The 57059-nt window shown below is 45.5% G+C and carries 55 protein-coding genes and 1 riboswitch (2 of these 56 cut by a window edge); of the genes, 35 read left to right on the top strand and 20 right to left on the bottom strand.

The window, feature by feature from the left end; all coding sequences use genetic code 11:
• On the top strand, positions 1-185 hold the 3' portion of the coding sequence (locus ICV38_RS10040) for an HU family DNA-binding protein (RefSeq protein ID WP_087908896.1). The gene continues 100 nt to the left of window position 1, outside the view; the window shows 185 of its 285 coding nt (coding positions 101-285); its start codon lies off the left edge, out of view; its stop codon occupies positions 183-185.
• A gap of 82 nt (positions 186-267) precedes the next feature.
• Here ICV38_RS10040 and rodA read toward each other — a convergent pair whose 3' ends face one another.
• From rodA to ICV38_RS10015, 5 genes are read right to left on the bottom strand one after another with little or no spacing between them, the layout of a single operon-like run.
• A complete protein-coding gene (gene rodA, locus ICV38_RS10035) occupies positions 268-1419 on the bottom strand; it encodes a rod shape-determining protein RodA (RefSeq protein WP_215381390.1) in 1152 nt (383 codons plus the stop codon).
• On the bottom strand, positions 1401-3308 hold the full coding sequence (gene mrdA / locus ICV38_RS10030; RefSeq protein ID WP_215381387.1) for a penicillin-binding protein 2: 1908 nt from the start codon (positions 3306-3308) through the stop codon (positions 1401-1403). Before mrdA ends, rodA begins: the two co-directional genes overlap by 19 nt.
• A gap of 8 nt (positions 3309-3316) precedes the next feature.
• A complete protein-coding gene (mreD, locus tag ICV38_RS10025) occupies positions 3317-3841 on the bottom strand; it encodes a rod shape-determining protein MreD (RefSeq protein ID WP_215381364.1) in 525 nt (174 codons plus the stop codon).
• On the bottom strand, positions 3838-4773 hold the full coding sequence (mreC, locus tag ICV38_RS10020) for a rod shape-determining protein MreC (RefSeq protein WP_215381361.1): 936 nt from the start codon (positions 4771-4773) through the stop codon (positions 3838-3840). The genes mreD and mreC overlap by 4 nt, the downstream gene beginning before the upstream one ends.
• Positions 4774-4797: 24 nt before the next feature.
• On the bottom strand, positions 4798-5841 hold the full coding sequence (locus tag ICV38_RS10015; protein ID WP_215381358.1) for a rod shape-determining protein: 1044 nt from the start codon (positions 5839-5841) through the stop codon (positions 4798-4800).
• 61 nt (positions 5842-5902) lie between these two features.
• On the opposite strand from ICV38_RS10015, the gene gatC reads away from it, so the two are divergent.
• The 12 genes from gatC (at position 5903) to ICV38_RS09955 (ending at position 17248) form a co-directional block, all read left to right on the top strand.
• Positions 5903-6196: an Asp-tRNA(Asn)/Glu-tRNA(Gln) amidotransferase subunit GatC gene (gene gatC, locus ICV38_RS10010; RefSeq protein WP_215381344.1), complete on the top strand. Its 294-nt coding sequence runs from the start codon at positions 5903-5905 to the stop codon at positions 6194-6196.
• Positions 6193-7710 (top strand): Asp-tRNA(Asn)/Glu-tRNA(Gln) amidotransferase subunit GatA, encoded by a 1518-nt coding sequence (gatA, locus tag ICV38_RS10005; RefSeq protein WP_215381341.1) that lies wholly within the window; start codon positions 6193-6195, stop codon positions 7708-7710. Before gatC ends, gatA begins: the two co-directional genes overlap by 4 nt.
• Positions 7710-9179, top strand: coding sequence for an Asp-tRNA(Asn)/Glu-tRNA(Gln) amidotransferase subunit GatB (gene gatB, locus ICV38_RS10000; protein ID WP_215382879.1), 1470 nt, complete (start codon positions 7710-7712; stop codon positions 9177-9179). Before gatA ends, gatB begins: the two co-directional genes overlap by 1 nt.
• A 31-nt stretch (positions 9180-9210) precedes the next feature.
• Complete coding sequence (locus tag ICV38_RS09995; protein WP_215381324.1) at positions 9211-9885, top strand: DUF484 family protein; 675 nt, start codon at positions 9211-9213, stop codon at positions 9883-9885.
• Positions 9866-10867, top strand: coding sequence for a tyrosine recombinase XerC (locus tag ICV38_RS09990; protein ID WP_215381321.1), 1002 nt, complete (start codon positions 9866-9868; stop codon positions 10865-10867). The genes ICV38_RS09995 and ICV38_RS09990 overlap by 20 nt, the downstream gene beginning before the upstream one ends.
• Before the next feature lie 68 nt (positions 10868-10935).
• Complete coding sequence (locus tag ICV38_RS09985) at positions 10936-12006, top strand: GTP-binding protein (protein WP_215381318.1); 1071 nt, start codon at positions 10936-10938, stop codon at positions 12004-12006.
• 231 nt (positions 12007-12237) lie between these two features.
• Positions 12238-12615, top strand: coding sequence for an RNA polymerase-binding protein DksA (gene dksA / locus ICV38_RS09980; RefSeq protein ID WP_173956792.1), 378 nt, complete (start codon positions 12238-12240; stop codon positions 12613-12615).
• 12 nt (positions 12616-12627) lie between these two features.
• Positions 12628-13530, top strand: a complete 903-nt coding sequence (argB, locus tag ICV38_RS09975; RefSeq protein WP_215381297.1) for an acetylglutamate kinase — start codon at positions 12628-12630, stop codon at positions 13528-13530.
• A gap of 10 nt (positions 13531-13540) precedes the next feature.
• Positions 13541-14191, top strand: coding sequence for a nucleoid occlusion factor SlmA (slmA, locus tag ICV38_RS09970; protein WP_215381294.1), 651 nt, complete (start codon positions 13541-13543; stop codon positions 14189-14191).
• Entirely contained in the window at positions 14188-15327 is a 1140-nt protein-coding gene (locus tag ICV38_RS09965; protein ID WP_215381290.1) for a homoserine O-acetyltransferase, read from the top strand. Before slmA ends, ICV38_RS09965 begins: the two co-directional genes overlap by 4 nt.
• Positions 15324-15914, top strand: coding sequence for a methionine biosynthesis protein MetW (gene metW, locus ICV38_RS09960; protein WP_215381279.1), 591 nt, complete (start codon positions 15324-15326; stop codon positions 15912-15914). The genes ICV38_RS09965 and metW overlap by 4 nt, the downstream gene beginning before the upstream one ends.
• Before the next feature lie 14 nt (positions 15915-15928).
• Positions 15929-17248: an MFS transporter gene (locus tag ICV38_RS09955; RefSeq protein ID WP_251368150.1), complete on the top strand. Its 1320-nt coding sequence runs from the start codon at positions 15929-15931 to the stop codon at positions 17246-17248.
• A gap of 16 nt (positions 17249-17264) precedes the next feature.
• Here the strand turns inward: ICV38_RS09955 and ICV38_RS09950 are convergent, their stop codons facing one another.
• The gene (locus tag ICV38_RS09950; protein ID WP_215381276.1) at positions 17265-18047 is read right to left on the bottom strand and encodes an exodeoxyribonuclease III; all 783 of its coding nucleotides are present in this window, start codon (positions 18045-18047) and stop codon (positions 17265-17267) included.
• A gap of 8 nt (positions 18048-18055) precedes the next feature.
• On the opposite strand from ICV38_RS09950, the gene pyrE reads away from it, so the two are divergent.
• Positions 18056-18724 carry an orotate phosphoribosyltransferase gene (gene pyrE, locus ICV38_RS09945; RefSeq protein WP_215381266.1) on the top strand — a complete coding sequence of 223 codons (669 nt, stop codon included), beginning with the start codon at positions 18056-18058 and terminating at the stop codon, positions 18722-18724.
• A gap of 12 nt (positions 18725-18736) precedes the next feature.
• Here pyrE and dapF read toward each other — a convergent pair whose 3' ends face one another.
• From dapF to ICV38_RS09930, 3 genes are read right to left on the bottom strand one after another with little or no spacing between them, the layout of a single operon-like run.
• Positions 18737-19639 (bottom strand): diaminopimelate epimerase, encoded by a 903-nt coding sequence (dapF, locus tag ICV38_RS09940; protein ID WP_256441281.1) that lies wholly within the window; start codon positions 19637-19639, stop codon positions 18737-18739.
• A gap of 9 nt (positions 19640-19648) precedes the next feature.
• The gene (locus ICV38_RS09935; protein WP_215381264.1) at positions 19649-20548 is read right to left on the bottom strand and encodes a lipid A biosynthesis acyltransferase; all 900 of its coding nucleotides are present in this window, start codon (positions 20546-20548) and stop codon (positions 19649-19651) included.
• A gap of 19 nt (positions 20549-20567) precedes the next feature.
• Positions 20568-21431 carry a lysophospholipid acyltransferase family protein gene (locus tag ICV38_RS09930; RefSeq protein ID WP_215381260.1) on the bottom strand — a complete coding sequence of 288 codons (864 nt, stop codon included), beginning with the start codon at positions 21429-21431 and terminating at the stop codon, positions 20568-20570.
• 202 nt (positions 21432-21633) lie between these two features.
• Here ICV38_RS09930 and metK point away from each other — a divergent pair, with 202 nt between their 5' ends.
• The 3 genes from metK (at position 21634) to metF (ending at position 25355) form a co-directional block, all read left to right on the top strand.
• Positions 21634-22800, top strand: coding sequence for a methionine adenosyltransferase (gene metK, locus ICV38_RS09925; RefSeq protein WP_215381249.1), 1167 nt, complete (start codon positions 21634-21636; stop codon positions 22798-22800).
• Positions 22801-22876: 76 nt separating this feature from the next.
• Positions 22877-22982, top strand: a riboswitch (S-adenosyl-L-homocysteine riboswitch).
• Positions 22983-23043: 61 nt separating this feature from the next.
• Entirely contained in the window at positions 23044-24489 is a 1446-nt protein-coding gene (ahcY, locus tag ICV38_RS09920) for an adenosylhomocysteinase (RefSeq protein ID WP_215381247.1), read from the top strand.
• A 35-nt stretch (positions 24490-24524) separates the two neighbouring features.
• On the top strand, positions 24525-25355 hold the full coding sequence (gene metF, locus ICV38_RS09915) for a methylenetetrahydrofolate reductase [NAD(P)H] (RefSeq protein ID WP_215381245.1): 831 nt from the start codon (positions 24525-24527) through the stop codon (positions 25353-25355).
• Here metF and ICV38_RS09910 read toward each other — a convergent pair.
• The gene (locus tag ICV38_RS09910; RefSeq protein WP_215381233.1) at positions 25344-25970 is read right to left on the bottom strand and encodes a 5-formyltetrahydrofolate cyclo-ligase; all 627 of its coding nucleotides are present in this window, start codon (positions 25968-25970) and stop codon (positions 25344-25346) included. The two genes, metF and ICV38_RS09910, sit on opposite strands and share 12 nt — an antisense overlap.
• A 78-nt stretch (positions 25971-26048) precedes the next feature.
• On the opposite strand from ICV38_RS09910, the gene ICV38_RS09905 reads away from it, so the two are divergent.
• From ICV38_RS09905 to ICV38_RS09895, 3 genes are read left to right on the top strand one after another with little or no spacing between them, the layout of a single operon-like run.
• Positions 26049-28007, top strand: a complete 1959-nt coding sequence (locus ICV38_RS09905) for a lytic transglycosylase domain-containing protein (RefSeq protein ID WP_251368149.1) — start codon at positions 26049-26051, stop codon at positions 28005-28007.
• Between the two features lie 23 nt (positions 28008-28030).
• Complete coding sequence (locus ICV38_RS09900) at positions 28031-28939, top strand: complex I NDUFA9 subunit family protein (RefSeq protein WP_215381231.1); 909 nt, start codon at positions 28031-28033, stop codon at positions 28937-28939.
• On the top strand, positions 28939-30066 hold the full coding sequence (locus tag ICV38_RS09895; protein WP_215381229.1) for a polynucleotide adenylyltransferase: 1128 nt from the start codon (positions 28939-28941) through the stop codon (positions 30064-30066). The genes ICV38_RS09900 and ICV38_RS09895 overlap by 1 nt, the downstream gene beginning before the upstream one ends.
• Before the next feature lie 3 nt (positions 30067-30069).
• On the opposite strand, the gene ICV38_RS09890 is transcribed toward ICV38_RS09895, so the two are convergent.
• Positions 30070-31257 carry a class I SAM-dependent methyltransferase gene (locus ICV38_RS09890; RefSeq protein WP_215381228.1) on the bottom strand — a complete coding sequence of 396 codons (1188 nt, stop codon included), beginning with the start codon at positions 31255-31257 and terminating at the stop codon, positions 30070-30072.
• 25 nt (positions 31258-31282) lie between these two features.
• On the opposite strand from ICV38_RS09890, the gene ICV38_RS09885 reads away from it, so the two are divergent.
• The 8 genes from ICV38_RS09885 to ICV38_RS09850 all read left to right on the top strand — a co-directional run bounded on the left by ICV38_RS09885 (position 31283) and on the right by ICV38_RS09850 (position 42805).
• Complete coding sequence (locus ICV38_RS09885) at positions 31283-32092, top strand: SDR family oxidoreductase (protein ID WP_215381227.1); 810 nt, start codon at positions 31283-31285, stop codon at positions 32090-32092.
• Positions 32093-32115: 23 nt separating this feature from the next.
• A complete protein-coding gene (locus tag ICV38_RS09880) occupies positions 32116-32511 on the top strand; it encodes a dihydroneopterin aldolase (RefSeq protein ID WP_215381226.1) in 396 nt (131 codons plus the stop codon).
• 24 nt (positions 32512-32535) lie between these two features.
• On the top strand, positions 32536-33444 hold the full coding sequence (gene ttcA, locus ICV38_RS09875; protein ID WP_215381225.1) for a tRNA 2-thiocytidine(32) synthetase TtcA: 909 nt from the start codon (positions 32536-32538) through the stop codon (positions 33442-33444).
• Positions 33441-34955 carry a bifunctional UDP-N-acetylglucosamine diphosphorylase/glucosamine-1-phosphate N-acetyltransferase GlmU gene (gene glmU, locus ICV38_RS09870; RefSeq protein WP_215381223.1) on the top strand — a complete coding sequence of 505 codons (1515 nt, stop codon included), beginning with the start codon at positions 33441-33443 and terminating at the stop codon, positions 34953-34955. The genes ttcA and glmU overlap by 4 nt, the downstream gene beginning before the upstream one ends.
• Entirely contained in the window at positions 34955-36787 is a 1833-nt protein-coding gene (gene glmS, locus ICV38_RS09865) for a glutamine--fructose-6-phosphate transaminase (isomerizing) (protein WP_215381220.1), read from the top strand. The genes glmU and glmS overlap by 1 nt, the downstream gene beginning before the upstream one ends.
• A 124-nt stretch (positions 36788-36911) precedes the next feature.
• Entirely contained in the window at positions 36912-38453 is a 1542-nt protein-coding gene (locus tag ICV38_RS09860) for an efflux transporter outer membrane subunit (protein ID WP_215381217.1), read from the top strand.
• Between the two features lie 169 nt (positions 38454-38622).
• Positions 38623-39762, top strand: a complete 1140-nt coding sequence (locus ICV38_RS09855) for an efflux RND transporter periplasmic adaptor subunit (protein WP_215382872.1) — start codon at positions 38623-38625, stop codon at positions 39760-39762.
• Positions 39763-39769: 7 nt separating this feature from the next.
• Positions 39770-42805, top strand: a complete 3036-nt coding sequence (locus ICV38_RS09850; RefSeq protein WP_215381206.1) for an efflux RND transporter permease subunit — start codon at positions 39770-39772, stop codon at positions 42803-42805.
• Between the two features lie 39 nt (positions 42806-42844).
• Here ICV38_RS09850 and ICV38_RS09845 read toward each other — a convergent pair whose 3' ends face one another.
• The 3 genes from ICV38_RS09845 to ICV38_RS09835 are packed head-to-tail and all read right to left on the bottom strand — an operon-like array spanning position 42845 to position 44343.
• A complete protein-coding gene (locus ICV38_RS09845; RefSeq protein WP_215381203.1) occupies positions 42845-43507 on the bottom strand; it encodes a glutathione S-transferase family protein in 663 nt (220 codons plus the stop codon).
• A 31-nt stretch (positions 43508-43538) separates the two neighbouring features.
• A complete protein-coding gene (locus tag ICV38_RS09840; RefSeq protein ID WP_215381188.1) occupies positions 43539-44039 on the bottom strand; it encodes a flavin reductase family protein in 501 nt (166 codons plus the stop codon).
• A 7-nt stretch (positions 44040-44046) separates the two neighbouring features.
• Positions 44047-44343 carry a hypothetical protein gene (locus tag ICV38_RS09835; protein ID WP_215381185.1) on the bottom strand — a complete coding sequence of 99 codons (297 nt, stop codon included), beginning with the start codon at positions 44341-44343 and terminating at the stop codon, positions 44047-44049.
• A gap of 87 nt (positions 44344-44430) precedes the next feature.
• On the opposite strand from ICV38_RS09835, the gene ICV38_RS09830 reads away from it, so the two are divergent.
• Entirely contained in the window at positions 44431-45414 is a 984-nt protein-coding gene (locus ICV38_RS09830; protein ID WP_215381173.1) for an MDR family oxidoreductase, read from the top strand.
• A 17-nt stretch (positions 45415-45431) separates the two neighbouring features.
• On the opposite strand, the gene ICV38_RS09825 is transcribed toward ICV38_RS09830, so the two are convergent.
• Entirely contained in the window at positions 45432-45608 is a 177-nt protein-coding gene (locus tag ICV38_RS09825; RefSeq protein ID WP_215381159.1) for a DUF1289 domain-containing protein, read from the bottom strand.
• Positions 45609-45646: 38 nt separating this feature from the next.
• Here ICV38_RS09825 and ICV38_RS09820 point away from each other — a divergent pair, with 38 nt between their 5' ends.
• The gene (locus tag ICV38_RS09820) at positions 45647-46738 is read left to right on the top strand and encodes an MBL fold metallo-hydrolase (RefSeq protein ID WP_215381135.1); all 1092 of its coding nucleotides are present in this window, start codon (positions 45647-45649) and stop codon (positions 46736-46738) included.
• Here the strand turns inward: ICV38_RS09820 and ICV38_RS09815 are convergent.
• Entirely contained in the window at positions 46644-47099 is a 456-nt protein-coding gene (locus tag ICV38_RS09815) for a PhaM family polyhydroxyalkanoate granule multifunctional regulatory protein (protein ID WP_215381123.1), read from the bottom strand. The two genes, ICV38_RS09820 and ICV38_RS09815, sit on opposite strands and share 95 nt — an antisense overlap.
• Positions 47100-47173: 74 nt before the next feature.
• Here ICV38_RS09815 and ICV38_RS09810 point away from each other — a divergent pair, with 74 nt between their 5' ends.
• Both ICV38_RS09810 and metH read left to right on the top strand, forming a co-directional pair.
• Entirely contained in the window at positions 47174-48238 is a 1065-nt protein-coding gene (locus ICV38_RS09810; RefSeq protein WP_215381120.1) for a homocysteine S-methyltransferase family protein, read from the top strand.
• On the top strand, positions 48235-50985 hold the full coding sequence (gene metH / locus ICV38_RS09805) for a methionine synthase (RefSeq protein WP_215381108.1): 2751 nt from the start codon (positions 48235-48237) through the stop codon (positions 50983-50985). Before ICV38_RS09810 ends, metH begins: the two co-directional genes overlap by 4 nt.
• On the opposite strand, the gene ICV38_RS09800 is transcribed toward metH, so the two are convergent.
• Positions 50982-51299, bottom strand: coding sequence for a DUF1840 domain-containing protein (locus ICV38_RS09800; RefSeq protein ID WP_215381105.1), 318 nt, complete (start codon positions 51297-51299; stop codon positions 50982-50984). The genes metH and ICV38_RS09800 overlap by 4 nt on opposite strands.
• A gap of 35 nt (positions 51300-51334) precedes the next feature.
• Here ICV38_RS09800 and argS point away from each other — a divergent pair, with 35 nt between their 5' ends.
• Genes argS through ICV38_RS09785 form a run of 3 tightly spaced genes read left to right on the top strand, consistent with a single transcriptional unit; the run spans position 51335 to position 54372 of the window.
• The gene (argS, locus tag ICV38_RS09795) at positions 51335-53062 is read left to right on the top strand and encodes an arginine--tRNA ligase (protein WP_215381094.1); all 1728 of its coding nucleotides are present in this window, start codon (positions 51335-51337) and stop codon (positions 53060-53062) included.
• A gap of 38 nt (positions 53063-53100) precedes the next feature.
• Positions 53101-53715 carry an SPOR domain-containing protein gene (locus tag ICV38_RS09790; RefSeq protein ID WP_215381089.1) on the top strand — a complete coding sequence of 205 codons (615 nt, stop codon included), beginning with the start codon at positions 53101-53103 and terminating at the stop codon, positions 53713-53715.
• A gap of 9 nt (positions 53716-53724) precedes the next feature.
• Complete coding sequence (locus ICV38_RS09785) at positions 53725-54372, top strand: thiol:disulfide interchange protein DsbA/DsbL (RefSeq protein ID WP_215381086.1); 648 nt, start codon at positions 53725-53727, stop codon at positions 54370-54372.
• 32 nt (positions 54373-54404) lie between these two features.
• On the opposite strand, the gene ICV38_RS09780 is transcribed toward ICV38_RS09785, so the two are convergent.
• The 3 genes in view from ICV38_RS09780 to ICV38_RS09770 are tightly spaced (each overlapping or abutting the next) and all read right to left on the bottom strand, a layout consistent with a single transcriptional unit that may run on beyond the window.
• Positions 54405-55181 (bottom strand): SDR family oxidoreductase, encoded by a 777-nt coding sequence (locus tag ICV38_RS09780; protein WP_215381083.1) that lies wholly within the window; start codon positions 55179-55181, stop codon positions 54405-54407.
• Entirely contained in the window at positions 55178-56473 is a 1296-nt protein-coding gene (locus ICV38_RS09775) for a cyclopropane-fatty-acyl-phospholipid synthase family protein (protein WP_215381074.1), read from the bottom strand. Before ICV38_RS09775 ends, ICV38_RS09780 begins: the two co-directional genes overlap by 4 nt.
• Positions 56470-57059 carry the 3' portion of a DUF1365 domain-containing protein gene (locus ICV38_RS09770; RefSeq protein ID WP_215381039.1) on the bottom strand. The gene runs 196 nt beyond the window's last position, so 590 of the gene's 786 nt are visible here — the last part of the coding sequence; its start codon lies off the right edge, out of view — the gene reads right to left on this strand; its stop codon occupies positions 56470-56472. Before ICV38_RS09770 ends, ICV38_RS09775 begins: the two co-directional genes overlap by 4 nt.

Here is a 57059-nt window from a genome sequence, read left to right as displayed (position 1 = left end):
AAGCTGTTACTAAAGGCGATTCAGTGCAACTGATCGGCTTCGGTACTTTCGCATCTGGTAAGCGTGCCGCACGTATGGGCCGCAACCCAAAAACTGGCGAGCCACTCAAAATCGCTGCTGCAAAAACTGTTAAGTTTTCTGCTGGTAAAGCATTTAAAGATTCAGTTAACAAGCGTAAGAAGTAATTCTGCCTTTGTTGATAAAAAAGCCCGGCATGCCGGGCTTTTTTATTTCCTGAGAATATATTCAGATTTGGGGGCGTAACCTTTAGCTTTGAACTAAGCGCCTATGTCTGTGAATGCTCATCAAGATTCCCGCACCAAAACCTAGCGTTACTAGGGCAGTTCCGCCATAGCTAATAAATGGCAAAGGAACCCCAACCACCGGCAACAATCCGCTCACCATGCCGATGTTTACAAATGCATAAGTAAAGAATATGAGGGTGACCGAAGCTCCTAGTAAGCGAGTAAATAAATTGGGTGCGCTGGCAGAAATTGTTAGACCGCGCTTGATGAGCGCAAAAAATAGTGCAAGCAATATTAGGTTTCCAAGCAAGCCAAACTCTTCCGAGAAAACTGCAAACACAAAGTCGGTATGCTTTTCGGGAATAAATTCCAAATGCGCTTGTGTTCCTTGAAACCAACCTTTACCAAAAAATCCGCCAGAACCGATGGCAATCATAGATTGAATCGTATGAAAGCCTTTGCCCAGAGGATCGCTGCTTGGATCTAGCAAAGTGCAAATGCGATGTTTTTGGTAGTTATGGACAAAAGGCCATGTAACATCGTGCGCACAGATGGTGTTACCAAAAATAATGATGAGTAAAATGCCGACAATGCCAACACCAACAAATGGCAGGATCCATTTCCAAGGTAAGCCTGCCAAGATAATCACGTAGAGCCCAGCAGCAAAAACTAGTAGCGCTGTTCCAAGGTCCGGTTGGCGCGCGATTAAAAAAACTGGAATCGCCAAAATTACTCCAGCCACTGCATAGTCCCAGGTTTTTTGAATGCCCTCTCGCTTTTGGAAGTACCAGGCAAGCATGAGTGGCATCGCAATCTTCATAATTTCAGATGGCTGAATCACAACACCAATATTGAGCCAGCGACGTGCGCCTTTCTTGATCAATCCAAAAATTGCTACTGCAACTAATAGCGTAACGCCGATTCCATAGATCCAAACAGCACCCATCTCTAACCACTTAGGCGGTATGCGGGACACCAACCACATCACTCCAAAAGAAAGGGCAAGGTTTCGCAACTCATCTGTCGTTTGTACGGGTGTATTTTGGCTTGCAGATAAAAATGTAAATAAGCCAACTGCTGCTAAGCCAAGCAAAATAAGCCCTAGCTGGCGATCTAGACCAGAGAAAAAGCTAAAGAAAAGCACTTGAATTTTTTTTACGGGGCTCTTTCCCATTCGGGAATCTCCTTAGGCCATTTGCCTTCGATGTAGTAATCCAATGCTTTACGAGCAATTGGCGCAGCATATTGCGCACCAAATCCTGCGTTTTCTACAACCATTGCAATCACAATAGTTGGCTTATCAGCGGGAGCAAAAGCAATATATAAAGCATGATCACGTAAAAATTCTGCAGTCGCTCCATGTTTGTAGTCCTTCGAATTCAAACTAAAGACTTGAGCTGTTCCTGTCTTGCCGCCTGCTACGTAGCCAGCGCCTTTAAATGCTGTAGCAGACGTGCCCGAGACGTTTACTTCAACCATCGCTTTTTTGATAACCTCAATATTTTCTGCGCTGAGATCAATGCGATAGCTTTCCTTAGGAGTTGTTAGCACACGATTGCGTGTAAATGGATCTTCAATTGCTTTGACTAGATGAGGCTTCATCACTACGCCATTGTTTGCAAGGTTTGCCATTGCATGCGCCAACTGCAAAATAGTGAAAGAGTTATAGCCTTGACCAATGCCTAAAGAGATAGTTTCACCTTCGTACCACTTTTGTTGCTCTGGCTTCTTGAAAGTATTCTTTTTCCACTCGGTCGACGGCAGAACACCTCTCGCTTCGCCTTGTAAATCGATGCCAGTAATTTGCCCAAAACCAAATGGTTTCATGAAGTCATGCATCATATTTACACCCATGTCACGTGCGAGTGTGTAGTAGTAGGTGTCGCAAGATTCAACAATCGACTTTTGCATGTCGACAATGCCATGCCCACCTTTTTTATCGTCTCGGAAGGTGTGATTGCCAAAATCAAAATAACCGGGATCAGAAATTGTTTGGGAGGGGGTGCGTTTTTTATTTTCTAATGCAGCCAGTGCCATGAACGGCTTGTATGTGGAGCCTGGAGGATAGATACCTTTGAGTGGGCGGTTGTATAGTGGTTTTTGTGGAGAGTCGTTTAGTTCTTTCCAGGTTAATGCATCAATACCTTCAACAAAATCATTGGGATTGAAGTTTGGCTTAGATACAAATGCCAATACATCCCCAGTTTCGGGTTCAATCGCTACAAACGCGCCACGAAAATTTCCATATAGCTGTTCAACTAAATATTGCAGCTTAATATCAACTGAAAGTACAACATTTTTACCTGGCACTGATGGAGAGCTTGAGAGCGTACGCACAGGTTTGCCGCCAGCAGTGATTTCAACTTGATCATAACCAGGAACCCCTCGTAAAACGGTTTCGTAGCTTTGCTCTAAGCCAATCTTGCCAACGTACTGTATGCCTGGCAAAAATGAGGCTTGCAGAGCATCTGGATCGTCTGCTTTTGAGTTCTCAATCTCAGATTGCATTCGCTCTTTGTCATGCTGAGACACTCGACCGATATAGCCAATTAAATGGGAGGCTAGCTCGTTATAAGGGTACTCACGAAAGCTCCTGGCTCGGATTTCTACCCCCGGAAAACGATAGCGATTGGCCATAAAACGGGCAGTTTCAGCCTCGTTAAGCATCGAGCGTAAGGGGAAGGTACCCATATTGCGGGAATCCTCTAAGGAGCGCTTGAAATTGCGGCGATCTCTGGGGGAAATATCAATGATCTCGGAAAGCTCATTGATAAGCTGATCTACGTTACCTTTTACCTCTTCCGCATTTACGTCTAAGGTGAGGGCAGAATAATTTCTGCCAATCACGATGCCATTACGATCGATGATTAATCCTCGGTTAGCAGGAGCTGGAACTAATGCAATACGATTGCTTTCTGCAAGCAAGGCATACTTGCCATGACTAATTAGCTGAAGCCATACCAGGCGGGTTAGCAAAATTAAAAAACAAAACGTAACGAATAATGTCGCAATATGAATGCGTTCTTGAAAAGAATCGAGATCAGGTTTTTTAAAAGAAACCATGCAGCTTCTTAAAGTGGACGGTTGTGATCAACGTCCATGGGTCGACGTTGAGGTGCTAGCAAAATACGTGTTGCAAGTGGCCAAAGTAGTGACTCAATGAGGGCCTGAATGCCACCCGTCAAGGCCCACCAATAAAGCTCTCCGCTTAGGGCCCAATGCGCCAGTACCGGAAATAGAGAGACCAGCAGGAAGATTGGAATCAGGTGCAAGGCTTGCGAAAGCACAGATAACGCAACAATGCGGCGATGCCATGAAATCGCAATATAGGCAACAAGCGAATAACTAAATGCATGCAATCCCAATAAATCAGAATTGTGTACATCCATCATGAGGCCCAGAAAGAATGCTGTGATCACGTTGACATAGCGATGCTGATGAATATTCCAAAATACAATGCACAGAATGAGCCAGTTAGGTACCCATCCGTAGTTACCAAATGGCAGCAAATTTAATAAGAGTGCGCAAAATAAACTGAAATAGATAAATACTGGGTTGACTGGGCGAAGAATGTAGCCGCTTTGAAAATCGATCATTGCATTCCTCGCGCCCGAGTTTGGCGACGACCCGGAATATTTGTGAGGGGCGTGCCGTTTACAGGCTTAATATTGGATGATGGGGCTTTGGCATCAAACTGTGGGTCATATAAAAAAGCTAATGCCTGACGGTAGCGATTCACTGCGGCCACAGGGACACAAAATACGTTAGAGGAATTTTTGTCAGCATTACGCTCAATTTTGCTGATAACAGCCACTGCAAAACCTGGTGGGTAAACGCCATCGATCCCAGAAGTCAACAAAATGTCTCCAACTTCCAGATCGCTCGCCACCGGCAAATAACGTAGCTCTAACGGGTTGCCACGACCCGCCCCAAAAACAGCTGCTCTGAGACCATTTCGAGCCACTTGGACTGGAACTGCAAAATCTCGATCCTCTAGCAGGGATACTTCGGCTGAGCGATCGTAAAGACGTACTACCTGGCCCAGAATGCCAGCGTCATTAGCAATTGGATTGCCTAGTTTTAGGCCGTCATTCATTCCGCGATTAATGACAATGCGTTGTGAGATTGGATTGGGAGGATTAAAGAGGATTTCTACGGGCAAGGTTTTGAATGGGACTTGTTTTTGCAACTCCATTAACTCTCGCAAGTTTTGATTTTCAACCGTTAAGAACTCAGATTGGTTCGCTAGTAAGGAGAGTTCTGCCAAACGCACTTTCATTACCTGATTTTCTTGGTCAAGCGTTGATCTCGTTGTGAAATATTCGGACGTTGTCTCGAATATATTTCGTGGCGCCATCATCACGTACTCGAGGGGGCGCAAAATCCAATTCACATAATTGCGAATAGGATCGAGCGCTTTAAAACGAAAATCGATCAGCATCAAGGCGATGCTGACAGACAGACAGACAATCAGTTTAAGTAAGGCCGGAATGCCCTGTCTGAAAAGTGGTGGAGCGCTATGTTGCAATTCCCTGATCGACGTGTAGGTCGCTTACTCTTGCGAGAACACTCCGCCTAACTTATCCATGCGCTCAAGGGCTATGCCGCAACCACGAGCTACGCAAGTTAGAGGATCTTCGGCTACATGAATTGGCAAACCAGTCTCCTCGAGCAGGAGACGATCGAGGTCACTTAATAAGGCACCGCCGCCTGTAAGCATCATGCCGCGCTCAGCGATATCAGATGCCAACTCCGGTGGAATCTGCTCGAGTGCCGCCTTAACAGCAGTCACGATTTGATTCAAAGGATCGGTTAACGCTTCCAGAATTTCATTGCTAGTTACGGTGAAGCTGCGCGGAATGCCTTCGGAAAGATTGCGACCTTTCACTTCCATCTCGCGTACTTCTGCGCCAGGAAATGCAGAGCCAATCGTCTTCTTAATCAACTCAGCAGTTTGTTCGCCAATCAACATGCCGTAGTTACGACGAATGTAATTGGTAATCGCTTCATCAAACTTGTCGCCACCAACACGTACTGAGCCTTTGTAAACCATGCCGCCTAATGACATCACGCCAACTTCAGTGGTGCCACCACCGATATCTACGACCATCGAGCCAGCAGCTTCAGATACAGGCAAGCCAGAACCAATTGCAGCAGCCATCGGCTCTTCAATCAAAAATACTTGTGATGCGCCGGCGCCTAATGCAGACTCACGAATCGCACGACGCTCTACTTGAGTGGATCCACAAGGAACACAGATAATGATGCGTGGGCTTGGCTTTAATAATTTACTTTCATGGACAAGCTTGATGAATTGCTTGAGCATTTGTTCGGTGATGGTGAAATCGGCAATAACGCCATCTTTCATAGGGCGAATGGCCTCAATATTCCCCGGAACGCGGCCCAACATCGCTTTTGCCTCCTTGCCAACCGCCAAAATGGTCTTTTTGCCATTTGGGCCACCCTCTTGGCGAATCGCCACAACCGAGGGCTCATCGAGGACAATACCCCGCTCACGCATATAAATTAAGGTGTTGGCGGTTCCTAGGTCGATTGCTAGGTCATTAGAAAAGTAGCTGCGAAAAAAACCAAACATGATGTAGTGGGAAAATAGAAAGTGTTAATAAAAATATATAGTAATGATACTCTAGCGCCCCATGAAACTTGATGATGTTCAGCGCATTGCGCACCTTTCCAGGCTTGAATTAAACCAGGCCGAAGCTGAGGCAGTTTTACCTCAATTGCAGGCTATTTTTTCTCTTGTAGAGGAAATGCAGGCCGTTGACACTACTGGTTTAGAGCCGCTCGCTCACCCTATTCTGTTTTTGCGTGAATTGGCTCAACCTCTTCGCGCGGATGAAGTGACAGAAACCGACCATCGCGCTGAAAACATGAAATCAGCTCCTGCACAGCAGGACGGCTACTTCTTAGTACCAAAGGTGATTGAATGAGCTGGCACAACACCCCGATCGCCTTAATGGCAAAAGCATTGGCTGCAAAAGAGGTTTCTAGCAAAGAGCTAACCCAGTACTTTCTGGATCGTATTGACGCTGGAAAGCAGTGGAATGCATATATTGATGTGAATGCTCACTTAAGCTTAGATCAAGCAAATAAAGCAGATTTACTGATTTCTGCCGGAAAGGCAGGCAAGCTAACTGGCATACCATTGGCACATAAAGATGTGTTCGTCACTCGGGGCTGGAAGTCGACTGCAGCGTCCAAAATCTTGGCTGGATATCAAAGCCCTTTTGACGCTACAGTAGTGGCTAATTTAGGTATTCCAGATGAGGGCAATCCCAATGGTGCTGGGATGGTTTGCTTGGGTAAGACCAATATGGATGAGTTTGCAATGGGGTCGTCTAATGAGAACTCAGCCTATGGGCCAGTCCTCAACCCCTGGAATGCTGCACACGTTGCCGGCGGATCCTCTGGAGGATCAGCTGCCGCTGTAGCAGCAGGTTTGGCTCCAATTGCTACGGGCACCGATACTGGTGGCTCCATTCGCCAGCCAGCTGCATTTTGTGGACTCACTGGAATTAAGCCTACATATGGACGTGTTTCTCGCTACGGCATGATTGCTTACGCCTCTTCTTTGGATCAAGCTGGTCCAATGGGTAAAACCGCTGAAGATTGCGCATTACTGCTTTCCGCAATGTCTTCGCATGATCCACGCGATTCCACATCGCTCGCAGATTCTGGTGAGGATTACAGTCGTTATCTGAATCAAGCTTGGCAAGAAGGTGATGCTCACTCTGCGAGACCATTAGAAGGGTTGCGCGTTGGCTTGCCAAAAGAATTCTTTGCCGAAGGTCTAGCTGCTGATGTTGCAAAGTCAGTGAATGAAGCAGCAAAAATCTTGGAAAGCTTAGGCGCTAAGCTGGTTGAAGTCAGTCTACCCAAAACTAAATTATCGATTCCGGTGTATTACGTTTTAGCTCCTGCAGAAGCTTCTAGTAATTTGAGCCGTTTTGATGGCGTGCGCTATGGACATCGCGCAAATGATTACAAAGATCTTGGTGACATGTATCAAAAGTCACGTACCGAAGGATTCGGTCCGGAAGTTAGGCGTCGTATTTTGATAGGCACTTATGTTCTGTGTCACGGTTACTACGACGCGTATTATTTGCAAGCACAAAAAATTCGCCGCATCATTGCATCAGATTTTCAGGCGGCATTCAAAGAATGTGATGTCATCCTAGGGCCCGTAGCGCCTGATGTAGCTTGGCGTCTGGGTGAGAAGTCAAAAGATCCAGTGCAAATGTATTTAGAAGATATTTATACGCTCTCTACTAATTTAGCCGGCCTGCCTGCAATGAGTGTGCCTTGTGGATTTAATACAAACAATTTACCAATTGGCATGCAGTTGATTGGGAATTATTTTTCTGAAGCGCGCTTATTACAAATAGCGCATCAGTATCAGTTGGTCTCTGACTGGCATCTTCGTTCTGCGAGCGAGGTGGCATGATGGAATGGGAAGTCGTTATTGGTCTAGAGACCCACGCACAATTACAAACACAATCCAAGATTTTTAGTGGGGCAAGCACGCGCTTTGGCGCAGAGCCAAACACTCAAGCTTGTGCTGTGGATTTAGCATTACCAGGTGTACTGCCGGCGTTAAATCGGCAGGCAGTAGAGCATGCAATCCGCTTTGGATTGGCGGTTGGCGCAAAGATTTCGCCGGCTAGCATTTTTGCGCGTAAGAACTATTTTTATCCTGATCTTCCAAAAGGCTATCAAATTAGTCAGATGGAAATCCCTGTTGTAGTTGGTGGCGAAGTAGAGATCTTGGTTGGTGATGAGGTAAAGACGGTACAGCTCACGCGTGCCCATATGGAAGAGGATGCAGGTAAATCCGTTCACGAAGAGGGGTTTACCGGCCCCCATGGCGAACCATCTAGTGGCATTGACTTAAACCGTGCTGGAACACCGTTGTTGGAAATCGTTACGGAGCCAGTAATGCGTAGTGCTGCTGAAGCGGTAGCGTATGCCAAGGCTTTACATACACTCGTAGTTTGGTTGGGCGTATGCGATGGGAATATGCAAGAAGGTTCATTCCGTTGTGACGCCAACGTATCCGTGCGCCCGAAGGGGCAGGCTGAGTTTGGTACTCGTTGCGAAATCAAAAACTTAAACTCATTCCGCTTCTTGGAAGAAGCAATTCAATATGAGGTGCGTCGTCAAATTGAGTTGATTGAGGATGGCGGGCTCGTTGTTCAGGAAACGCGTCTCTATGACCCTGATCGTCAGGAAACCCGTAGCATGCGCAGCAAAGAAGATGCTAATGACTATCGCTATTTCCCTGATCCCGATTTATTGCCGGTAGTGATTGATGATGTCTGGATTGCAAAAGTACGTAGTGGCATGCCAGCACTTCCTGCCCAGTTGCGCGAGCAATGGCAAAGCGAATATAGCCTGAGCGCCTACGACACGCAGTTACTGACCCAAGATAGAGACACTGCAAAAGTGTTTGAAGAACTACTCACCATTGTTGGCAAGCAACTTGCAAAAGCGGCGGCAAATTTAATTGCGGGCGAATTTGCATCATCTTTAAACCGTGCAGGCATTGCTGTGGCAGAAGCGCCTTTAAAGGCGGTACATTTAGCACCATTGCTCACTCGTGTTGCTGATGGCACCATCTCCAATAAGATTGCAAAAGATATTTTTGCAATTCTCTGGGAAGAGGCTATTGCTGGTAAAGCCATCAGCACTGTCGATCAGATTATTGATGCCAAAGGGCTCAAGCAGATCAGCGATAGCGGTGCACTTGAGGCAATGATTGATCAAGTGTTGGCGGCGAATGAGAAGTCGGTGGAAGAATTCCGTTCTGGCAAAGAGAAAGCATTCAATGCGCTCGTCGGGCAGATCATGAAAGCCTCTCAAGGTAAAGCCAATCCTGGTCAAGTGAATGAGTTATTGCGTAAAAAGCTTAGCTAACCATCAGTACCCAATAAAGAGAAAGAAATAGATGAGTGCCATTGATCCAAAGCAGGCAGAGCAAGAAGAGTTGGTTGCTGAGTGGTTGCGTGCTACCCCAGGCTTCTTTGAGCGGTATGCCAATCTCTTTAATGAGATACGGATTAAGCATCCACATGAGGATCGTGCGATTTCTTTGCAAGAGCGCCAGATGACGGTATTGCGCACTCAAAATCAAGAGCTCAATCGCCGCTTAAGTGAGATGCTGCACTTTGGTAGTCGTAACGATAAAACCCAACAAAGTTTAGTGGCTTGGTTGTTGCGTTTAATGAAAGCTAATAATAAGGCGGATGTTGAGGCCGCGATTACGACTGGTTTAGCAGAAGTATTTGAAGTAGATGCTGCACATCTTTTGTCTCCGAATTCGGCATTTGGTCCTTGGATCGATACCCCTTTATGTGGCTCAGTAAAAGAGCTGGCTGCAGCTAGTATCGATTTATTAGCAAGCCAAACTCATATTGATCCAGCGTGGCAAAGTATGGTGGCTATCGGCTTACCGCTTGGAAAAAGTCTTGGTATGAATCAATCCACAGCTGTGCTCTTACTAGCCAGCAAAGATGAAACTCGCTTTACTGCAGATATGGGCGCGTTCTATTTACGTCAAATCGCAGAACTCACAGCAGCGGCTTTGGATCGTATCCAGGCTTATGAAGCTAAAGCCGACTGAACTTCATCCACTCATGCAAGAGTATTTGCATGAGCTGCATGTGTTGCGGCAACTCTCTGGCCACACGCTTAAAGCCTATGGCATGGATCTCAGTGATCTCCAAAATTTTGCTCAAGAAGATTCTGTTGATTTATTGAAGGTTAGTAATGCTCATGTGCGGCGCTGGGCTGGTCGTTTGCACTCCAAGGAAAAATCTTCCAGGAGTATTGCCAGGGCGCTATCGGCATGGCGCGGCTGGTATGACTGGTTAACAGAAAAAGATGCCCGGCGGGATGCCCGCGCTGGGAAAGTGACAGGCAATCTAGCAGCCAATCCTGTTGATGATGTGAAGGCCCCTAAGCGTTTAAAGTCTCTACCCAAGGCCCTATCTGTTGAACAGGCGCTGGCTTTGGTTAGTCAGGCCGTTAAAGAGGCTGAGGAGCAAAAGGATCTCGAAACAATTCGTGATGCTGCGATTATCGATTTACTCTATTCCTCTGGATTGCGCTTATCTGAATTACTCGGCATTGATGTGATGCAAAGCAAAGACCGGCAACACGAATCTGCTGGCTGGCTAGATTGGGATGCTGCTGAAGTGACTGTTTTAGGTAAGGGCGGCAAAAGGCGTTCAGTTCCAGTGGGCGCGCCAGCGATGAAGTCCTTGCTTGCTTGGCGAGAAATTCGTGACGCAAGTTCGTTTGCCCAAGAATCCCTCGCCTTATTCTTATCTGCTACTGGCAAACGCTTATCTCCGCGGACCGTTCAGGAGCGCCTGCGTTCTTTAGCGATTCGAGCCGGCTTACCTACCCATGTGCATCCGCATATGATGCGTCACAGTTTTGCTAGTCATGTGCTGCAATCGTCACAGGATTTGCGTGCCGTGCAAGAGATGCTCGGACATGCAAGTATCGCTAGCACTCAGATTTATACCTCCTTAGATTTTCAGCATCTTGCTCAGGCGTACGATAAAACGCATCCGCGCGCAAAGGCTGGCAAAGACTGAAGAACTCGGTAATATAGTGGGTTTCCCGGTCGGGGAACGCAAGACTCTAGATTTAGATTGGATCATTCATGGCATTAATTCCGGTAACCATATTGACGGGCTTTTTAGGAAGCGGCAAAACCACTTTGCTAAAACACATCCTCACTGAAGATCATGGCAAAAAAATTGCTGTGATTGAAAACGAGTTTGGTGAAGAAAACATTGACAACGATATTTTGGTTCAGGATCACGAAGAAAATATCGTCCAAATGAGTAACGGTTGTATTTGCTGCACGATTCGTGGGGACTTGGTCGAAGCCCTGAGCGAGCTTTGGGAGCAACGCAAAGATAAGAAGATTAGTTTTGACCGAGTTGTGATTGAAACCACAGGAGTAGCTAATCCGGGCCCGGTGGCACAAACCTTCTTCATGGATGATGATGTTGCGGACCACTATGTGTTGGATGCAGTGGTTACCTTAGTGGATGCAAAACATGGCCAGCAACAACTGAGCGAGCATGAGGAGGCTCAGCGCCAGGTAGGCTTTGCCGATCAGATCTTCATTACTAAGACAGACCTAGTTTCGCCTGCTGAGGTGGAGGCACTGCGTGGTCGTCTAATGCATATGAATCCAAGGGCGCCGATTAGCGCTATTTCAAAAGGCGTAGTTCCTTTAAATGCGGTTTTGGATCTCAAGGGTTTTAACCTGAATGCCAAGCTAGACATTGACCCTCATTTTTTAGAGCAGAACGATCATGATCATGCCAATTGTGGTCACGACCATTCCCATGACCACGACCATGATCACAGTACTTGCGGGCATGACCATTCTCATGATCATCACCATCATGGGCATGCAGGGCACACGGATCGCATTCAGTCCTTCGTTTTTCGTAGTGATAAACCCTTTGACCATAAAAAGTTAGAAGACTTCCTGGGAGGTATTTTGGAGGTTTTTGGAGAAAAGATGCTGCGTTACAAAGGCGTGCTCTATGTGAAGGGAAGTAGCCGTAAAGTGGTGTTCCAGGGGGTTCACCAGATGATGGGCAGCGATTTAGCGGGTCCCTGGGGTGCCGAGCCCAAGCAAACCCGTATGGTCTTCATTGGGATTGATCTGCCCAAGGACACATTACTGGCTGGGCTTGAGGGATGTTTGGCCTAAAAGATACGAGTACAATGCCCCGCCACGGTCAAGATTGTTGGATGCTGAAGAATATTGATTGATAGGCGGCAAAAGTTTGGCAGAATGAGGCAATAATGCTTCAAACCAGGAAAGAATGAGATGACGGTAAAAACAGCAACAAAAGCTGCAAGCACTTCAAAAGCGGCCAGCAAAGCGACTAGCGCGAAAGCGGTTAAAGGAGCACCTTTAACGGAAGCTGAATTGCTCAAGATGTCTGATAAGGACTACATGAACGCTGCGCAGTTAGATTTCTTCCGTCAAAAGTTATTAACTCTCAAAGATGACATTTTGAAAAATGCATCAGAGACTACAGAGCATTTACGTGAAAATATTTTGGTTCCAGATCCAGCTGATCGGGCAACGATTGAAGAAGAGCATGCATTGGAATTGCGTACGCGGGATCGTGAACGTAAGTTGTTGAAAAAAGTTGAGCAAGCGCTTGGACGCATCGAGTCAGGTGACTATGGTTGGTGTGAAGAAACAGGTGAGCCAATCGGCTTGAACCGTTTAATTGCAAGGCCTACAGCCAATTTATCTCTTGAGGCTCAAGAGCGTCGAGAACTCCGCCAAAAATTATTTGGCGAATAAATTTAATTTGTAATGACCAAGCATTTACCTACTCTGAGCGACATCTCACCGCTATTAAAGGCGGAGATTCTTGCTGAAGCTTTGCCTTATATCCGCGCATACCACGGCAAGACTATCGTTATCAAGTACGGTGGAAATGCCATGGTCGAAGAGCGCCTCAAGGAAAGTTTTGCGCGTGACGTGATCCTACTGAAGCTCGTTGGCATGAACCCGGTTGTTGTTCACGGCGGCGGCCCTCAGATTGATGAGGCTTTAAAAAAGATCGGCAAGACGGGCACCTTTATTCAAGGTATGCGCGTGACCGACGAAGAAACCATGGAAGTAGTGGAGTGGGTTTTGGGCGGTGAAGTACAGCAAGATATTGTGATGTTGATCAACCATTTTGGCGGTCAGGCCGTTGGCTTGACTGGTAAGGATGGCGGGCTCATTCATGCCAAAAAAATGATGATTCCCAGCGATACAGAACCAGGCAAGAAGGTAGATATCGGTTTTGTTGGTGAGATCGAGGCAATTAACCCAGCGGTTGTGAAGGCCTTGCAGGATGACGCTTTTATCCCGGTGATCTCTCCAATTGGATTTAGTGAAGAGGGCCAGGCCTACAACATTAATGCTGACTTAGTGGCTGGCAAAATGGCAGAAATTCTTCATGCAGAAAAATTAGTCATGATGACCAATATTCCTGGTGTGATGGATAAAGATGGCAAGTTACTCACAGATCTCACTGCGAGAGAGATTGATGCTCTTTTTGCAGATGGCACCATTTCTGGGGGCATGTTGCCAAAGATTTCTTCTGCTTTAGATGCAGCCAAGAGCGGCGTGAATTCAGTTCATATTATTGATGGTCGTATTGAGCATTCTTTGTTATTAGAAATTTTGACCGAACAAGCATTCGGTACGATGATTCGTTCTAGATAAGTAGAGAGCTATGCGTGAATCTTTAGACCCAGCAAATATCGACAGCAACAGTGCTGACGCTGGTAAGACACGCAAGCGTCCAAGGCCGGGTGAGCGTCGCCTACAAATATTGCAAGTACTTGCCGAGATGTTGCAAAACCCGAAAGGGGAGCGCGTAACAACAGCTGCCTTAGCGGCAAAAATTGATGTCTCTGAGGCCGCTTTGTATCGTCATTTTGCAAGCAAAGCGCAGATGTTCGAGGGCTTAATTTCATTTATTGAGCAAACTGTTTTTGGTTTGATTAATCAAATCAATCAAAAAGAAGAATCTGGACTTGCACAGGCGCGCGGGATACTGCAGATGCTTCTATTCTTTGCGGAAAAGAATCCTGGCATGACACGGGTCTTGTTGGGCGATGCTTTATTGCAAGAGGATGATCGTTTGCAAGAGCGCATTACTCAGGTCTTAGATCGAGTAGAGGCATCACTTAAGCAGGCCTTGCGGATTGCTCAAACCCAAGGTGGGGTATGGGCTCAGCTAGGTCAAGAGGAAGTCAGCATTCGTGCTGCAATGTTGATGAGTTTTGTCTTGGGTCGTTGGCATCGATTTGCCCGTAGCGGCTTTAAGAAATTGCCAACTGATGCCTCTGATGTCAGTTTGCGTTTGCTCTTGTCAGAATGAGCGAGTTACACCTCTCTAGAAATACCATCCATTTTGCCGAGCCCCTGCCTTTGCAGAGTGGCGCCATGTTGTCTGGCTATGACTTAGTTATTGAAACTTACGGCAAGCTCAATGCTGATAAAACGAATGCTGTTTTAGTTTGCCATGCGCTAAATGCTTCACATCATGTAGCTGGGCCAAGCCCAGAAAATCCTGAAGATATTGGTTGGTGGGACAACATGATTGGCCCGGGCAAGCCGGTTGATACCGATCACTTTTTTGTCATTGGTGTAAATAATTTAGGTTCTTGTTTTGGCTCTACTGGGCCGATGAGTATTAATCCTGCAACCGGTAAGCCTTATGGCGCAGATTTTCCAGTAGTGACTGTGGAGGATTGGGTTAATACTCAAGCGCGCTTAGCTGACAAATTAGGTATTCGGAAGTTTGCTGCAGTAATGGGCGGAAGCTTGGGCGGCATGCAAGCGATGGCTTGGGCGATTCAATTCCCTAAGCGCTTAGACCATTGCGTTGTGATTGCTTCAACTCCAAAATTAAGCGCGCAGAACATTGCATTTAATGAAGTGGCACGTAATGCCATCCTATCTGATCCAGATTTTCATGGCGGTAATTATTATGAGCATGGTGTAGTACCAAAGCGTGGCTTACGTTTAGCTCGCATGGTTGGCCACATTACCTATTTGTCTGATGACGATATGGCTGAAAAGTTTGGGCGTGAGTTGCAGCGCCCTAATGGCGAGTCCAACGACTATCGCTTTAGCTTTGATGTTGAGTTTGAGGTCGAAAGTTATTTACGTCATCAAGGCGATAAGTTTTCTACTTACTTTGATGCCAATACCTATTTATTGATTACGCGCGCCCTGGATTACTTTGATCCATCACGTCGCTATGACGGTAGTTTGAACCGCGCTTTAGCTGAGGTACACGCCAAGTTCTTGGTTGTGAGTTTTTCTACTGACTGGCGCTTTCCACCAAATCGTAGTCGCGAGATTGTGCAGTCTCTGTTAAGCAATAAGAGTGAAGTGACCTATGCAGAGATTGATGCGCCACATGGTCATGATGCTTTCTTATTAGATGATGAGCGCTATCATAATTTGGTGAGAGCTTATTTCAAGAAAATGCGCGAGGTTCACTCATGAGTATGACCAAGCGCGCTGATTTTGCCGCAATATCTAATTGGATTGCACCAAATAGTCAGGTGCTGGACTTAGGTTGTGGCGATGGAAGCTTCTTAGAGTTTTTACAAAAACAAAAGCCAGTCTATGCTTACGGCGTAGAAATTGATGATGCAAGAGTACTCGCTTGCGTCCAAAAAGGTTTGAACGTTATCCAGCAAGACCTAGAGGGCGGTTTAGCCTTATTTGAAGACAATAGTTTTGACACTGTTGTTTTGTCTCAGACAGTTCAAACCATCCATCAAACTGAAAAGATTTTGCGTGAAGTGGTTCGGGTCGGCAAAGAATCGATCGTATCTTTCCCAAATTTCGGTCATTGGTCACATCGTTTGGCGGTTAGCTTAGGGCGCATGCCGGTATCGAAGAGCTTGCCTTATCAGTGGTACAACACGCCAAACGTGCGTGTTCTCACGGTTGCTGACTTTGAGAAATTAGCCTCTGGTCTTGGTCTGCAGGTCATTGATCAATATATCTTGCATGATGGTCGACAAGTTACCTTGATGCCTAATCTGTTTGGTAGTCTTGCTTTATTTCGCGTCCGTCGTGCGTAGAAAAATATAACGAAGTGTTCGCTGCAGTTCAATCTTGGCTAAAAGACTTTCGGGTGTATCTCGAATGGCCTTGCTTGCGGATGCTCTTCTTAGGCTTCTCTGCTGGCCTTCCCCTTCTATTAATTCTTGGAACCTTAAGCTTTTGGTTGCGTGAGGCTGGAATTGATCGCAGCACGATCGGTTATCTCACCTGGGTTGGTTTGATCTATGCATTTAAGTGGGTCTGGGCGCCCATAGTTGATCGGGTGCAGATTCCGTTTCTAACTAAATTGCTCGGTCGCAGAAGAAGTTGGCTGATTTTCGCGCAAGCACTCATCATCTTCGGCCTAGTTGGCATGACGACTCTTGATCCAAGGCTTGCACTTAATTCAGTAGTGTGGTGTGCGTTATTGGTTGCGTTTGGCTCCGCAACCCAAGACATTGCCTTAGATGCCTTTCGTATTGAATCGGCCAATAGCGATCACCAAGCTGCGCTCGCGGCAACTTATCAGACTGGCTATCGCCTAGCATTGATTTGGGCTGGCGCCGGCGTTCTATGGCTTGCAGCCAGAGTTGAAACGGGTGGCAGTTATGACGCTAGTGCGTGGCAATTTGCCTACCTTTGTATGGCCGCATCGATTGGAGTTGGTGTCTTAACTACCTTGTTTAGTACCGAGCCTGCACGTTACGAGTTAGCTAAGGCGCGCAATGCAAAAGCATGGCTTTATCAAACCTTGATTGAACCTTTTGCAGAGTTCATCACTCGATATCGTTGGCATGCCGTTTTAATTCTGTCTTTGATCGCTATTTATCGTATTAGCGATGTTGTCATGGGAATCATGGCCAATCCTTTTTACGTTGATATGGGCTACACCAAAGATGAAGTGGCGGCGGTGAGTAAAGTATTCGGTGTGGTGATGACCTTGGTTGGCGCTTTTGTGGGTGGAGTGCTCACATTGCGTTTTGGCGTCTTACGAATTTTATTTGTAGGCGCGGTGTTATCAGCGTTAAGTAATTTACTATTTGCGTGGCTAGCAACTCAGGGTCATGATTTACATGGTCTTATTTGGGTAATTTCTGCTGACAATTTAAGTTCTGGCATTGCCAGTGCAGCCTTTATTGCTTTCCTGTCTTCACTTACCAATATTCGTTATTCGGCAACTCAGTACGCGCTGTTTAGCTCGATGATGTTGTTGTTACCCAAGTGGCTGGCAGGCTTCTCCGGAGTGTTTGTCGATAACTTCGGATATCAAGCATTTTTCTATGGTACCGCCATCATTGGCGCACCAGTCCTAGTGCTGATTTGGGCAACGATTCACTTCAATATTGTTCAGATCAAAAATGAAGGCGAATAAACCCGCTCTCAATCGCTTAAAGTTTCCAGTCGTAATCCACAGTCAGTGGTGCGTGGTCTGAGAATTTCTCACCCTTATAAACAGTAGTTTTTTTAGCGGTAGCAGCGATACCGGGTGTGCTGATGTGATAGTCAATACGCCATCCAACATTCTTGGTATAAGCTTGACCGCGATTACTCCACCAGGTGTAGCAAGAATCTCCAGCTTCGGGTTCTAGTTTGCGATACACATCAACGTAACCTACCTTGTCAAAGAGATTGGTAAGCCATGCCCGTTCCTCTGGCAAGAAGCCAGAGTTTTTGATATTCCCCTTCCAATTTTTTAAATCGATCTCGTGATGCGCAATATTGACATCCCCACAAAGCACAATTTCTCGGCCGGATTTTTTAAGCTTAATCAGATGAGGCAAGAAGCTGTCTAGGTAGCGGTATTTGGCCTCTTGGCGCTCAGGAGAGCTTGAGCCTGAAGGCATGTATACCGAGATTACTGAAAGGCTTTTGAAGCGCGCTTCTACATAACGGCCTTCGGCATCGAATTCCTCATTGCCATATCCATAAAGGACCTCATCGGGTTGATGGGGTGTATAGATGCCGCAGCCGCTATAACCTTTTTTCTCTGCATGATGAAAGAAGCCATGCATACCATCGGGATTGAGGATGGCATCTTCAAGATCATCTCTCTGAGCCTTAAGCTCTTGCATACAAATGAAATCCGCTTTTTGCTTTACAGCCCACGGTAGGAAGCCTTTTTTGACTGCGGAACGAATACCGTTGAGGTTCGCGGAAATGATGCGTAACATGTAGGCCTATGAGCTCAAATAATTCAAATCAAGATAAATTTATTCAGTTTGCTTTAGAAGCAAAGGTTCTGTCCTTTGGGGAGTTTAAAACTAAAGCTGGCAGACTCTCGCCTTATTTCTTTAATGCAGGCGGATTTGATGATGGCGCTCGTTTGGGAGCTTTAGGCCGCTACTACGCCAAAGCCTTACAAGAATCTAAGCTTCAATTCGATATGCTTTATGGCCCTGCATATAAGGGCATTACTTTGGCGGCTGCTACCGCCATTGCTCTAGCAGACAACGGGATCAATGTGCCCTATGCCTATAACCGTAAAGAAGCGAAAGATCATGGTGAAGGCGGTGTTTTGGTGGGCGCCCCAGTTAAAGGAAAAGTTGTCATCATTGATGATGTCATCTCTGCGGGAACGTCAGTAAGAGAGTCTGTAGACCTGATACGCAAGGCTGGCGCAGAGCCTGCAGCAGTGTTGATTGCTTTAGACCGCATGGAAAGATCAGGAAGCGCTACAGAAGTTGGTGATAAGTCAGCCGTGCAAGCGGTTGAACAAGAGTTTGGTTTGCCGGTAATTTCAATTGCAAACTTAACTGGCTTGATGTCTTTCTTAACCGCCTCAAGTGATGCTCAGCTTACAAACTACTTGCCAGCTGTTAAAGCCTATCGCGAGAAATATGGCATCTAAGAATAACGATTCTTAGATCTCTGTTTCACCCTCAAAAACAGTAACGGCTGGTCCGGTCATGATGACGGGTTGGGATATGTTATTGACCATGCCACCCCAGGCAATTTGAAGGTCGCCACCACGAGTACGCACTTTTACCGGCGAGTCCAGTAGGCCTCTGCGAATACCTGATACGACTGCCGCGCAAGCGCCTGTGCCGCAGGCAAGCGTTTCTCCAGCGCCGCGCTCATAAACCCGCAACTTAATTTCATTGCGATTGAGAACCTGCATATAGCCAGCATTTACCCTCTTCGGGAATGCTAAATGCCTTTCAATTTCCGGCCCTTCTGTCAGGACGGGCGCACTCTCGAGATCGCCCACAACTTGCACGGCATGTGGATTACCCATGGAAAGAACGCCCACAAAACTATCGTGAGTTGCAGGGTGATCTAGAGCAAGTGCATATAGCGTTTCATGAAACTCTTGCATGCTCGCTAAGCCGTTTGCATTAAACGGAACTTGGCTATGCTCAAAAATTGGCGCACCCATATCGACTTCTACTTGACCGTCTGGGTAGGATTTGAGGGTAAGGACGGTGTGCGCAACTTCTACACGTAGTGGATTCTTAGTAGACAGGCCGTGATCTAAGACAAAGCGTACAAAGCAACGTGAACCATTGCCGCATTGCTCCACTTCGCCGCCATCTGAGTTGAAGATTCGGTATTTAAAATCGGCATCTGACCTAGTTGTTTTTTCTACTAAAAGAATTTGATCCGCGCCAATACCAAATTGACGATGCGCCAATGTTTTCCATTGCTCTCGCGTTATTCCACTGAGGTCTTGATCAATTCCATTGAGCACAATAAAGTCATTGCCAGCACCATGCATTTTGGTGAAGCGAATTTTGCGTCCAACGTTGGTTTGATGAGTACTCAAAATATCTCTTTAATCGTAAAGGCTAGCTTCGCCAGGAGGACGATGCTTAAAGCGCTTATGAACCCAATAGTACTCTGCTGGTCTTTCTCTAACAAGCTCTTCAATGTATTGGTTTAGGCGAGCCGTATCTTTTTCAACATCATCACTTGGAAAATTTGGGAGTGGGGCGCTGATATGACAGGTATAGCCTTTGCGATCTTTGTTTAGGGTTGTCGTCATTAAGCACACCTCTGCCCCACTCAGCCTAGCTAAGCGTGATACAGAAGTAATGGTATTGGTCTGAATGCCAAAAAAGGGTACGAATACGGAGTCACGAGGACCCAAATCAATATCGGGCGCGATAAAAATAAAATTCCCAGTTTGGATTTCACGAATGAGATCCCGTAGTCGACTTTGTCTTTCAATAGACTTACCCCCAAATCGATTTCTCCACTCAATCATTTTTTGATTAAAGAATGGGTTCTTCATATTCTGATAAAGGCCTGCGCCTCTGGGCCAATCATGTTGATTTGCCAAAACAGATAGCGCCATAAAACCCCCTTCAAGGCCAACAAAGTGAGGGTTGATCAGGAGTCGAGGTTTGCGATCACCTAAAGTGATTGCAGAATCGATCGTCACAATATCGGTAATTTGTTTTCCGCTGCCCAGCCAAATACGACTTCTTTCTAGGACGCTGCGGCCAAATAATTTCCAGTGCTCAAGTGCTAAAGCATCAACTTCTTTTTCGCTCAGAGCTGGAAAACATAGGCGTAAATTTGTTTTAACAACTTTCGCGCGACTATTGGGAATATGCGCCGCAAGCCAACCAAGTCCGTAGCCTACATATACTGTGATGGCGTTGGGAAGAAATGCAAACAAGCGTAATAGGCTGAGTGCTGAGAAATTGAAGAGGTTGGATAACCAGGTCATTTCAAAAATGATAATGAATCTATTTTCTGTTCGGTGGCAATTCTGCGCCAGCTGGATGCTTATAGCGGTTATAAGACCAAATAAATTGTTCGGGAGCAACAAGGACAGCATTTTCAATAGCGATATTCAATTCTGTAGCCGCAAGCGCAGGGTCTTCGGGCAAACGGTTTAGTCGAGTTGCTTGCATTAGCCAGCCCTTCCCGAGCGCTTTACGTTTGGCAGTAAACATGACTACGGGAGTGTTATTTCGGTTAGCCAGTCGAGCGGGTAAAGGCGTCGTATACGCAGGTTTACCAAAGAAAGGAACCCATACCCCTTCGCCACCGCTCGGAACTTGGTCTGGAAGAATGCCAATAGCTTCGCCACGAGTGAGAGCTCTGGTCATTTGGCGAACGCCGTTGAGATTGGTTGGAACAAAGTGCATATTGGGATAGGCACGACCTTGTTCAACAACTTCATTGAGCCACTCTTGACGTGATGGGCGATACAAAATAGTAGCCGGAAAATGTTGTGCCAACACTCTCGGAATAATTTCAAAACCGCCAAGATGGGGCGTTAACATAACAAGACCATGGCCTTCCTTGATTGCTGTTTCCACGACATCCCAGTTTTGCACTTCCACCGATGTGAGCGCCTTTTGGGGGTTGCGCCAAATCCATAAGCTATCTGAAAACAACATGCCTGATGCACGGACTGCCGGCCAAAGTTTGAGGGGTAGCTTATGCATCCTGATGACAGCCTCATACTGAGGTCTAAAGAGCGAGCGATATTGCTTTGATCCCACGTATGCCAACATACCTAGAAAAGCGCCGATTACCTGCACTACCGCAAGGGGCAGTACAGCAATGATGTTTAGGCCAATCTTTAAAAGGATTTTTCTCACCCCCCAATGATATTCAATGCCGCTCTATTGACCAAATTTAACTATGCCTTGATCGATTTCACCCTTTTCAGATAGAATTACCGCATCGCTGAGTTAAGACAACTTGCAGGGCGATCCAAAAATTCTGCTAAAGCGTCGCCGTTGTAGTTCCTGGCACGTCGAGTTGTCCCATAGATCGTGTTAATTTTTTAAGGAATGTGCAATGGCAAATGATTACTTCTTTACCTCAGAGTCAGTCTCTGAAGGCCACCCCGATAAAGTAGCTGACCAAATTTCTGATTCGATTCTTGATGCCATCTTGGCTCAAGATCCAACAGCACGCGTTGCTGCAGAAACTTTATGCAATACCGGCTTAGTTGTTTTGGCTGGCGAAATCACTACCAACGCTAACGTTGACTACATCCAAGTAGCGCGAAATACTTTGCGTGAAATCGGTTACGACAACACTGCTTACGGTATCGACTACAAAGGTTGTGCCGTGTTAGTTGCCTATGACAAGCAAAGTCCAGACATTGCTCAAGGTGTTGATAAAGCCCATGATGATGGCTTGGATCAAGGTGCTGGCGATCAGGGTTTAATGTTTGGTTACGCGTGTGACGAAACCGCAGAGCTCATGCCTTTGCCAATTCACTTGTCACACCGTTTAGTAGAGCGTCAATCACAACTGCGCCGCGATGGCCGTTTAACATGGTTGCGTCCAGATGCGAAGTCACAAGTGACCTTGCGTTATGTGGATGGCAAGCCTGACTCTATCGATACCGTTGTGTTGTCTACTCAACATGATGAAGATATTTCTCTCGAAAAATTGCGTGAAGCGGTTATCGAAGAAATCATCAAACCAGTACTACCAAAGCACTTGATCAAGGGTGCGATTAATTTCTTAGTGAACCCAACTGGTCGATTCGTGATCGGAGGCCCACAGGGTGATTGTGGTTTAACTGGCCGCAAAATTATTGTGGACACCTACGGTGGTGCAGCTCCTCACGGTGGTGGCGCATTCTCTGGCAAGGATCCATCTAAGGTTGACCGCTCAGCTGCATATGCAGGTCGCTATGTTGCAAAGAACGTCGTTGCTGCAGGCTTGGCAAGCAAGTGCTTAATTCAAATCTCATACGCAATTGGCGTTGCAAAACCGACTTCGGTGATGGTCAGTACATTTGGTACCGGCAAGATCTCTGATGAAAAGATTGCTCAATTAGTTTCTGAGCATTTTGATCTGCGTCCAAAAGGTATTGTGAAGATGCTGAACCTCTTGCGCCCAATTTATCGTAAGACTGCTGCTTATGGCCACTTTGGTCGTGAGGAGCCAGAATTTACTTGGGAGCAGACAGACAAGGCCGCAGCATTACGTGTCGCAGCAGGCTTGTAAGCGCTTAAGAGCATCAAAAAGCAGTTTCTAGAGGTATTGAGGCGAAATATGCCGTAATTGTTTACAATTACGGCATACCTTCAAGGAGCGTTGCAAGGAATGTTGAGACCCAGCATTTCCCCAGGCTTGAAGGGAGTGGGCTCCTAAACGGAGTTTGCTAATTGCAACTGCGCTCGCTAACCCATGGTTCAACGGCTAGCGAGTTTGCACTCCAGCATTGGATCGTATTTAGCTGGAGCATTAATGAATACCGTTTCTGATTTAAATAACTTTGTTGCAACACGTTGCGCAATTGCTGACATTTCTTTGGCTGATTTTGGACGCAAAGAAATCGCTATTGCTGAAACCGAGATGCCCGGCTTGATCGCTATTCGTGACGAGTTTGCCGCACAACAGCCATTGCGGGGTGCGCGCATTACTGGTTCATTGCACATGACCATTCAAACTGCAGTTTTGATCGAGACCCTTGAGGCGCTTGGTGCCGAAGTGCAGTGGGCTTCTTGCAATATTTTCTCCACCCAAGACCACGCTGCTGCAGCAATTGCTGCAAATGGTACGCCAGTCTATGCGATCAAGGGCGAGACCCTTGAGCAATACTGGGATTTCACCCATCGCATTTTTGAATGGGCTGACGGCGGTTTTACCAATATGATTTTGGATGACGGTGGCGACGCTACTTTGTTATTGCACCTTGGTGCACGCGCTGAAAAAGATCAAGCTTGCTTGAATCACCCAACCAGTGAAGAAGAGACAATTTTGTTCTCTGCCATTAAGAAAAAATTGGCACAAGATCCAACTTGGTATTCAGTACGTTTAGAAAAGGTTAAAGGCGTTACAGAAGAAACCACTACTGGTGTACATCGTCTGTATCAAATGTTCGCCAAAGGCGACCTAAAGTTCCCAGCAATTAACGTCAATGACTCTGTAACCAAGAGCAAGTTCGACAACCTCTATGGTTGCCGCGAATCTTTGGTTGATGCGATTAAGCGTGCTACGGATGTGATGATTGCCGGTAAAGTTGCTGTTGTTTGTGGTTACGGCGACGTAGGTAAGGGTTCTGCACAGGCATTGCGCGCTCTATCTGCTCAAGTTTGGGTTACTGAAGTAGATCCAATCTGTGCATTGCAAGCAGCCATGGAAGGTTATCGTGTTGTAACGATGGACTACGCTGCTGATAAAGCAGACATCTTTGTATCTGCGACAGGTAACTACCATGTGATTACTCATGACCATATGGCTAAGATGAAAGATCAAGCCATTGTTTGTAACATCGGCCACTTTGATAATGAGATCGATGTTGCTGGTATTGAAAAGTACAAGTGGGAAGAGATCAAGCCACAAGTAGATCACGTGATTTTCCCAGCAGCCAATGGTCAGCCAGAAAAGCGCATCATTATTTTGGCTAAAGGCCGCTTAGTAAATTTAGGCTGTGGCACTGGACACCCTTCTTACGTGATGAGTTCTTCATTTGCAAATCAAGTTATCGCGCAAATTGAATTGTGGAATGCAGTTGGTACAAATAAATACCCAATCGGTGTTTACACATTGCCTAAGCACTTGGATGAGAAGGTTGCACGCTTACAGCTGAAGAAGCTCAATGCACAGTTGACCGAGCTATCTGATCAGCAGGCTGCATATATTGGCGTAACAAAGGAAGGCCCATACAAGGCTGACCATTATCGTTATTAATCCAATTTATTTAATAGATACCTAGGCCCAAGATCATGGAATTAAGCGTCGAGTTCTTCCCTCCAAAAACACCTGAAGGTGAGGATAAGTTGCGTCTTGTGCGTGAGCGTTTCAGCGAAACACTGAAGCCCTCGTTTTATTCCGTGACTTTTGGTGCCGGTGGCTCTACCCAGTCAGGCACTCTAAAAGTAGTAAGTGATATTCATGCGGCAGGCGCTGCAGTCGCTCCCCACTTGTCTTGTGTTGGTAGCTCGCGCGAGAGTGTGAGAGAGATGTTGAAGCAGTACCAAGCATTAGGCGTAAAGCGGATTGTTGCTTTACGTGGTGATCTACCATCTGGCATGGGTCAGTATGGAGAGTTCCATCATGCCAATGAGTTGGTCGAATTTATCCGCTCAGAAACGGGCGATTGGTTTCATATTGATGTGGCAGCTTATCCAGAGACTCATCCACAGGCAAAGTCGCCTGCTAGCGATGTCGATTTTTTTGTGCAAAAAATGAAGGCCGGCGCTAATTCTGCTGTTACTCAGTATTTTTATAACAGCGATGCCTATTTCCGTTTTGTTGATGAGGCTTATGACTTGGGTGTGACCCAACCAGTCATTGCTGGCATCATGCCAATTACTAATAGCACTCAGTTACTGCGCTTTTCAGATGCGTGTGGCGCAGAAATTCCGCGTTGGATTCGCCTCCGTCTTCAGTCCTATGGCGACGATATTGCTTCTATTCGCTCTTTTGGTGAAGAGGTGGTAACAGATTTATGCGATCAGCTTCTGACTGCCGGAGCGCCAGGTTTGCATTTCTATTCCCTGAATCAAGCCGATGCTGTTTTGGCGATTGCAGACAATCTAGATTTAACGAAGTAGGCCGGATTCAGTAAGTAGTAGATCTAAGGGCTCATCATGTGATTGAGCTGACCAGTGAGCTTCATCTAGTTTTTGCCAGTCAAACCCAATCCCAATGCTAATGAGCTTGGGATTTTTTTTTCTCAGATCGGCCAGGGTTCGATCAAAGTAACCGCCACCATATCCTAATCGCCAGTAATGGGGTTTGCCATTAATAATTGCAGTAGACCAGCCTACGCAAGGAATGAGGATGCAGTCGGGCTGTATGGCTGGTCTAGAGGTGTTGTTAGGGTTTGGTTCAAGAACGTTGTGCGCACTAGGAATAAGGCGGTCCCCATCCCTCCATTCATAAAAATCCAGATGCTTATCTGGGCGAGCAAAAGGGAGTGCCAGTCTTCGCCCTAGAGCATTTTTAGACCAGTCAACTAAGATTGATCGTAAATCCAGCTCATCTTGAATCGGCCAATAGAGGGCGATGGTTTCTAGCAAAAGACCGCCTGTTTCCAAAAATCGATTGAGATGCGTAATTAAGCGATCTGTTATTTGGGGGTAATTTTCTCCGGCAGCAAATTCCTTGCGTTGTTTTAGCAGTTCTTGGCGAAGAGTTTTTGGTGAATTACCGTGCATATCAATCATTATCAGGCGAAAATTAAAAGATATAGTAATTAAGTTAACGTAAGCAGAGCGCTTAATTTATTGATACAGGGTTAGATAGTGAAAAAGAAGTTAAAAACTCGCATATACCGTCAATGGGCCAAGATCTTGATTTTGGGCCTTGCTCTCAATGCGCCCTATGCGTTTTCAGAGAAGCCTAAAAAGCCAAGCCTACCTAAATCTTATGAGAGTAAAGCGGCTCCAGCTGAGATTACCGATACCGATCGAATGTTTATCGACTTGCGCGAAGCAGCTAGAAAAAATGATGTGTTTCGTACACAGCAGTTGTCATCCAATTTAGTTGGCTATCCCTTTGATGACTATGTTGCTTACTTTCGCATTAAGCCTCAGTTATTTGATAGTGTTGGTAATGTACGCAATGATTACAGTGCCGATGCACAAGTTGTTGCTTTTTTAAATCAATATCAAGGAACTGCTTTAGCTGATCGTATGCGCAATGACTGGCTACTAGTTCTAGGTAAAAGGAAGGACTGGACACGCTTTGATGCGGAGTACGCTAAGTTTGTTTTAGATGATGACACTCAAGTGAAGTGCTATCACCTACTGTCTAAATTATCTCAGGGCGAGAATCCAACTAAGTTAGCTATTGATTCCCGCGCCATACTTCTAGACCCGAGCTATTTTGGTCAGGCTTGCCAGGAGCTGGTGCCTTCATTAGTGGCGACTGGTGGTATGACGCCTAGTGAGGCTAAAGCGATTGGGCGCGCAGCAAGTGAAAGAGGGTATGACACCATGGCCAAGCGTCTTGGTGGTGATGATCCAATTGGAGATGTTGTGAGAGCGGCGAAAGCTGACCCAGCAAAAGCTTATCGTGATTTCTTGCAAACATCTTCACGGTACAGTAAAGAGAATCAAGCAGTTGCTTGGGGTGTGATTGGTCAATTTTTGGCGAAGAAATTAGATCCGAATGCGGATGATGCTTATCGTTTGCAACAAGAGCTGGGCTATAACGAGCTACTGTCTGTTGAATCCCAGGAGTGGAAGGTAAGGGCAGGTCTGCGTGCTAAAGACTGGGTATTGGTAAAGAATGCTATTGATGGTATGAACCCTGTCGTACGCAGTAAAGATCCTGCATGGACATTTTGGTATGGGCGTGCATTAAAGGCCGATGGCCAAGATGCTAAAGCCAAAGATAGCTTTGAATTAATTGCCGATCAATACAACTTTTATGGGCAGTTAGCGCGCGAAGAGTTAGGTAAATCAAATCATGCACCTGCACGCACCAAAGTCACTGAACAAGAGATTGATTCTATGGCGAATCGTAAAGGATTTATGCGTGGCGAACGCTTATATGCAATGAACTTGCGCTTTGAGGGTAATCGTGAGTGGAATTGGGAATTGCGCAATATGACAGACAAGCAATTATTGGCTGCTGCGGAATATGCCAAACGCATCAATTTGTATGATCGTGTAGTCAATACAGCTGATCGAACAAAGCAAGAGCATGACTTTAGTTTGCGCTACCCAACACCGTATCGAGAAGAGCTGTCTCCTATCGCAAGACAAATTGATTTGAATCTAGCTTGGGCTTATGGACTCATCCGCCAAGAGTCACGCTTCATCATGAACGCATCTTCTTCGGTAGGCGCTTCTGGTTTGATGCAACTGATGCCGAATACTGCAAAGTATGTTGCCAAGAAAATTGGTATGAGCAACTATACCAACGATAAGTTAAGCGACACCAACACGAATCTCATTTTAGGTAGTAACTATTTGAATATGGTGTTAATTGATTTAGATGGTTCTTGGGTTCTGGCTTCTGCGGCCTATAACGCTGGGCCGTCCCGCTCTAAGGCGTGGCGCGAAAAGCTCACTAGCCCAACTGAAGGAGCTATTTTTGCTGAAACCATTCCATTTAACGAGACTCGCACCTATGTGAAGAATGTGTTGTCCAATGCAAATTATTATTCATCAGTATTGAATGGACAAACACAGTCATTGAAGCAGCGTTTGGGTGTCATTACGCCAAAAGCTGCTACACAGTCTGAGTTACCTTAAGCGTACTAAAACCTGAGGATTTTATGCAATATGACATTCTGTTAATTGGCGGCAATGGATTTGTAGGCCGTGTTCTAGCGGCGCAGTTGCAGCAGGCTGGCTATTCGGTATTGATCCCATCTAGTCACTCTGCCGCAGGTCGCGAATTGCGGATGTTGCCTAAGATTTATATTGAAGATGCAGATGTTCATGAATTTGATGAGTTGCAGTCTTTGTGTGCACGGATCAAGCCTAATGGGGCAGTTATTAATTTAGTTGGTGTATTGCACGACAAGCCTGCCAAGCCATACGGCAAGATATTTAAGGCGGCGCATGTTAATTTGCCAAAAAATATCATTACAGCAATGCAGCTGCATGGCCTTAAGCGTTACCTGCATATGAGTGCATTAGGGGCTGACTCTCATGGACCTTCAATGTATCAGCGTAGCAAAGGTGATGGAGAACTTGCCATTAAGACGAGTAAATTAGACTGGACTATTTTTAGACCTTCAGTCATTTTTGGCGCACAAGATCAATTTATTAATTTATTTGCCAAGCTCACTAAATTGTTTCCGGCGATGCCTTTGGCAAACCATCAGGCAAAGTTTCAGCCGGTCAGTGTTAACGATGTTGCAACTGCATTTGTTAAGGCGTTGACAATGCCGCAATCAATCCATCAGTCTTATGATTTAGTGGGCCCTAAGGTCTACACCATGAAAGAAATTGTGGAATTTGCTGCACGTAAAGCAAACACCTCTTGCGCCATTATTCCGGTGCCGCCATTTGTTGGCTACATACAGGCCTTAGCTTTTGAATTCTTACCAGGGCCAACGCTAATGTCGCGCGATAACATTGCCTCTATGCAACAGCCAAATACTTTACCCATTAAAGGTGTGGATGCTTTGACGGAAGTCTTTAAGATGAGTCGTCGTACTTTAGAGGGTATGAAGTAATGAAGACTTATGCCGTTGGCGGTGCTATTCGAGATACGCTAATGGGTTTGCCGGTTCACGATATCGATTACGTAGTGGTCGGCTCTAGCGTTGAGGAAATGATTGCCAAAGGGTTTCGTCCAGTTGGTAAAGATTTTCCCGTCTTTTTGCATCCAGAGACGCAGGCTGAATATGCGCTAGCGCGCACTGAGCGTAAAACTGGCAAAGGTTATAAAGGCTTTCATTTTTATGCAGATCCATCAGTTACGCTTGAGCAGGATTTGCAACGTCGAGATTTAACAATCAATGCAATGGCACAAGAGGTGGGTGCTGATGGAAAGTTTGTTGGCCCAATTTTGGATCCATACAACGGCCAAGATGACTTAGCGGCTAAAGTATTTCGTCATGTGTCTGATGCATTTGCAGAAGATCCATTACGTTTATTGCGTATCGCGCGGTTTGCCGCACGCTTTCCTGAATTCAGCGTTGCCGATGAAACGATGCTAGCTTTAAAGGCAATTGTTCAAGCTGATGAATTAAATGCTTTATCTGCTGAGCGTATATGGCAAGAGCTTGCTAGAGGCTTTGTGGCAAGTAAGCCGATGCATATGCTCCAAGTATTACTAAATTCTGGAGCTGCCAAAACAATCCTTTCGCCAACATTAAATGCGCAACTTGCTCAAGAGCAATTTCGTGAGGATCTTATTGCGCATTGGGATTTAATTAGTAATGCCTTAGATGAGCGCTGCGCAGTTTTCTTAATGCATGTGCCTGCGAATGAAATTCGCTCTTGGGCAGAGTGCGTTCGTATGCCAATTGAGGTTCGGGATTTTAGCGAGATTTTTAGTGAGTTGGTTGCCTTCGCTAATAAGGCTAACGGTGCATTTCAGGCGGTTGATGTTCTCGCCTGGTTTAATCGTGCAGATGTTTGGCGTAAGCCTGATCGCGGACAGGCACTTTTGAGTCTTGCTCAGAAAATTGGGATAAACACCGCTCTTTTGATGAAGGCAATGCGTGAAGCGCAGGCGCTCAACACAGCCGAGATAATTGCAGGTGTCTCTGCCTCGGATCGTTCAAACGGAGAGCGGATAGGAAGTGCATTTGAAGTAGCAAAATTGGCAGCAATTACTGCCGCACTTCAGGCTTAATTCTTAGAGCCTGTTTCTGCCACGTAATCCAGGCAAATCCTCGAGGGTCCGTCCTGGCAATAACTGACTTAAGTTTTTAGAGAATGCAAAAGCTTTAAATAGCTCACCCATTTCTGCTTCAGATAATAATTTTTGTAATGAATTGGAAATAGGCAGGAAAGTTTCTGGGTTGCTGGGGTCTCCGATCTCTAAAGCAATATCACCAATACCCGCATCCAATAAGTAGGCGGCTTGATTTGTCAAAAAAACATCATCTACATTTTCTTCAAGCGCACTTCGGGCAATTTGCGACCACTCTACGTGAGTCGTGAGATCGCACAGACCTGGTAAATGAAATGGATCTTGGATTGCATGATGGCGATGGTGTGCCATCAGCGTACCTTCAAGCCTTTGTGGATGGTAATACTCATTCTCTGGAAAGCCGTAATCAAATGTGAGAAACAGGCCGCTATGGAGATGTTTGGCAACTTGCTTTATCCAGGCATTCGCTGGGTTATGTAATTCCGTGACATAGCCCTCTGAAAAATTCTCATTTAGTAGATTGTGTGGGAGCAAATCTTGCGCAACTGGTGATCCCACCTTCCACGTCAGCTGGTTGTTTTCAAGGGCAACGCCATGCCAATACCAAAATCCATTTTGATAGATGATGGCATCACAAGGAATGGCATCAATTACTTCATTTGCGAGAATGATGCCTGTGAAGTCTCTTGGTAACTCACTTAGCCAAAGACATTGAGTTTGACTTTGGAGTTCATTGATGGTTTTGCCAATACGCTCTTGTTGGCGCTGCGCAAGGTCGGGAGAAATTTCAACAATGTCATAGCCGTCTAATTGGAAATCGAGCTCATGCAAACGGCTCAAAATCGATGTTGCTAATTTGCCAGAGCCAGCACCAAACTCTAGGATTTGAGTAGGCTGTCCTTGCGCCTTGAGACTCTCGAGAACAGGAATGAGGGTAGAGCAGATGGCGGCGCCAAATAGTGGGCTGAGCTCAGGTGCTGTTGTGAAGTCCCCACCAGAGCCTAGCTTATGGGCGCCCGCGCTGTAATAGCCCATTCCTGGCTCATAGAGCACCATCTCCATATAGCGAGAAAAGGGTATCCAACCCCCTTGAGAGGCGATCTGAGAGGCTATTTTGGCCTTCAAAAGCTCACTGTGCTCCGCTTCAAGGCTGGTCAAGGTAATATCCATAGCTCGCTAGTCTAAGAGAATTTAATTGAACCCTAGTTCAAACACCCCATCCCAGCAACGAAATGCCGTTTTGGTGACTGGCGCCGCCAAGCGCCTAGGTCGGGAAATTGCTTTGCAGTTTGCTCGTCAAGGGTGGGATGTTGCCGTTCATTATGGGCGATCTGAGGCTGAGGCCCAAGAAACTGTTGAGGAAATCAAGAGGCTTGGTGTGAAAGTAGCGGCATTCCAGGCTGATTTATCTAACGAGCAGGCCCTTAAAAATACTTTCATTGCCGTTAGTCGGCAATTTCCAAATCTTCATTGCTTAGTGAATAGTGCATCGATTTTTGAATACGATCGTGCAAACTCCAATACACCACTCAGTAGCGAGAGTTTACAAGACCACATCCAAGTGAACTTGGCGGCACCAATTTTGTTGGCGCAATTCATGTTTGAGTTTCATAAAAATAATGGCAATAAATCAGACCGCATTCCTTCAGTGATTCAACTGCTGGATCAAAAGCTCATCAACTTGAATCCAGATTACTTGTCCTACACCCTATCAAAGGCTGCCTTGGCAACCTCCGTTGAGATATTGGCGATGGATTTTGCTCCCCACTTAAGGGTCGTGGGATTGGCTCCAGGAATCTCCTTACCTTCTGGCGATCAGACTGATGAGGGATTTTCAAAGGCACATCAAATGACACCATTAGGAAAATCATCGACACCAATGGATATTGCAAAGGCCGCTGTATTTTTGGCTGATGCCAATGCTATTACTGGCACCACACTTTATGTGGATGGTGGTCAGCACTTATTACCTTCATCACGCGATGTGATGTTTAAAACAAATTAGAACAATCAATAAAGTCACCATTTATGCATGCCATCCTTTCTCATCCTGCCCTTGTAGATTGCCGTCGTTTATTTTTACGAGACTATGAAATCTATATCAATATTGGTGTTCATGATTTTGAGAAAAAAGCAGAGCAGCGTGTCATCCTGAATGTTGACTTATATATTCCGCTTGCAATAAATACGCCAACGCATGATCAATTAAACGAAGTTGTTGACTATGATTTTATGCGTGAGACCATTAAAGCTATTGCATCGAAGGGCCATATTCAACTGCAGGAGACCTTTTGCGATGATATTGTGACTGCCATGTTGTTGCACCCAAAAGTATTGGCTGCACGTGTTAGTACGGCCAAACCAGATGTGTATCCGGATTGTCATTCGGTAGGTGTTGAAGTTTTTAGAATTAAGCAAGCATAAAGTTTTTAAAAGAATTGAATTGCTATGGGTGATATTCGCAAAGTTGTCTTCGAAGAAAATAAGCTAGAGAAAAAACTCTGTCGCTTAGTAGGCCAGGCCATTGGAGACTTTGGCATGATTGAAAATGGTGATAAGGTAATGGTGTGCGTTTCTGGCGGTAAAGATAGCTATGCCATGCTCGACATTTTGATGAAGTTGCGTGAGCGTGCACCAATTGATTTTGAGATTGTTGCAGTGAACTTAGATCAAAAGCAGCCAAATTTCCCAGCAGAGATATTGCCCAACTATTTAAAGAGTTTGGGCATTCAATTCCACATTGAAGAGCAAGATACCTATAGCATCGTTAAGCGTGTTATTCCTGAGGGCAAAACTACCTGTGGCTTATGCTCCCGTTTACGCCGTGGTATTTTGTATCGAGTTGCAGATGAGTTGGGTGCGACCAAGATTGCATTAGGTCATCATCGCGATGACATTCTCGAGACATTAATGCTCAATATGTTTTATGCGGGCAAGCTCAAGGGGATGCCGCCTAAGTTGCGTTCGGATGACGGTAAACATATTGTGATTCGTCCTCTTGCCTATGTTCCCGAAAAACTATTGGAACGGTATGCGGGTGACATGAACTTCCCAATTATTCCTTGTGATTTGTGTGGTAGCCAGCCCAACCTTCAGCGCCAAGTAATGAAAGAAATGCTTCGTGATTGGGAGAAGAGGCATCCCGGTCGTGTAGAAAACTTATTCCGCTCAATGCACCACATCGTGCCTTCCCATTTAATGGATGGAGGGGCATTTGATTTTCAAAATCTTGCGATTTCTACCGAGCTCACAGGAATTGGGGCTAGGTCTGCGGGAGATAGAGCAATTGACGAAGCAGATTTAGATGAATTGGCTTGCGGAACCCTCATTCAGGGGACTTATAATCCCCCTTTATGAATATCGTCATATTGGCTGCTGGGCAAGGAAAGCGGATGAAGTCCGCATTGCCTAAAGTCCTCCAAACTTTGGCAGGCAAGCCCCTTCTCCAGCATGTGCTCAATACCGCTTTAACTCTCCAGGGCAAGCCCTCTAAAAATGGACCCATCGTGGTTGTTGGGCATGGCGCTGTAGACGTTAAAGAATTCTTAATAGGCACAGCTCAAGAAGATTCCAGATTCAGCAAGGTAAGCACTGCGCTTCAGGCTCAGCAAAACGGTACGGGACATGCACTACTCCAAGCATTGCCTAAGCTTGATGTGAATGAGCCCACATTAGTTTTATATGGCGATGTACCACTAACGTCTCACAAGACTTTAAGCAGGCTAGTTAAATTGGCTGATGGTGTGCGAGGCAAAGATTCTGCATTGGCACTTCTGACTCAGAACTTAAGCGATCCAACTGGATACGGCCGTATCGTGCGGGATGCGGACGGCTCTGTAAAAGAGATTGTTGAAGAAAAGGATGCATCAGTTACACAGAAAGCCATTCAAGAAATTAATACTGGCATCATGGTGTTGCCGACAAATGCGCTCAAGAAATGGCTGAAGGCTCTGCGCGCCAGTAATGCGCAGGGTGAATACTACTTAACAGACGTTATTGCAATGGCCGTAAAAGATGGTGTACCCATTCGCACTACGCAGGCTGATCATGAGTTTGAAACTGTTGGCGTCAATAGCCGTGATCAGTTAGCTGCCCTGGAGCGATTACATCAACGCAATATCGCCAATCAATTGATGAACGCTGGTGTATCACTTGCAGATCCAAATCGCATTGATGTGAGGGGTACTTTAGCATGTGGCCTCGATGTTTTGATCGACGTGGGGTGTGTATTTGAAGGTAGCGTTACATTAGCATCAGGAGTCGAGATTGGCCCTTACTGCGTGATTCGTAATACCACTGTCGGTAAAGGTGTAGTGATACATGCGTATAGTCACATAGATGGTGCAAAGGTTGGCGATCAGTCAGTGATTGGGCCTTATGCTCGTTTGCGCCCTGGCGCCGATTTATCAAATGATGTCCACATTGGCAATTTCGTTGAAGTTAAGAACAGCAAAATTGCAGCGAATAGCAAGGCAAATCATTTGGCTTATGTGGGCGATTCTATTGTTGGTTCAAGAGTCAATATTGGTGCCGGCACAATTACTTGTAATTACGATGGCGTGAACAAGCACCAGACCATTATTGAAGATGATGTGTTCATCGGTTCTGATACCCAGTTAGTTGCTCCAGTGCGAGTTGGGCGTGGCGCAACATTAGGTGCCGGTACAACCCTGACTAAAGATGCACCCGCCAATCAGCTGACAGTATCTAGGGCGAAGCAAATTTCTTTGCAATGGCAGCGCCCGGTGAAGAAGCAAAAAACAGTAGCGACCAAAAAAGTCAGCGCCAAAAAAGTATCTACAAAGAAACCTCAATCTAAAGCAACTGTAAAAAAAGTGGTTAAAAAAGTAGTAAAGGGTAAAAAATAATGTGCGGTATTGTTGGGGCGACATCACATCAAAATATTGTTGATGTTTTGGTTGAGGGTTTGCGTCGCCTTGAGTACCGAGGATATGATTCTTGTGGTTTTGCAGTGATCGATGGCAACGATGCTAAGCATCCAATTGAAAGAGCTCGCACTACAGCTCGCGTCTCTGAGTTGGCAGCACAAGGCAAAGACTTTCTTGGCACCTTAGGTATTGCGCATACCCGCTGGGCTACCCACGGTAAGCCCGATACCCAAAATGCCCATCCCCATATCTCGAATGATTTAATTGCGGTTGTCCATAACGGCATCATTGAAAACTATGAAAGCCTTCGTGCTGAGTTAAAGGCGGCTGGTTATATATTTACTTCTGAGACTGATACAGAAGTTATTGCCCATTTAATTCATCAGCAGTATGTCAGTAGTAATCAAAAACAGATTGCGCAATCTGTGAAGGCAGTCTTACCCAAATTACATGGTGCCTATGCAATCGGTGTGATCGCACAAGACAATCCTCAAACATTAGTAGGTGCACGCGCCGGATCCCCTCTAGTGGTTGCCCTTGGCGAGCAAGAGAATTTCCTAGCTTCAGATGCTTTGGCTTTAGCGGGCCGCGCTCATTCAATGATGTATTTGGAAGAGGGTGATGTAGCCATTTTGAAAGCCGACAGTGTTGAGGTCATAGATCAATCTGGCAAGTCTGTAAAGCGTGAGCAAAAGCCCATGCCTACACAAGCAGACTCTGTGGATCTTGGCCCCTATCAGCATTACATGCAAAAGGAAATTTTTGAGCAACCCAGGGCCATTGGCGACACGCTTGCGAACATTGTTTCTTTTGGACCCGAATTATTTGGTGCCAACATTGAGGATTGGAAAACATTTGATCAGATTTTGATTCTCGCTTGTGGTACCAGCTATTACTCCGCATGTGTTGCTAAATATTGGCTAGAGGATATTGCTGGTATTCCTACTCAAGTAGAAATTGCCAGTGAATATCGCTACCGTACGACAGTTCCAAATCCCAAAACTTTGGTTGTCGTTGTCTCACAATCTGGTGAAACAGCAGATACCTTGGCAGCATTACGTCATGCAAAGGGTTTAGGACATAAACATACCTTGGCTATCTGCAATGTTGCGAGTAGCGCGATGGTACGTGAAACTGACTGGCACTTTTTAACTAAGGCAGGTGCTGAGATTGGTGTTGCATCTACGAAAGCTTTTACAACACAATTGCTAGCGCTTTATCTATTAGCAGTCTCGATTGCAAAGCGTGCTGACAAAATTTCTGCGGAGAAAGAGAAAGAACTTCTTCGCGAATTGCGTCATTTACCAAAAGCGCTCCATGCAGTTTTAGCTCTTGAGCCCCAAATTATTGCTTGGAGCGATGCTTTTGCAAAATGTGAGAATGCGCTCTTCTTAGGGCGCGGACTGCATTATCCAATCGCACTAGAAGGTGCATTGAAATTAAAAGAGATTTCTTATATTCATGCTGAGGCCTATCCAGCAGGAGAATTAAAGCATGGTCCTTTGGCATTGGTTACAGACAAGATGCCAGTAGTGACGGTTGCACCAAATGACGACTTGCTTGAGAAATTGAAATCTAATATGCAAGAAGTAAAAGCGCGCGGTGGAAAGTTGTACGTTTTCGCTGATCAAGATACTGAGATTGTCAGTAGTGATGGCATCAATGTCATTCGCTTACCAGAGCACTATGGCAAGCTTTCGCCCATCCTTCATGTCGTTCCGTTGCAGTTGTTGGCGTATCACACCGCTTGCGCTCGTGGCACGGATGTAGATAAGCCGCGTAACCTAGCAAAGAGCGTAACAGTTGAATAAATCTTGGGATTGACTTTTATTCCCATTTGTTGACAAATTTAGATAGATAAATCAGGGCTTTACGAAGCCCTGATAGTATTTTTGTGTTCAAATATCCTTTGTAAAAGGATATTCGTTGCAATTCATGTTCCCCTCTAAAGTACCAGTCCTCTCGCGCTCGCACATCCTCGCGCTTATTTGCATGGGCACACTTTCTGCATGCGCGGTGGGACCCGATTTTAAGCAGCCAGAGGCGCCCAAGACTTCTACCTATACCGAGAGCCCCTTATCTAAAAAATTAGCCACTGCTCCTGGTGTTCCTGGTGGTACTGATCAGGAGTTCGTTGAGGGGGCAGATATTGAGGCGCAATGGTGGGAACTCTACAAATCCCCTGAGCTTGATGCCTTAATTAAAAAAGCCTTAGAACAAAACCCAAATTTAGGTGCTGCTGATGCTGCCTTGCGTGCCGCCCAAGAGAATGTGAATGCTCAAGTTGGCGGTCAATATTTCCCCGCTGTAGGTTTTGGGGGTGCCGCTACGCGCCAACTTCAGCCTGCTGCAATTTATGGTCTGCCATATGGCTCCGATACATACAATCTCTATAACACTTCTGTAAACGTGGCCTATAAGCTTGATGTGTTTGGTGGGGCACGTCGGGCTGTTGAGGGCGCTCGCGCGCAAGCAGAAGTTGCTCAATTTCAATTGGAGGGCGCTTATCTCTCTTTAACTGCTAACGTAGTAACTAGTGCAGTTAAAGAGGCTGCCTTGCGTGCACAAATGCAAGCAACTGAAGAAATTTTGAAAGCTCAAACAAATTTAGCGGAAGTGACTGAAAAACAATTGGTCATCGGTACTGTATCAAAAGTGGATGTGACATCCCAACGCACTTTAGTTTCGAATTCACAGGTTGACTTGTTTAACTATGAGAGAAATTTGGCATTTGCACGTAACCAGTTAGCAGTATTAGTTGGTGAGTTACCCAGTAATGCAGATATTACTGAGTTTGATCTTAGTAAGCTTCATCTTCCGGAAAAGCTTCCACTTTCTGTGCCCTCAAGTTTGGTGCGTCAACGTCCGGATGTACGAGCTGCAGAGGCGCAACTGAAGGCGCAGAATGCTTTTGTTGGGGTCGCAACAGCGAACTTACTCCCGCAATTTAATATCACTGGATCAATTGGATCGGCTGCTCTTACCTCTGCCGCTTTGTTTGGACCTAACTCATCCTTATGGGCCATTGGCGGAGGCATTTTGCAGCCCCTATTTCAGGGTGGGCAGTTACTGGCTCAGCGACGTGGAGCAATAGCTAACTACGAGTTAGCAGCCTTTCAATATCAAGCGACTGTATTGAATGCCTTTCAAGAGGTGGCAAATGCATTGCGTGCGCTTGAGACAGGCGCTCAAGCACTCAGGGCGGCATCTGATGCAGAGCGTTACGCCTATGAAACCTTGAATCTCGTTCAACAACAATATAAATTGGGTACAGCAAGTTATTTAGCAGTGCTTTATTACCAAAATCAGTATCAACAGGCAAAAGTGAAATCGGTTGCAGCTCAAGCAACACGATTCTCTGATACAGCAGCATTATTTGCTGCACTAGGCGGCGGCTGGTGGAACCGTGAAGGCCCCGCGTTTAAACCAAAAGCTATAGCGAACAAAGACCAAAATGAAACTTCTGGAAACAATTAAAAGTAAGCTGATTGCTGCCATGATTGCCTTGTGGGCTTGGGCAAAATTGAAGGCCGAGCAATGGAAATTGCGCGAAAAAGTCCTTGCACTTTGGGAAAAAGCTAAAGCTTTCTATGCTCGCATGGGGGCTAAATGGCGCGGAACAAAAGCACATGCTAAGTTGATGGCAATGGAGCCGCTTCAGCGACGCATGACGATTATGTTGTGCGGGGTTTTCTTATTGCTAGGTTTGATTTTTGCTTTTAATCAATTTAAGACCTTCATGATTAAGCATTTCATCTCTGGCATGGGATTGCCTCCAGCGACTGTCTCTACGATGGTGGTTGCTACTTCAGAATGGCAGCCTAAATTAACAAGCGTTGGTAATGTTCGTGCCTATAGAGGGGTTGATCTCAGTACCGAGATTGGTGGTTTGGTGCAAGCTGTACCAGTGAAGTCTGGCCAAGACGTAAAAGAGGGTGAGCTACTGATCAAGCTTAATGATGCATCTGATGTTGCCCAGCTTAACTCTTTAAAGGCGATGGCAGATCTTGCCAAAGTGATTAACGAGCGCGATAAACAACAGCTTGTAATCCAGGCGATCAGCAAGAATGTGTTTGATACCAGCAAAGCTGATGCAATGTCTAAACAAGCCCAGGTAGAGGCACAAACTGCATTGGTTGCTAAAAAAAATCTGAGGGCACCGTTTAGTGGACGCGTTGGGATTGTTTCCATTAACCCAGGACAGTTTGTTAATCCGGGCGATAAATTATTAACCTTACAAACTTTAGATCCGATTTTTGTGGATTTTAATTTGCCGCAAAGTAATGCAGAGCAGATTCAAGTTGGGCAAGATGTCGAGGTGACTACAGATGCGTTTAAAGATGCCAGCTTTAGGGGGAAAATTACTGCAGTAAGCCCCAAGGTTGATACAAATACCCGCAATATTCAAATTGAGGCACAGATTGCTAATCCCGATAAGAAAGTATTGCCGGGTATGTTTGCAAATGTGAACATCAAGTTGGGTGATCAAGTGAAGTTATTAACCTTGCCTCAGACGGCGGTGACCTACAACCCATATGGTTCAACAGTCTTTATTGCTAAGGATACTGGCAAGAAAAACAAACAAGGTAAGCCCGCACTTGAGGCTCAGCAAGTATTTGTGACTACTGGTAGCACTCGCGGCGATCAAGTGGCAATTCTCAAGGGCATTAATGAAGGTGATACGGTTGTTACGAGCGGGCAACTAAAACTGAAGAATGGTACCCCGTTAATTATTAACAATAAGGTGCAGCCAGCAAATTCACCTAATCCTAATCCACAGGAATAGGTAGAAGATGAATTGGACTGATATATTTATTCGTAGACCAGTACTTTCATTGGTCGTCAGTGCACTGGTGCTGGTATTTGGTTTAAAGGCTATTGGTTCTCTACCTGTTAATCAATATCCTCAAACACAAAATGCGATTGTCACAATTACCACTGCTTACTATGGTGCTGATCCTGAGACGATTGCAGGCTTTATTACTCAGCCACTAGAAGCCTCTGTCGCACAAGCACAGGGAATTGATTATCTTTCTTCTACCAGTGTAAGTGGAGTTTCAACCATCATCGCTACATTGAAGTTGAACTATGACTCCAACGCGGCGCTAACCCAGATTCAAACACAAATCAGTGCAGTTAAAAATCAATTACCACCACAAGCTCAGCAACCAGTTTTAACGGTTCAGGTGGGGCAGTCTACTGCTGCTATGTATATGGGTTTTTATAGCGATCAGTTACCTAACAATGCCATTACAGATTATTTATTACGTGTCGTTAAACCAAAACTAGACTCCGTTGAGGGCGTTCAGAATGCTGAAATAATTGGCGGTAGAAAGTTTGCCCTTCGCGCTTGGTTGGATCGCGAAAAAATGGCTGGGCTAGGAGTTGGCGCAGACGATGTCTATAGTGCAATGTCTGCTAATAATTATTTGTCAGCAGTCGGGAGTACTAAGGGAGATATGGTTTCTGTGGACTTGGTCGCAGGCACCGATCTACATACGTTGGATGAATTTCGTAAGCTGGTTGTCAAAAAAGATGGCGTGAATATTGTTTATTTAGATCAAGTTGCCAATGTCTCTTTAGGCTCTGAGGACTACAACACAAATGTCGCATTTAGCGGTAAGCAATCCGTCTTTATCGGCATTAAGGTTGCTCCTCAGGCTAATCTTTTGGATGTAGCGCAGCGTGTCAGAGATGTTGTCCCTGATATTCAAAAACAGTTACCAATCGGCATGAACGGCAAGATTGTCTATGACTCTACTGAATTTATTACTAGCTCTATTGACGAAGTTGTATCTACTTTGCTAGAAGCCTTGGTGATCGTAACGTTGGTGATTTATCTGTTTTTAGGTAGTGTCCGTGCTGTTGCTGTACCAGTGATTGCAATGCCATTGTCATTGATTGGCACATTCTTCTTGATGCAGATGCTGGGTTACTCAATTAACTTGCTAACTCTGCTTGCTCTTGTGCTTGCAATTGGGTTGGTAGTGGATGATGCCATCATCGTAGTTGAGAACGTAGATAGGCATATGAAAGAGGGCAAGTCGCCCTTGGAGGCGTCTCTCATTGCCGCACGCGAGTTAGGCGGTCCAATTTTGGCGATGACAGTTGTATTAATTGCTGTATATATTCCCATTGGCTTTCAGGGTGGCTTAACGGGAGCCTTATTTACTGAATTTGCTTTTACTTTAGCAAGTGCAGTTGCTGTCTCGGGTTTGATTGCTTTAACTCTCTCTCCAATGATGTGCTCTCGAATTTATACAGAAGAGCAAGAAGCCTCCTCTTTTGTGCAAAAGATTGATCAAGTTTTTGATAGGGTGCATCACAGCTATCAAACTTCGTTGCGTGACTTATTAAGCACCTGGCAAGTCATCATCGTCATGGGTGTCATATTGTTGGGCGGAGTTGCCTATTTATATGCAACGGCTCGCGCAGAGCTAGCGCCTACTGAAGATCAGGGGATTGTACTGATGCAAGCATCTGGCCCACCGAATAGTACGGTGAATCAAATGCAGACTTACGCAGATCAGATCTATGCAATTGCAGCAGCTGAACCAGAATATGAACAAGCGTTTCAAATTACCAGTCCAACATCGAGCTTTGGTGGTATTTTGCTCAAGGATTGGGGTGAACGTAGTCGCAATGCTACAAAATTCCAAGAGGATATGCAGCAGAAGTGGAATACGATCGCGGGTGCGCGGGTCGCTGCCTTTCAGTTTCCTGCTTTACCGGGTGCTCAAGGTTTGCCAGTACAGGTTGTTATTAATACCACAGAGTCTTATGAGCAATTGAATGAAGTATCGCAAGCTGTCTTAGATAAAGCCCGGCGTAGTGGCAATTTCTTTTTTGTGGACTCTGACTTAAAAATCGATAAGCCACAAGACGTATTGGTAATTGATCGTGAGAAGGTCGCTGCCTTAGGAATGACTCAGCAGCAAGTTGGTGCTGCCTTATCTGCTGCATTAGGCGGTGGCTATGTGAATTATTTCTCTGTTGCGGGCCGTTCCTATAAAGTGATTCCACAAGTAAAGCAGGTTGATCGATTAAATCCTGATCAAATTTTGGACTACTATATTCGTACGCCTAGTGGCGCCATGATCCAGGCTCGCACAATCGCAAGTATTAAACAAAAAGTTGTTCCGCAGTCAATTAACCATTTTCAGCAATTGAATTCAGCAACGATCTCGGGTGTTAGTACCCCATTTATTTCGCAAGCGGATTTGTTGGAGTACATGCGCCAAACATTAAAAGAGGTGGCCCCCAATGGTTATTCAATGGACTACGCCGGGCCATCGCGCCAATTTATGGCGGAGTCGGGTGGATTCTTAGTTACTATGTTCTTTGCAATTTTGATTGTGTTCTTGGTTTTGGCAGCCCAATTTGAAAGTTTCCGTGACCCAATTGTGATTTTGGTATCAGTGCCGCTAGCGCTTTTTGGCGCACTCATCTTTATTAATCTTGGCTTCACCACCTTAAATGTGTATACCCAAGTTGGTTTGGTTACGCTAATGGGCTTAATTAGTAAGCACGGTATTTTGATCGTGGAATTTGCAAATGAACTTCAAGAGGCAGGTCGCAGTAAATTGGATGCAATTGTGGAAGCAAGTAGCGTTCGCTTAAGACCTATTTTGATGACTACGGCTGCGATGGTCCTCGGTGTAGTGCCTCTCGTGATCGCCTCTGGTGCGGGTGCTGCAGGTCGGCAGTCAATGGGTATAGTGATCTTTACTGGCTTATCAATCGGTACTTTATTTACTCTATTTGTTGTGCCTGCAATGTATCTTTTAATGGGGGCAGATCACCATCAGAGGAAATTTAAGCAAGCGTAACTAAAGAAGAGTAGTTGTACGATTTGGGTGCGCTCAATATCACTTGCTAATAATGTTGAGTTCTTTTTCCGCGAACTCTTGAAAATGCGTATCGGTTTTTAGCTGCTTTAGCCAGCGATCAATATTTTTTAGATCGGCGCGTGCCCCAGTTTCTCTTGGGAAGAACTCATTCAGCAATATCCAGCGATGTACACACAAGGACAGCACAATATCCCCAATCTGAAATTGCTCTCCTGAGCAATAAGCATATGATCCCAGCGTGTGATCGAGCGAGCTAAATAATTGGTTGGTATCTTGATAAGCTTTTTGAATACCAACATAATCACGTTCTGCTTCTGGAACTCTAGTAAGTCCTATAAAGGTGGGTCTTAGCGCTGGCCAAAGAGTACCCACTTGCCAGTCCATCCACTTTTCTGAGCCATACCGAGATTTCACATCTTGTGGAAATCGAAGATTTTTGTCGTGCTGCGATACCAGGTAACGCATGATGGTATTAGATTCCCACAGAGTAAGATCACCATCCTCCAGGGTTGGAACAAGTCCATTGGGGTTGAGTTTTAAAAACTCTGGTGAGCGAACAATGCCAAATTGGAGGCCCGCATCAATACGTTCAAAATCTACACCTTCTTTCAGACCCAGTTCCGCAAGACACCATAATACTTTTTGAACATTGATGGAACTTTTACGACCCCATAAACGCATCTTGGCATTTCCTTACGAGTGTTGATTGGTTTTAGTGAGATTGTATTTCTGAGAAATCGAGGCCAACGAATTTGCTACGGGCAAAAATAAGAGGCTCTTTTTCAGGATGATTTTTGAGATTGATCACTTTAGCAACGATGATATTGTGATCTCCGCCAACATGAACAGAAACTGTTTCGCATTCATAGTAGGCGACACAATGATCAATCTGCGTAAGACCGCTGGCCGCGATCTTGTGATCAACATCATTAAATTGATCTACCTTTACGGTGGCAAAGTGCATCGCTAGCGCTTCTTGCTTGCGCTCAAGCACGTGAATAAGATGCTTTTTGCCAACCTCTACCCATGGCATCAGGCGAGAGTGTTTCTTGAGGCTCCACAGAATAAGCGGGGGCTCTAAGGAGACTGTATTAAACGAGCTAATCGTAATACCGTGAGGCTTTTGATCCTCATCAATACAAGTAATTACTGTGACCCCGGTCGCGAAAGAGGCAAATCCTTTGCGAAGATCTTGTGAGGTAAATGGGGCCATCAGATATTTACTTTTTCTCTGCTTTGGCTGTTGGTTCGATCGTAGTTCCTGGAATAGGAATTAATACTTCGTTTTCTTCAGCTTTTACACACTTAAAGCGATATTCCTTACCTGCCTTGGATAAAAAGCTTGCACCTTCATAGAAATCGTTTTTACAGGTCTTAGTTGCAAAGTCCATCACATCTTGTGGATTGGCACTTGAACTAATGAGGCGCATATTGCCCATAGACATGTTTATTTCAGTGGAATAGCAGCCTGAGAGCAGTGAGCCAGAAATCGCGGTTAATAGTAGAATTTTTTTCATGGAAGCCTCCATAATCAATAATGCTCGTTAGGATAAACCTATTACGCAAAAGCTGTGGGGATTTGCCTCGTTTGAAAAGGAAGAGACATGTTTAAAGCAATATTGATCAATAAAGATGACCAGGGTTATCGCGCTGAGCTAGGCCAAGCGGATGAGGCTCAGCTCCCTGAGGGTGATGTTCGGGTCAAGGTTCTGTATTCAACCTTAAATTACAAGGATGGCCTGGCTATTACCGGCAAAAGTCCTGTGGTGCGTAGCTTTCCAATGGTTCCTGGCATTGATTTTGCTGGTGAAGTAATTGAAAGCTCTAGTGCCGACTTTAAGGCTGGCGACATGGTTCTTCTGAACGGCTGGGGGGTCGGTGAGGGACATTGGGGTGGATTGGCGCAACAAGCGCGCGTAAAGGCTGATTGGCTCATTCCGCTGCCAAAAGGGTTTTCAGCCAAACAGGCCCTAGCAATCGGTACCGCAGGCTATACCGCCATGCTGTGCGTCATGGCTTTGCAAAAGCATGGACTTAAGCCAAGCGATGGTGAGGTGCTGGTAACTGGTGCAGCGGGTGGCGTAGGGAGTTTCGCGGTTCACTTGTTAAGTAAGTTGGGTTTCACGGTAGTTGCTAGTACTGGCCGAATGGCTGAAGCAGACTATTTGAAAAAATTAGGCGCTACTGAAATTATTGATCGTGCTACCTTATCTGAGCCAGGCAAGCCTTTGGCGAAAGAACGTTGGGCTGCCGTATTAGATAGCGTTGGTAGTCATACCTTGGCAAATGCCTGTGCCCAGACAAAGAGTAATGGTGCAGTAGCGGCTTGTGGTCTTGCACAGGGCATGGACTTCCCATCCAGTGTTGCGCCATTTATTTTGCGTGGCGTGACCTTGTATGGTGTTAACAGTGTCACTGTGCCACGTGAAAAACGGATTGCCGCTTATGAACAACTCAGTAAATTAGTTGATCTAAAAACGCTCGATGAAATTTCTCATGAAATTACCTTAGAAGAATCACTAAAGTATGCAAAAGAATTAATGGCGGGTAATGTGCGTGGTCGTTTGATTGTTGACGTTAATAAATAAGACCAGCAAAACTTTATTTATGGGGTAGCTTGAGGTTTGCGAGCCTGCAATTGCGACCAAACTTTAAGCTTGTCAGTGTTTGATAGTTCTGACCAGTCGGCAATTTCGGTAATCGTGCGATAGCAGCCCCGACAATATCCAGTCTCAGGATTAATATCGCACCAGTTGATGCAGGGTGACGGAACTTTAGTCAAAGCAAGTCTAAATGTATTAGAAGAATGAAAAATAAAACATGAGTACTCAAAAACAATCTACTGACGAAACCGCTATTCATTATCCCTTAGGCGACAGGCTTCCGCAGATTGGTGAGACCATCGAGGTAGCGCCCGGCGTACGTTGGCTAAGAATGCGCCTCCCATTTGCCTTGGACCATATCAATCTGTGGCTATTACGCGATGAAATTGATGGAATCTCTGGCTGGACGATTGTGGATTGTGGCATTGCCAATGAGGAAACAAAAGCTTCTTGGGAGCAAATTTTTGTAACCCAGCTTGAAGGCTTGCCTGTGCTCAGAGTTATCGTGACGCACATGCATCCAGATCATGTCGGCTTATCGCAGTGGCTATGCGATAAATGGAAAGTGCCCTTATGGATTTCTATGACTGATTACTTAACGGCGCAGTGGCTTAGTTGCAAAGAAGGCGGCGCTGCGGTTGGAGCGCGTGCCGGTGGCGGGGGTTCGGCAGACCATTTTCAAAAGCATGGCTTAACCAGTCCAGAAGATTTAGAAAAAATTCGGGCACGATCAAATTACTATAGCAATATGGTGCCTGGAGTACCGCGCCAATATCGCCGTATTCTTGATGGTGAATCCATTTTGATTGGCGGTCATCCTTGGCAAGTCATTATGGGTTTTGGGCATGCACCCGAGCACGCATCTCTCTTTTGTAAAGCGCTAGATATTTTGATTTCGGGGGATATGTTGTTGCCTCGTATCTCAACGAATGTCAGTGTTTATGATGCCGACCCAGATGCTGATCCCCTTGGCTTATATTTACAGTCTCTTGAAAAGTATTTGCCCTTACCCGATGAAACATTGGTTCTGCCTTCGCATGGCAAACCATTCACTGGTATGAAGCCTCGTATTGCACAACTCAATGCGCATCATGATGAGCGTTTAGCAGAAACGCTTAACGCATGTAAAAAACCGGCAACTGCACGTGAGATAGTGCCGGTTTTATTCAGGCGCGAATTAGATATTCACCAACTTACTTTTGCTATGGGTGAGGCTATTGCTCATCTGAATTACCTACTTCGTCGAGGAAAGTTGGTTCGCCAGCTTTGCGAGGACGGCGTTTTGCGGTTTTCCGCGGTTTCGCTTTAACGCTGCTTGTTTGATTGGCGGTCTCCTCTTTGGGCGCTGTAGCTGCGGCACCTGCCGCAGAAACGGCATCACCGAAAGACTTGAGAGCCATCATGGTGGCATGTTGAACTTCAAGTCCTTGAATTGTTGACTTCAAAATGTTGAGGTTGAGATTAAGCCAGTTCTCAACACTTTTAAGGTCTTTGATGCGTTTCTCGAGTTCTTCGGTATCCATGCCAGGAAAAGCTGATCCTAGACCACCACCAGCCTTTGAGGCATCAGTAGTGAAGGGAAACTGCCCAGCTTGACCTGCCGCACCTTGACCCCACATGGTTTTAAACATTTCAAGGCTTTGATTGAATTCTGGAATAGTTCCAAACATAGAGGCTCCGGGGTAAATAAAAAGTGGCTTTTCCAATAGAATAAGGGATTCTAGAGATTAATCCCGGTAACTCAATGCAATTTAATGGTTTATCCCAGCCTTATACCCGCGGTCAGGAGCTTCCTGATTTGCTGAAGCAGCGCATCCTTATTTTGGATGGTGCAATGGGAACCATGATTCAGCAATACAAGCTAAGTGAGGCAGATTACCGTGGATTGCCTGGCAACACTCGTTTTGCCGATCATCCCGGGGATCTCAAGGGCAATAATGAACTCCTGGTGCTGACCCAGCCGCAAATAATTAGCAAGATCCATGAACAATATCTGGATGCGGGTGCAGACATCATTGAGACCAATACTTTTGGTGCAACCTCAGTAGCTCAAGAGGATTACAAAATGCCAGGTTTGGCTCGCGAGATGAATGAAGTTTCTGCAAAACTTGCTCGAGCTGCTTGTGAAAAATACAGCACTCCAGATAAGCCTCGTTTTGCGGCTGGCGCAATTGGCCCCACTCCAAAAACGGCCAGTATTTCTCCTGACGTAAATGATCCAGGCGCGCGTAACATAACTTTTGATGCATTACGTGCTTCTTATCGCGAGCAGATTGAAGGCTTGTTTGCGGGTGGCGTCGATTTATTTTTAGTTGAAACGATTTTCGATACGCTAAATGCAAAAGCAGCTTTGTTTGCGCTTGATGAATTTTTTGAAGATACAGGTGAGCGTTTACCGGTCATGATTTCTGGAACAGTGACTGATGCTTCTGGTCGAATTCTGTCTGGTCAAACAGTTGAAGCATTCTGGAATAGCTTGCGTCATATCAAGCCACTGACATTTGGCCTGAACTGTGCGCTTGGTGCAGCATTGATGCGACCTTATATTGCAGAGCTTTCACGCATTTGTGACACGGCAGTATCTTGCTATCCGAACGCTGGCCTTCCAAACCCTATGAGTGACACCGGATTTGATGAGACTCCTGACATCACATCTAGCTTGGTAGATGGGTTTGCCAAAGATGGCTTGGTCAATTTGGTTGGCGGTTGCTGTGGCACAACACCAGATCATATTCGAGCGATTGCTAATGCTGTTGCAAAGCGCAAGCCCCGCGCTTTTTATCGCGAAAATACAGAGGAATCTGTATGAGCAAGATAGATACAAAAGTAATGCCTGCGATGAAGCTTTCTGGTCTTGAGCCCTTCAACGTTACTTCAGTAGTTGGCTTTGTCAATATTGGTGAGCGCACTAACGTAACGGGATCTAAAGCCTTTTCTCGCATGATTTTAAATAATCAATTTGATGAGGCGCTTGCAGTGGCGCGCCAGCAAGTTGAAAACGGCGCGCAGGTAATTGATATCAATATGGATGAGGCAATGTTAGATTCTGAAGCGGCGATGACGCGCTTCTTAAATCTGATTGCCTCTGAGCCTGACATTGCCCGTGTACCAATCATGATCGACTCCTCTAAGTGGAGTGTGATTGAGGCCGGTTTGAAGTGTATTCAAGGTAAGCCAATTGTTAATTCGATTTCTTTAAAAGAAGGTGAAGAGCCTTTTCGCAAGCAAGCTCGTTTAATTCGTCGCTATGGCGCCGCTTCAGTTGTCATGGCTTTTGACGAAGTAGGTCAAGCTGATACCTTTCAGCGTAAGACAGAAATCTGTCAGCGTTGTTACAACATTCTAGTTAATGAAATCGGATTTCCTGCAGAAGACATCATTTTTGATCCCAATATCTTTGCGATTGCAACAGGCATTGAAGAGCATGATAACTATGCGGTAGATTTTATTAATGCCACACGTTGGATTAAAGAAAATCTACCGGGCGCTAAGGTTAGCGGTGGCGTTTCCAATGTGAGCTTCTCATTCCGTGGCAACGATCGTGTGCGTGAAGCGATTCACACGGTATTCCTATATCACGCTATTCAAGCTGGTATGGATATGGGTATCGTGAATGCCGGTCAGTTAGGCGTCTACGCTGATTTAGATGCCGAATTACGGGAGCGCGTCGAAGATGTAGTGCTAAATCGTTTTAAAGAAAAAGATGGTCAAACACCAACCGAAAGATTATTGGCAATTGCCGATCAATTTAAGGGTGACGGTACTAAACAAGTTGAAAATCTAGTTTGGCGTGAGGCAGTAGTGCGCGAGCGTTTAACGCATGCATTGGTTCACGGCATTACTACTTTCATTGAAGAAGATACCGAAGAACTTCGTGCTGAGATTATGGGCGCTGGCGGTAGACCAATCGAGGTGATTGAAGGCCCTTTAATGGATGGCATGAATGTAGTCGGCGATTTATTTGGTGCCGGAAAAATGTTTTTGCCACAGGTGGTGAAGAGCGCTCGCGTTATGAAGCAGGCTGTTGCGATTCTAATTCCATATATTGAAGAAGAAAAGCGTCAACATATTGCTGCAGGCGGAGAAGCAAAAGCCAAAGGCAAGATTGTGATGGCTACGGTTAAGGGTGACGTACACGACATTGGTAAAAACATTGTGACTGTAGTATTGCAATGTAATAACTTTGAAGTGGCCAATATGGGCGTGATGGTTCCTTGCGCGGAAATTCTGAAGCGTGCCAAAGAAGAAAATGCCGACATCGTTGGCCTGTCTGGGTTAATTACGCCATCGCTTGAAGAGATGACTTATGTTGCCCAAGAAATGCAACGCGATGATTATTTCCGTGAGCGTCAAATCCCTCTCATGATTGGCGGGGCAACAACTTCACGTGTACATACCGCCGTAAAAATTGCCCCTCATTACGATGGCCCTGTTGTCTATGTGCCCGATGCATCTCGCTCGGTATCGGTTGCGTCTAGCCTGCTTTCAGATGAAAGCGCTAAGAAATTTATTCAAGACTTACGCGATGACTATGAGCGCATTCGTGAGCAACATGCAAATAAAAAAGCTGCCCCAACGATTTCTTTAGAGGCGGCTCGCAAGAATCGCGAGATGATTAATTGGTCTGCTTATGTTCCAGAGAAGCCAAAGTTTATTGGTCGTCGAGTATTTAAAAACTTTGCCCTGGGTGATATTTCTAAATATATCGATTGGACTCCGTTCTTCCAAACTTGGGATTTAGCAGGCAAATTTCCGGCAATCTTGGATGATGAGATTGTTGGCATTGAGGCTCGTAAGGTATACGCAGATGCTCAGGCAATGTTAGACAAGTTGATTAAAGGCCAATGGTTACAAGCTGATGCGGTGGTGGCTTTTTATCCTGCTAATACGATTGGTGACGATATTATTTTGTATAGCGATGAAGCACGCGAGCATCCTCTTTTTGTTTGGCATAACTTGCGTCAACAATCTGAGCGTCCAGTAATAGATGGGGTGCGCAGACCCAATCGATGCCTAGCTGATTATGTAGCGCCAAAAGATTCTCATGTTGCAGACTACCTTGGTTGTTTTGCTGTAACAACTGGCCATGGTGTTGAGAAAAAAGTTGCTGAGTTTCAGGCAAAGCATGATGACTACAGTGCAATTATGTTGAAAGCTTTAGCCGATCGCTTGGCAGAGGCATTCGCAGAATTGCTGCACCATCGTGTTCGGACTGATTTATGGGGTTATGCAACCGATGAAATTTTGACAAATGAGCAGATGATTAATGAGGAGTACCGTGGGATACGTCCTGCCCCTGGTTACCCTGCTTGCCCAGCGCACGAGGTTAAGCAGGATTTGTTGAGAGTGATTGGTTCCGAAGATATAGGCATGACTTTGACTGAGTCAATGGCAATGAACCCAGCTTCTAGTGTGAGTGGTTTCTATTTAGCCCATCCAGATGCGCAATACTTCAATGTAGGAAAAATTACTACTGATCAGGTTGAGGATCTAGCGAAGCGTCGAGGTCAGACGATAGAGGAAGTTCGCCGCCAACTAGCCAGTCTGGTCGATTAAACGCCCCACATAACTGGTTCATTTTTGGCGTTAGCTTGTTTCATCAGTTCTAAGAAAGGGTACGCTCTTTGACCAAGGCGATCTGCTAGCTTAGGCTTTTCAGCTTCCTCGCCCACCTCATTTTTTGCTTTGGAGCGTTCTTCAAGATCCTGAAGAATCGCAGTTTCTAGAGCGGTAATCAGAGCGGGCAGTTGCTCTTCTGTGAGTATGCCTCTGGGCTCGAGCGGGCGACCCAAAATATCAAAGATCCGTTTAGTCAGATCCGCCAACATAATGACATCCGGACCAGCTTTGGAGCGAAATTGATAGATCATTTCGATAGCTTACCACCTGATAAACTCACTTATCTATGTTGCTGACCAATAAAAATCGTTTAATTGAAATGCTGAGTCAAGCTCTTCAGAGCCTTGCTCATGAGCGTGGCTTGGGTGATGTACCTATCCCTCGTTTAGAGCGCCCGAAAGCCGTTGGCCATGGCGATGTCGCCTGCAATATTGCATTGCAGCTTTCGAAGGCGTGGAAGTTGAATCCAAGGGAGTTGGCCCAAGCTTTAGTAGAGCGTTTACAAAAGCAGCCTGGCTATGATCAGTTAATTGCTTCTTGCGAAATCGCCGGACCAGGCTTTATTAATTTTCGCTTAAGTAATCAGGCTAAGACTGCTGTCATTGGCGAAATTCTAGGATCGGGTTCGCAATTTGGCGAGCTCAAGCAGGGGAGCGGTCCTGTATCAAGCGCCATGATTGAGTTTGTTTCAGCAAACCCAACTGGTCCATTGCATGTTGGTCACGGCAGACAAGCAGCACTTGGCGATGCTTTGGCAAATCTATTGGCAACTCAAGGCATCAAAGTTCATCGTGAGTTTTACTACAACGATGCCGGAGTGCAGATTACGAATCTTGCTCTATCCGTTCAAGCACGTTTGAACGGTTTAAAACCAGGCGATCTTAACTGGCCAGAGCAAGCGTATAACGGTGAGTACATTGCAGAGATTGCTACAGCATTTAAAGTATCTCCTGAGTATCGGGATGATCTAGAGGCGATTCGTCAATTTGCCGTTGCCTATTTACGCAACGAGCAAGATATTGACTTGAAGACATTTGGCGTTAAGTTTGATTGCTATTACCTAGAGTCGTCTCTGTATACCGATGGCAGCGTGAATCAGATTGTTCAAGATCTCCAGGAAATTGGAAAAACCTACGAATCTGAGGGTGCACTGTGGCTTAGAACCACTGATGATGGAGACGACAAAGATCGTGTCATGCGTAAGTCAGATGGCAGTTTCACTTACTTTGTTCCTGATGTGGCGTATCACACAAGCAAATGGAGTCGTGGTTTTGAAAAAGTGATTAACGTTCAAGGCAGTGATCATCATGGCACGATTGCGCGCGTTCGTTCGGGCTTGCAAGGCGTTGCCCAGAAGCGTGGCTGGGATATCCCAAAGACTTACCCTGATTATGTGTTACATAAGATGGTCACTGTGATGCGTCATGGTGAAGAGGTCAAAATTTCTAAGCGTGCTGGCTCATATGTCACTGTTCGTGATTTAGTTGAGTGGTCTGGTGGTGTTACTCCAGAAATGACGCCAGAAGAAAGAGAATTAGCCTTGCAACGTGGTCGTGATGCAGTGCGCTTTTTCTTGATTTCTCGTAAAGCGGATACTGAATTTGTATTCGATATTGATTTAGCGCTTCAGCAAAATGACGAGAATCCTGTGTTCTATGTGCAATATGCACATGCACGTATTAGCTCGATTTTGCAACAATGGGGTGGAAATACTAAAGACTTAGTAGGTGCTGACTTATCTTTGCTACAAAGCAAGGCTTCTGATCATCTGCTACGACGCTTGGCAGAATACCCTGAGGTGCTTACGGATGCTGCTGCCGAATTAGCTCCACACGCGCTCGCTTTTTATTTGCGAGATTTAGCCAGTGATTTCCATGCCTTCTATAACGCTGATCGCGTATTAGTGGATGATGAAAACTTGAAATTGGCACGCCTAGCTCTTTTGTCAGCGACCCGCCAAGTTTTGCAAAATGGTCTGAGGGTTTTAGGAGTTTCTGCACCAGTGAAGATGTAGTGGCAAAGAATGAAGTGAATAGGTAAGATGAGGAAATAATGAAAAAACCGAATCAGCAAGCTGGCTTCATAAAACAGGGAGATAGCAATATTCCTGTTAACAACACTCAATATGGTGGCACGATCCTTGGTTTTGTACTGGGCTTGGGCGCCGGTCTTGGTATTGCGTTTGTAATCGCTTTCTATCTATCCAAAAATACACCACAAGAAAGACCTGGGGTGCGTGCCCCGAATTTACCGATGACCATTAAGCCTTCTGCTCCTGCAGAGGGTGAGGTTGCATCTCCTTCAGAGCCAGTAGATTTGAATAAGCCATTGCAAGGCAAAAGTCCTGGTGGAGCCTCTGCTGATCCAATTGGGGATTTAGTTAATGGTAAAAAACCGGCAGAGAGTGCTGCAGGGACAACAACCAAGGGTGATGCAATTTATTATTTGCAAGTGGGTGCGTTTACAAAACGGGCTGATGCAGATGCGCAAAAGGCAAGCTTGGCCATTCAAGGAATTCAAACACAGCTCAGTGAGTTGTCTGTGGATGGAAATACTTTATGGCGGGTTCGATCTGGTCCATATAGTAGCGTTGAAGAAAGCAATCCAGCACGAGAAAAATTAAGTGGTATGGGCATTAAGCCCGCTCTTATCAAGTCAAGTAATTAAAGAAAAACCATGATTTCATTTAGCAAAAGAATATTTTTTTTAAGCGTATTTATTTTTTTGAGTGCTACTGCAAGCGCGCAGGGGCAAAAGATTGAAGAAGGTTTTGACTACCGTGTATTGCCTGTTTCCCAGCCTGTAGAAACCAAAGGCAAAGTTGAGGTGATTGAATTCTTTTGGTATGGCTGCCCACATTGCTATGACTTTGAACCTGAGCTGAGTGCCTGGGTGAAGCGTCAACCAAAGGACGTGGCTTTCCGGAGAGTGCCAGTAGCTTTTCGCGATGATTTCCTACCCCACAGCCAGCTTTATTACGCTTTAGAAGCAATGGGTAAAGGCGATGCCTTAAATGAAAAGGTGATGTATGCCATGCATAAAGAAAACAAACGCTTACTCACCGAACCTGAAATCGCCGATTGGGTTGCATCCCAAGGTATTGACCGCAATACCTTCTTGGCAACCTATCGTTCATTCGCAGTGGTATCCAAGGCAAGGGCTGCCAAACAATTGACTGAGGCTTACCGTATTGATGGCGTTCCAACGATTGTGATGCAAGGCAAGTATGTCACATCACCTTCTATTGCGGGAACCAAAGCCAAAGCAATTACTGTGATGGATTATCTTGAAGAAAAGATCCGAAAAGATAAATACAGGCAGTAAAGATCAACAGCTGAGTTTGTTATGGGCGCCGCTTAGATTTTGACGAAGCGTCGCACAATCCAAAAGTACAGGGGATAAGGAAGAATTCTCAAGAACTTTAAAAACCTTGAGAATCTCTTCGGAAAGTGAATATCAAATTCTCCGCGCTGTATTCCACCCAAGATCTCGCTTGCGGCTTCTTCGGCGCTAATTAAAGCAGGCATCTCAAAATCATTCTGAGCAGTGGCTTCAGTAGCAACAAAGCCTGGGGAGATCATGTGAACACTTACGCCTTGCGGTAATAGATCGTAGAAGAGGGTTTCGCAAAAATTGATAATGCCAGCTTTGCTAGGTCCGTAAGCAAGCGCTTTAGGAAGGCCGCTGTAACCAGCAACGCTACCAACGATGGCAATGTGACCAGAATGTTCCTTGAGCATCTTCGGTAGCACCAATGCAACAGCCCTCATGGGCCCCAAGAGATTTGCTTCAATCGTTTGCTCTGCCATCTGAAATTCAAATTGGTCAGCTCGTAGCGGTGTGTAAGTCCCGGATACAAACAGCAATAAATCTAATGCCCCCCAGGTACTGAGGATGCGCTCATAAGCTTGCTGGAACTGTTCATTGTTAGTGACATCAAGTGGAATAACCAGAGTCTGATCAACTGCTGCATGTTCGGCTACTGCATTTAAACGTTCTATTCTTCGGCTTGAAAGCGCAACCTTGGCGCCTTTATTAATAAGGGATTTTGCGCAGGCTTCACCAATTCCGCTTGATGCACCAATGACCCAAATATGTTTACCAAAAAAATGATCTATACCTTTTTGTTTCATGCTTGAAGAGCATCAGAGGATGCCTCGGAAATTTTATGGCTTAAGGTAAATTGCACAACATCAATGTTTTTCTGAGAAAAACCTGCTGCACAATACATGAGATAGAAGTTCCAGAGTCGAATAAAGGCTTCGTCGAAACCCAATTGACGAACTTCCTGAATCTTTTGATTGAAGCTGTCACGCCATAGACAAAGCGTCTTAGCGTAGTCCATACCAAAAGCAAATTCTTCATCTACCTGCAGGCCTGCTTTTTCTGCGCTTGCCTTAAAGCTGGTGCGTGAGGGCAGCATACCTCCAGGGAATACATATTGCTGAATAAAGTCTGTATTGTGGCGGTAGCGTTCAAATAGCTCTTCAGCAATCACAATCGTTTGAATGCACGCTTTGCCGCCAGCTTTAAGGCATTTAGCAACCGTCTGAAAATATTCTGGCCAATGCTTTTCGCCAACCGCTTCAAACATCTCAACAGAGGCAATTCCCTCAAACTGTTCTTGGCAATCGCGATAGTCTTGTAAGCGCACCTCAAAAGATGCAGGCGTATTGATTTCGGATTGGATTTTTGCCAATCTGTTTTCAGCAAACGATTTTTGTTCGGTTGAAAGAGTAAGTCCAGTTACGGATCTTTTGCTTAATAGCGCTTCTTCCATGACTCCGCCCCAACCACAACCAATCTCTAGGATATGGGCTCCCGGCTTTGTTTGTAAGGAATCCAGAATCCGCTTGATCTTTGCGCGTTGGGCATGGGCAAGATCTTGCTTATCGCCCTCTGAAAACCAGGCACTGGAGTAGCTCATCGTAGGATCAAGCCACAAGCCGTAGAAGGCATTTCCTAAGTCATAGTGGGCATGAATATTCTTGCGGCTACCCGATTTTGAGTTGTCGCGAAGCCAATGCTTGAGGCGGTACAGAATGGACCCAAACCTACTGCCATAAATCGCTTTTTCAAGGATCGTACGATTACGGATCGCTAGTTCTAAGATGGACTGAAGATCGGAAGTATTCCACTCCCCCCGGATATAGCTCTCAGCGAAGCCAATGTCACCATGTGACATCACTTGTTTGAAGACGGACCAATCATGAATCTGAATATCTGCACTTAAAGAATCTGTATGACTACCAAACTCCCTAAGCTCACCATTTGGTAGGGTCAACTTAAGGTGTCCACTACTTAGTTGGGACAAGATTTTAAGTAGCGCTTGGACTTTGAAATCTTTTTTGATTGAATTTTTTCCATCAGCGTGTGGAGCTGAAAAATTCAAGCGCGAGAGAAGGGATTGTCCAGGGCGGTTCATCTGCTAATTTCAAATTCAGGTGGTTTGGGTTTTGAATGAAAGGGTACACCTTTTAGCCACAATTTCAATGCCTGCCAATGGATTCTGAAAATGACACCCAAACTCATCAGGGGGTAGCGTACAAATGCTAGACGTAAACTTGAGGAAGTAAGGGGGCGGCTAGTCCCACTGATGCTGGTATTAATGAGGGGTTGGCCATCCTCATGCAACTCAATGCGGGCAACAGAATTTTGTTGAGATTGACTATCTTGAGCAAATAAAAAGCGGAATTGATACTCTCCACGTACTTCGCAAAAAGGCGACACATGAAAGACTTTTTTGCTTATCAGTGTTTCCCCGGAAAAGATGGGCTCCCTAGAATCCTTGTAGAGCAAATAACAATGGCGTTCACCAAAAGTATTATTAACCTCAGCTAATACCGCTTGGACTTTGCCATCAGATCGAGTGCACATCCAAAAGCTCACGGGATTGAAGACGTAGCCCAAAACTCTAGGAAAAGTCTGTAGCCAAATTTCTCCATCAATATTTTGGAGCCCATTTTCTTTGAGAATATTTTCTATCCAAGCAAGGCTATCTGTTCCACCGA

The sequence above is a fragment of the Polynucleobacter sp. MG-6-Vaara-E2 genome (genome assembly GCF_018687695.1).
Taxonomy (GTDB): domain Bacteria; phylum Pseudomonadota; class Gammaproteobacteria; order Burkholderiales; family Burkholderiaceae; genus Polynucleobacter.
The sequence above is the reverse complement of the archived record's forward strand: the minus strand, read 5'-3'. Positions and strand labels throughout refer to the sequence as shown.

Bases quoted from the DNA above. Each gene is read 5' to 3' on its own strand.
- rodA (WP_215381390.1), bottom strand. From the start codon at position 1,419: ATGGGAAAGAGCCCCGTAAAAAAAATTCAAGTGCTTTTCTTTAGCTTT.
- mrdA (WP_215381387.1), bottom strand. From the start codon at position 3,308: ATGGTTTCTTTTAAAAAACCTGATCTCGATTCTTTTCAAGAACGCATT.
- mreD (WP_215381364.1), bottom strand. From the start codon at position 3,841: ATGATCGATTTTCAAAGCGGCTACATTCTTCGCCCAGTCAACCCAGTA.
- ICV38_RS10015 (WP_215381358.1), bottom strand. From the start codon at position 5,841: ATGTTTGGTTTTTTTCGCAGCTACTTTTCTAATGACCTAGCAATCGAC.
- gatC (WP_215381344.1), top strand. From the start codon at position 5,903: ATGAAACTTGATGATGTTCAGCGCATTGCGCACCTTTCCAGGCTTGAA.
- gatA (WP_215381341.1), top strand. From the start codon at position 6,193: ATGAGCTGGCACAACACCCCGATCGCCTTAATGGCAAAAGCATTGGCT.
- gatB (WP_215382879.1), top strand. From the start codon at position 7,710: ATGGAATGGGAAGTCGTTATTGGTCTAGAGACCCACGCACAATTACAA.
- ICV38_RS09995 (WP_215381324.1), top strand. From the start codon at position 9,211: ATGAGTGCCATTGATCCAAAGCAGGCAGAGCAAGAAGAGTTGGTTGCT.
- ICV38_RS09990 (WP_215381321.1), top strand. From the start codon at position 9,866: ATGAAGCTAAAGCCGACTGAACTTCATCCACTCATGCAAGAGTATTTG.
- ICV38_RS09985 (WP_215381318.1), top strand. From the start codon at position 10,936: ATGGCATTAATTCCGGTAACCATATTGACGGGCTTTTTAGGAAGCGGC.
- dksA (WP_173956792.1), top strand. From the start codon at position 12,238: ATGTCTGATAAGGACTACATGAACGCTGCGCAGTTAGATTTCTTCCGT.
- argB (WP_215381297.1), top strand. From the start codon at position 12,628: ATGACCAAGCATTTACCTACTCTGAGCGACATCTCACCGCTATTAAAG.
- slmA (WP_215381294.1), top strand. From the start codon at position 13,541: ATGCGTGAATCTTTAGACCCAGCAAATATCGACAGCAACAGTGCTGAC.
- ICV38_RS09965 (WP_215381290.1), top strand. From the start codon at position 14,188: ATGAGCGAGTTACACCTCTCTAGAAATACCATCCATTTTGCCGAGCCC.
- metW (WP_215381279.1), top strand. From the start codon at position 15,324: ATGAGTATGACCAAGCGCGCTGATTTTGCCGCAATATCTAATTGGATT.
- ICV38_RS09950 (WP_215381276.1), bottom strand. From the start codon at position 18,047: ATGTTACGCATCATTTCCGCGAACCTCAACGGTATTCGTTCCGCAGTC.
- pyrE (WP_215381266.1), top strand. From the start codon at position 18,056: ATGAGCTCAAATAATTCAAATCAAGATAAATTTATTCAGTTTGCTTTA.
- ICV38_RS09935 (WP_215381264.1), bottom strand. From the start codon at position 20,548: ATGACCTGGTTATCCAACCTCTTCAATTTCTCAGCACTCAGCCTATTA.
- metK (WP_215381249.1), top strand. From the start codon at position 21,634: ATGGCAAATGATTACTTCTTTACCTCAGAGTCAGTCTCTGAAGGCCAC.
- ahcY (WP_215381247.1), top strand. From the start codon at position 23,044: ATGAATACCGTTTCTGATTTAAATAACTTTGTTGCAACACGTTGCGCA.
- metF (WP_215381245.1), top strand. From the start codon at position 24,525: ATGGAATTAAGCGTCGAGTTCTTCCCTCCAAAAACACCTGAAGGTGAG.
- ICV38_RS09910 (WP_215381233.1), bottom strand. From the start codon at position 25,970: ATGATTGATATGCACGGTAATTCACCAAAAACTCTTCGCCAAGAACTG.
- ICV38_RS09900 (WP_215381231.1), top strand. From the start codon at position 28,031: ATGCAATATGACATTCTGTTAATTGGCGGCAATGGATTTGTAGGCCGT.
- ICV38_RS09895 (WP_215381229.1), top strand. From the start codon at position 28,939: ATGAAGACTTATGCCGTTGGCGGTGCTATTCGAGATACGCTAATGGGT.
- ICV38_RS09890 (WP_215381228.1), bottom strand. From the start codon at position 31,257: ATGGATATTACCTTGACCAGCCTTGAAGCGGAGCACAGTGAGCTTTTG.
- ICV38_RS09880 (WP_215381226.1), top strand. From the start codon at position 32,116: ATGCATGCCATCCTTTCTCATCCTGCCCTTGTAGATTGCCGTCGTTTA.
- ttcA (WP_215381225.1), top strand. From the start codon at position 32,536: ATGGGTGATATTCGCAAAGTTGTCTTCGAAGAAAATAAGCTAGAGAAA.
- glmU (WP_215381223.1), top strand. From the start codon at position 33,441: ATGAATATCGTCATATTGGCTGCTGGGCAAGGAAAGCGGATGAAGTCC.
- glmS (WP_215381220.1), top strand. From the start codon at position 34,955: ATGTGCGGTATTGTTGGGGCGACATCACATCAAAATATTGTTGATGTT.
- ICV38_RS09860 (WP_215381217.1), top strand. From the start codon at position 36,912: ATGTTCCCCTCTAAAGTACCAGTCCTCTCGCGCTCGCACATCCTCGCG.
- ICV38_RS09855 (WP_215382872.1), top strand. From the start codon at position 38,623: ATGGAGCCGCTTCAGCGACGCATGACGATTATGTTGTGCGGGGTTTTC.
- ICV38_RS09850 (WP_215381206.1), top strand. From the start codon at position 39,770: ATGAATTGGACTGATATATTTATTCGTAGACCAGTACTTTCATTGGTC.
- ICV38_RS09845 (WP_215381203.1), bottom strand. From the start codon at position 43,507: ATGCGTTTATGGGGTCGTAAAAGTTCCATCAATGTTCAAAAAGTATTA.
- ICV38_RS09840 (WP_215381188.1), bottom strand. From the start codon at position 44,039: ATGGCCCCATTTACCTCACAAGATCTTCGCAAAGGATTTGCCTCTTTC.
- ICV38_RS09835 (WP_215381185.1), bottom strand. From the start codon at position 44,343: ATGAAAAAAATTCTACTATTAACCGCGATTTCTGGCTCACTGCTCTCA.
- ICV38_RS09830 (WP_215381173.1), top strand. From the start codon at position 44,431: ATGTTTAAAGCAATATTGATCAATAAAGATGACCAGGGTTATCGCGCT.
- ICV38_RS09820 (WP_215381135.1), top strand. From the start codon at position 45,647: ATGAGTACTCAAAAACAATCTACTGACGAAACCGCTATTCATTATCCC.
- ICV38_RS09815 (WP_215381123.1), bottom strand. From the start codon at position 47,099: ATGTTTGGAACTATTCCAGAATTCAATCAAAGCCTTGAAATGTTTAAA.
- ICV38_RS09810 (WP_215381120.1), top strand. From the start codon at position 47,174: ATGCAATTTAATGGTTTATCCCAGCCTTATACCCGCGGTCAGGAGCTT.
- metH (WP_215381108.1), top strand. From the start codon at position 48,235: ATGAGCAAGATAGATACAAAAGTAATGCCTGCGATGAAGCTTTCTGGT.
- ICV38_RS09800 (WP_215381105.1), bottom strand. From the start codon at position 51,299: ATGATCTATCAATTTCGCTCCAAAGCTGGTCCGGATGTCATTATGTTG.
- argS (WP_215381094.1), top strand. From the start codon at position 51,335: ATGTTGCTGACCAATAAAAATCGTTTAATTGAAATGCTGAGTCAAGCT.
- ICV38_RS09790 (WP_215381089.1), top strand. From the start codon at position 53,101: ATGAAAAAACCGAATCAGCAAGCTGGCTTCATAAAACAGGGAGATAGC.
- ICV38_RS09785 (WP_215381086.1), top strand. From the start codon at position 53,725: ATGATTTCATTTAGCAAAAGAATATTTTTTTTAAGCGTATTTATTTTT.
- ICV38_RS09780 (WP_215381083.1), bottom strand. From the start codon at position 55,181: ATGAAACAAAAAGGTATAGATCATTTTTTTGGTAAACATATTTGGGTC.
- ICV38_RS09775 (WP_215381074.1), bottom strand. From the start codon at position 56,473: ATGAACCGCCCTGGACAATCCCTTCTCTCGCGCTTGAATTTTTCAGCT.